The organism is Pseudomonas sp. Irchel 3E20 (genome assembly GCF_900187645.1).
In the GTDB taxonomy this organism is placed as follows: domain Bacteria; phylum Pseudomonadota; class Gammaproteobacteria; order Pseudomonadales; family Pseudomonadaceae; genus Aquipseudomonas.
In genome coordinates this window covers 115,343-172,660 of sequence record NZ_FYEE01000007.1, presented here as the reverse complement: position 1 = coordinate 172,660, position 57,318 = coordinate 115,343, and the positions used below count along the sequence as shown (strand labels likewise).

51 protein-coding genes (2 of these 51 only partly in view) are annotated in these 57,318 nt (G+C 64.0%); 31 read left to right on the top strand and 20 right to left on the bottom strand.

Going from position 1 to position 57,318, the window contains the following annotated elements; all coding sequences use genetic code 11:
• Positions 1-1,571 carry the 5' portion of a DUF4329 domain-containing protein gene (locus CKW13_RS15095; protein ID WP_095109425.1) on the bottom strand. 4,345 nt of this gene lie to the left of the window's left edge, so only the first 1,571 of its 5,916 coding nucleotides appear in the window; its start codon is at positions 1,569-1,571; its stop codon lies beyond the left edge, outside the window.
• Between the two features lie 276 nt (positions 1,572-1,847).
• Here CKW13_RS15095 and urtA point away from each other — a divergent pair, with 276 nt between their 5' ends.
• The 11 genes from urtA to ureC all read left to right on the top strand — a co-directional run bounded on the left by urtA (position 1,848) and on the right by ureC (position 12,030).
• A complete protein-coding gene (gene urtA, locus CKW13_RS15090; RefSeq protein WP_095109424.1) occupies positions 1,848-3,113 on the top strand; it encodes an urea ABC transporter substrate-binding protein in 1,266 nt (421 codons plus the stop codon).
• A gap of 136 nt (positions 3,114-3,249) precedes the next feature.
• Positions 3,250-4,752 carry an urea ABC transporter permease subunit UrtB gene (gene urtB, locus CKW13_RS15085; protein WP_095109423.1) on the top strand — a complete coding sequence of 501 codons (1,503 nt, stop codon included), beginning with the start codon at positions 3,250-3,252 and terminating at the stop codon, positions 4,750-4,752.
• A complete protein-coding gene (urtC, locus tag CKW13_RS15080) occupies positions 4,752-5,831 on the top strand; it encodes an urea ABC transporter permease subunit UrtC (RefSeq protein WP_095109422.1) in 1,080 nt (359 codons plus the stop codon). The genes urtB and urtC overlap by 1 nt, the downstream gene beginning before the upstream one ends.
• Positions 5,828-6,688, top strand: coding sequence for an urea ABC transporter ATP-binding protein UrtD (gene urtD, locus CKW13_RS15075; protein WP_095109421.1), 861 nt, complete (start codon positions 5,828-5,830; stop codon positions 6,686-6,688). The genes urtC and urtD overlap by 4 nt, the downstream gene beginning before the upstream one ends.
• 77 nt (positions 6,689-6,765) lie before the next feature.
• Entirely contained in the window at positions 6,766-7,464 is a 699-nt protein-coding gene (gene urtE / locus CKW13_RS15070; protein WP_095109420.1) for an urea ABC transporter ATP-binding subunit UrtE, read from the top strand.
• A gap of 29 nt (positions 7,465-7,493) precedes the next feature.
• Positions 7,494-8,333: an urease accessory protein UreD gene (locus tag CKW13_RS15065; RefSeq protein WP_095109419.1), complete on the top strand. Its 840-nt coding sequence runs from the start codon at positions 7,494-7,496 to the stop codon at positions 8,331-8,333.
• A gap of 159 nt (positions 8,334-8,492) precedes the next feature.
• Complete coding sequence (gene ureA, locus CKW13_RS15060; RefSeq protein ID WP_095109418.1) at positions 8,493-8,795, top strand: urease subunit gamma; 303 nt, start codon at positions 8,493-8,495, stop codon at positions 8,793-8,795.
• Positions 8,796-8,803: 8 nt separating this feature from the next.
• Positions 8,804-9,346 carry a GNAT family N-acetyltransferase gene (locus tag CKW13_RS15055; protein ID WP_095109417.1) on the top strand — a complete coding sequence of 181 codons (543 nt, stop codon included), beginning with the start codon at positions 8,804-8,806 and terminating at the stop codon, positions 9,344-9,346.
• Positions 9,343-9,873 carry a GNAT family N-acetyltransferase gene (locus CKW13_RS15050; RefSeq protein WP_095109416.1) on the top strand — a complete coding sequence of 177 codons (531 nt, stop codon included), beginning with the start codon at positions 9,343-9,345 and terminating at the stop codon, positions 9,871-9,873. The genes CKW13_RS15055 and CKW13_RS15050 overlap by 4 nt, the downstream gene beginning before the upstream one ends.
• Positions 9,870-10,175: an urease subunit beta gene (locus CKW13_RS15045; protein ID WP_095109415.1), complete on the top strand. Its 306-nt coding sequence runs from the start codon at positions 9,870-9,872 to the stop codon at positions 10,173-10,175. Before CKW13_RS15050 ends, CKW13_RS15045 begins: the two co-directional genes overlap by 4 nt.
• A gap of 154 nt (positions 10,176-10,329) precedes the next feature.
• Positions 10,330-12,030 (top strand): urease subunit alpha, encoded by a 1,701-nt coding sequence (gene ureC / locus CKW13_RS15040; RefSeq protein WP_095109414.1) that lies wholly within the window; start codon positions 10,330-10,332, stop codon positions 12,028-12,030.
• Between the two features lie 52 nt (positions 12,031-12,082).
• Here the strand turns inward: ureC and CKW13_RS15035 are convergent, their stop codons facing one another.
• Positions 12,083-17,143 carry a dermonecrotic toxin domain-containing protein gene (locus CKW13_RS15035; protein ID WP_141233981.1) on the bottom strand — a complete coding sequence of 1,687 codons (5,061 nt, stop codon included), beginning with the start codon at positions 17,141-17,143 and terminating at the stop codon, positions 12,083-12,085.
• A 361-nt stretch (positions 17,144-17,504) separates the two neighbouring features.
• A complete protein-coding gene (locus CKW13_RS15030; RefSeq protein ID WP_095109518.1) occupies positions 17,505-18,452 on the bottom strand; it encodes a DnaJ C-terminal domain-containing protein in 948 nt (315 codons plus the stop codon).
• A 272-nt stretch (positions 18,453-18,724) separates the two neighbouring features.
• Between CKW13_RS15030 and CKW13_RS15025 the strand changes: the two genes are divergently transcribed.
• Positions 18,725-19,990: an Hsp70 family protein gene (locus CKW13_RS15025; protein ID WP_095109412.1), complete on the top strand. Its 1,266-nt coding sequence runs from the start codon at positions 18,725-18,727 to the stop codon at positions 19,988-19,990.
• A gap of 87 nt (positions 19,991-20,077) precedes the next feature.
• Here CKW13_RS15025 and CKW13_RS15020 read toward each other — a convergent pair whose 3' ends face one another.
• On the bottom strand, positions 20,078-21,088 hold the full coding sequence (locus CKW13_RS15020) for an AI-2E family transporter (RefSeq protein ID WP_095109411.1): 1,011 nt from the start codon (positions 21,086-21,088) through the stop codon (positions 20,078-20,080).
• Positions 21,089-21,441: 353 nt separating this feature from the next.
• On the opposite strand from CKW13_RS15020, the gene CKW13_RS15015 reads away from it, so the two are divergent.
• Complete coding sequence (locus CKW13_RS15015; protein ID WP_095109410.1) at positions 21,442-22,674, top strand: MFS transporter; 1,233 nt, start codon at positions 21,442-21,444, stop codon at positions 22,672-22,674.
• On the opposite strand, the gene CKW13_RS15010 is transcribed toward CKW13_RS15015, so the two are convergent.
• A complete protein-coding gene (locus CKW13_RS15010) occupies positions 22,671-23,123 on the bottom strand; it encodes a DUF4879 domain-containing protein (protein ID WP_095109409.1) in 453 nt (150 codons plus the stop codon). The genes CKW13_RS15015 and CKW13_RS15010 overlap by 4 nt on opposite strands.
• 334 nt (positions 23,124-23,457) lie before the next feature.
• Here CKW13_RS15010 and CKW13_RS15005 point away from each other — a divergent pair, with 334 nt between their 5' ends.
• From CKW13_RS15005 to trmA, 3 genes are all read left to right on the top strand, one after another.
• Positions 23,458-23,745 carry a hypothetical protein gene (locus tag CKW13_RS15005; RefSeq protein ID WP_095109408.1) on the top strand — a complete coding sequence of 96 codons (288 nt, stop codon included), beginning with the start codon at positions 23,458-23,460 and terminating at the stop codon, positions 23,743-23,745.
• Between the two features lie 395 nt (positions 23,746-24,140).
• The gene (locus tag CKW13_RS15000) at positions 24,141-25,436 is read left to right on the top strand and encodes an NCS2 family permease (RefSeq protein WP_095109407.1); all 1,296 of its coding nucleotides are present in this window, start codon (positions 24,141-24,143) and stop codon (positions 25,434-25,436) included.
• A complete protein-coding gene (gene trmA / locus CKW13_RS14995; RefSeq protein WP_095109406.1) occupies positions 25,433-26,512 on the top strand; it encodes a tRNA (uridine(54)-C5)-methyltransferase TrmA in 1,080 nt (359 codons plus the stop codon). Before CKW13_RS15000 ends, trmA begins: the two co-directional genes overlap by 4 nt.
• Before the next feature lie 320 nt (positions 26,513-26,832).
• Here trmA and CKW13_RS14990 read toward each other — a convergent pair whose 3' ends face one another.
• On the bottom strand, positions 26,833-27,510 hold the full coding sequence (locus CKW13_RS14990; protein WP_095109405.1) for a TetR/AcrR family transcriptional regulator: 678 nt from the start codon (positions 27,508-27,510) through the stop codon (positions 26,833-26,835).
• Positions 27,511-27,784: 274 nt separating this feature from the next.
• Here CKW13_RS14990 and CKW13_RS14985 point away from each other — a divergent pair, with 274 nt between their 5' ends.
• On the top strand, positions 27,785-28,669 hold the full coding sequence (locus CKW13_RS14985) for a neutral zinc metallopeptidase (RefSeq protein ID WP_095109404.1): 885 nt from the start codon (positions 27,785-27,787) through the stop codon (positions 28,667-28,669).
• A gap of 141 nt (positions 28,670-28,810) precedes the next feature.
• Here the strand turns inward: CKW13_RS14985 and CKW13_RS14980 are convergent, their stop codons facing one another.
• The 3 genes from CKW13_RS14980 to CKW13_RS14970 all read right to left on the bottom strand — a co-directional run bounded on the left by CKW13_RS14980 (position 28,811) and on the right by CKW13_RS14970 (position 30,939).
• Positions 28,811-29,398: an HAD family hydrolase gene (locus tag CKW13_RS14980; RefSeq protein WP_095109403.1), complete on the bottom strand. Its 588-nt coding sequence runs from the start codon at positions 29,396-29,398 to the stop codon at positions 28,811-28,813.
• Positions 29,395-30,264 carry an acyl-CoA thioesterase II gene (gene tesB / locus CKW13_RS14975; protein ID WP_095109402.1) on the bottom strand — a complete coding sequence of 290 codons (870 nt, stop codon included), beginning with the start codon at positions 30,262-30,264 and terminating at the stop codon, positions 29,395-29,397. Before tesB ends, CKW13_RS14980 begins: the two co-directional genes overlap by 4 nt.
• 105 nt (positions 30,265-30,369) lie before the next feature.
• On the bottom strand, positions 30,370-30,939 hold the full coding sequence (locus CKW13_RS14970; RefSeq protein ID WP_095109401.1) for a GNAT family N-acetyltransferase: 570 nt from the start codon (positions 30,937-30,939) through the stop codon (positions 30,370-30,372).
• A gap of 76 nt (positions 30,940-31,015) precedes the next feature.
• On the opposite strand from CKW13_RS14970, the gene CKW13_RS14965 reads away from it, so the two are divergent.
• Positions 31,016-31,936, top strand: a complete 921-nt coding sequence (locus CKW13_RS14965) for a histone deacetylase (protein WP_095109400.1) — start codon at positions 31,016-31,018, stop codon at positions 31,934-31,936.
• A gap of 213 nt (positions 31,937-32,149) precedes the next feature.
• A complete protein-coding gene (locus CKW13_RS14960; RefSeq protein WP_176465115.1) occupies positions 32,150-33,415 on the top strand; it encodes a TIGR03862 family flavoprotein in 1,266 nt (421 codons plus the stop codon).
• 128 nt (positions 33,416-33,543) lie between these two features.
• Here CKW13_RS14960 and CKW13_RS14955 read toward each other — a convergent pair whose 3' ends face one another.
• On the bottom strand, positions 33,544-34,878 hold the full coding sequence (locus CKW13_RS14955; RefSeq protein WP_095109398.1) for a DEAD/DEAH box helicase: 1,335 nt from the start codon (positions 34,876-34,878) through the stop codon (positions 33,544-33,546).
• A 59-nt stretch (positions 34,879-34,937) separates the two neighbouring features.
• Positions 34,938-35,828 (bottom strand): drug/metabolite exporter YedA, encoded by an 891-nt coding sequence (yedA, locus tag CKW13_RS14950; RefSeq protein ID WP_095109397.1) that lies wholly within the window; start codon positions 35,826-35,828, stop codon positions 34,938-34,940.
• A 161-nt stretch (positions 35,829-35,989) separates the two neighbouring features.
• Here yedA and CKW13_RS14945 point away from each other — a divergent pair, with 161 nt between their 5' ends.
• The 8 genes from CKW13_RS14945 to CKW13_RS14910 all read left to right on the top strand — a co-directional run bounded on the left by CKW13_RS14945 (position 35,990) and on the right by CKW13_RS14910 (position 42,277).
• Positions 35,990-36,442 carry an Lrp/AsnC family transcriptional regulator gene (locus CKW13_RS14945; RefSeq protein ID WP_095109396.1) on the top strand — a complete coding sequence of 151 codons (453 nt, stop codon included), beginning with the start codon at positions 35,990-35,992 and terminating at the stop codon, positions 36,440-36,442.
• 352 nt (positions 36,443-36,794) lie between these two features.
• Entirely contained in the window at positions 36,795-37,304 is a 510-nt protein-coding gene (locus CKW13_RS14940; RefSeq protein WP_095109395.1) for a hypothetical protein, read from the top strand.
• 155 nt (positions 37,305-37,459) lie between these two features.
• Positions 37,460-38,092, top strand: coding sequence for a TetR family transcriptional regulator (locus tag CKW13_RS14935; protein ID WP_095109394.1), 633 nt, complete (start codon positions 37,460-37,462; stop codon positions 38,090-38,092).
• A gap of 479 nt (positions 38,093-38,571) precedes the next feature.
• Positions 38,572-39,072: an urease accessory protein UreE gene (gene ureE / locus CKW13_RS14930; protein WP_095109393.1), complete on the top strand. Its 501-nt coding sequence runs from the start codon at positions 38,572-38,574 to the stop codon at positions 39,070-39,072.
• Complete coding sequence (locus CKW13_RS14925) at positions 39,069-39,743, top strand: urease accessory protein UreF (protein WP_095109392.1); 675 nt, start codon at positions 39,069-39,071, stop codon at positions 39,741-39,743. Before ureE ends, CKW13_RS14925 begins: the two co-directional genes overlap by 4 nt.
• A gap of 9 nt (positions 39,744-39,752) precedes the next feature.
• Positions 39,753-40,370, top strand: a complete 618-nt coding sequence (ureG, locus tag CKW13_RS14920) for an urease accessory protein UreG (RefSeq protein WP_095109391.1) — start codon at positions 39,753-39,755, stop codon at positions 40,368-40,370.
• Positions 40,371-40,402: 32 nt separating this feature from the next.
• Positions 40,403-40,975, top strand: coding sequence for a HupE/UreJ family protein (locus CKW13_RS14915; protein WP_095109390.1), 573 nt, complete (start codon positions 40,403-40,405; stop codon positions 40,973-40,975).
• A gap of 168 nt (positions 40,976-41,143) precedes the next feature.
• Positions 41,144-42,277 carry an AGE family epimerase/isomerase gene (locus CKW13_RS14910; protein ID WP_095109389.1) on the top strand — a complete coding sequence of 378 codons (1,134 nt, stop codon included), beginning with the start codon at positions 41,144-41,146 and terminating at the stop codon, positions 42,275-42,277.
• Between the two features lie 54 nt (positions 42,278-42,331).
• On the opposite strand, the gene CKW13_RS14905 is transcribed toward CKW13_RS14910, so the two are convergent.
• From CKW13_RS14905 to CKW13_RS14855, 9 genes are all read right to left on the bottom strand, one after another.
• Positions 42,332-43,237, bottom strand: coding sequence for a cation diffusion facilitator family transporter (locus CKW13_RS14905; protein WP_095109388.1), 906 nt, complete (start codon positions 43,235-43,237; stop codon positions 42,332-42,334).
• A 92-nt stretch (positions 43,238-43,329) separates the two neighbouring features.
• Positions 43,330-44,097 (bottom strand): SDR family oxidoreductase, encoded by a 768-nt coding sequence (locus tag CKW13_RS14900; RefSeq protein ID WP_095109387.1) that lies wholly within the window; start codon positions 44,095-44,097, stop codon positions 43,330-43,332.
• 814 nt (positions 44,098-44,911) lie between these two features.
• Entirely contained in the window at positions 44,912-45,628 is a 717-nt protein-coding gene (locus tag CKW13_RS14890) for an ABC transporter ATP-binding protein (protein ID WP_095109385.1), read from the bottom strand.
• Positions 45,625-46,497, bottom strand: a complete 873-nt coding sequence (locus CKW13_RS14885) for an ATP-binding cassette domain-containing protein (RefSeq protein WP_095109384.1) — start codon at positions 46,495-46,497, stop codon at positions 45,625-45,627. Before CKW13_RS14885 ends, CKW13_RS14890 begins: the two co-directional genes overlap by 4 nt.
• Positions 46,494-47,792: a high-affinity branched-chain amino acid ABC transporter permease LivM gene (livM, locus tag CKW13_RS14880; protein WP_095109383.1), complete on the bottom strand. Its 1,299-nt coding sequence runs from the start codon at positions 47,790-47,792 to the stop codon at positions 46,494-46,496. The genes CKW13_RS14885 and livM overlap by 4 nt, the downstream gene beginning before the upstream one ends.
• 2 nt (positions 47,793-47,794) lie before the next feature.
• On the bottom strand, positions 47,795-48,709 hold the full coding sequence (locus tag CKW13_RS14875) for a branched-chain amino acid ABC transporter permease LivH (RefSeq protein WP_095109382.1): 915 nt from the start codon (positions 48,707-48,709) through the stop codon (positions 47,795-47,797).
• Positions 48,710-48,911: 202 nt separating this feature from the next.
• Complete coding sequence (locus CKW13_RS14870; RefSeq protein ID WP_095109517.1) at positions 48,912-50,048, bottom strand: branched-chain amino acid ABC transporter substrate-binding protein; 1,137 nt, start codon at positions 50,046-50,048, stop codon at positions 48,912-48,914.
• Between the two features lie 452 nt (positions 50,049-50,500).
• Positions 50,501-51,784, bottom strand: a complete 1,284-nt coding sequence (locus tag CKW13_RS14860; protein ID WP_095109380.1) for an FAD-binding oxidoreductase — start codon at positions 51,782-51,784, stop codon at positions 50,501-50,503.
• A gap of 155 nt (positions 51,785-51,939) precedes the next feature.
• Positions 51,940-53,430 (bottom strand): aldehyde dehydrogenase family protein, encoded by a 1,491-nt coding sequence (locus tag CKW13_RS14855; RefSeq protein ID WP_095109379.1) that lies wholly within the window; start codon positions 53,428-53,430, stop codon positions 51,940-51,942.
• Between the two features lie 174 nt (positions 53,431-53,604).
• On the opposite strand from CKW13_RS14855, the gene CKW13_RS14850 reads away from it, so the two are divergent.
• The 4 genes from CKW13_RS14850 to CKW13_RS14835 form a co-directional block, all read left to right on the top strand.
• Positions 53,605-54,510 carry a LysR family transcriptional regulator gene (locus CKW13_RS14850; protein WP_095109378.1) on the top strand — a complete coding sequence of 302 codons (906 nt, stop codon included), beginning with the start codon at positions 53,605-53,607 and terminating at the stop codon, positions 54,508-54,510.
• A 103-nt stretch (positions 54,511-54,613) separates the two neighbouring features.
• A complete protein-coding gene (gene pncB / locus CKW13_RS14845; RefSeq protein ID WP_095109377.1) occupies positions 54,614-55,816 on the top strand; it encodes a nicotinate phosphoribosyltransferase in 1,203 nt (400 codons plus the stop codon).
• 24 nt (positions 55,817-55,840) lie between these two features.
• A complete protein-coding gene (gene nadE, locus CKW13_RS14840; RefSeq protein WP_095109376.1) occupies positions 55,841-56,668 on the top strand; it encodes an ammonia-dependent NAD(+) synthetase in 828 nt (275 codons plus the stop codon).
• A 437-nt stretch (positions 56,669-57,105) separates the two neighbouring features.
• On the top strand, positions 57,106-57,318 hold the beginning of the coding sequence (locus CKW13_RS14835) for a T6SS effector BTH_I2691 family protein (protein ID WP_095109375.1). Its footprint extends 2,364 nt past the window's final position; the window shows 213 of its 2,577 coding nt (coding positions 1-213); its start codon is at positions 57,106-57,108; its stop codon lies beyond the right edge, outside the window.

The following is a 57,318-nucleotide window of genomic DNA, read 5'->3' as shown; positions in this document are numbered from 1 at the left end:
TAGCGATAGCCCAACTGCTCCATGATGGCTTGCGAAATACCCTCCCTGAATGGCGCGCCCCAGAAGTCGTTGTCCTGGGTCAGCGGTACGGGCCGCGTGACGCAAAAAGTGCCATCGGTGTGTTGCAGCACATAGCTGAAATGGTTCTGGCCGCGCTTGCCCGCCAACTGATAGTGGGCGTGGCGCGCTGCATCGTCGGCACTCAAGAACGCGGGGCTGAGGGCTTCATGCAGGCGCTCGAAGGGCTGCCAGTCCTGGCTCACCGCGCCGGGACGTTCCCAGACGTCCCCCGTTTCCACCACGACCAGTTCACCGGCAGCGGCAACCTGGCGGACAAAATCCACCGGGCTCAGGCTGCCGTCCTCCAAGGCTTGCTGCAAGGGCTGGCCCTCACCGGCCATGAGCGCGGTTTCCGCCGGCGAGCCGCAAAACCGGTAGTGCAGCAACGCATGCCCCGGTGCCTGCACATACAGGCTCAACCCACGGGCCTGGTCTTGCAGGTAAGTGTCGGTGCGCGACTGGGTGATGGCAGCCGCCAACTCCTGGGGCGTAAAGAAGTTCTCCAGTAGCCACGCCCAGGTGGCCGGTTTGGGCGCCGCGGCCGCATCGGGACGATAGTAGATAGCCTCCAGGCGATAACCTGAGGGCAGCCTGGGCCTGCCGTCGGGGCGGCTGGGAAACAGCCCTTGCAGGGAAAACTGCGCCGAGGGCAGCACAAAGGGCACGGTCGCGATATACGCCTCCTGGTCCACGGCCCTGAGCACGAACACCACTTGCCGGCCACCGGGCCCGCGGGCCATGCCGGCCTGGGCGTGGTCGCGCACCCGAGCGAGCGTGTCGAACACGGGGCCAAATGCCGGTTGCAACACTGGCGCTTCAAACGGCTTCATCGGCTCCCAATCGCTGGGCACCTCACCCACGCTGCCGCCCCAGGCCTGGCTGGAGGCCAGGAACGTCAAGGTGCCCACCGAAGCGACTTTCCTCGCAAAGCCGTAATAGCCCTCGAAGGAGCCATCGTGCCCATGCTGCGCCAAGAGCCGATTGCCGGTTTTGAGCCACTCGACGAGCAGGCGTTCTTTGCCCGAACCACTGGGCACGTACTTGAGCAGAGCCCCATCCGGCCCGCTGAGATAGGCGGCCAAAAACAGCGCGCGCTCCTCATAGTTGACCACCACATCTGCCTCAGAAAAAAAGCTGACAAAAGCCGCTTTACGCTGCGCCGGCCACGTCGGCTCCAGGCCCGGTACGTGTTCGATATTGGGGTGGGAGTGGAAACTGCCAACGATGCGATAACCCGCCGGGTGCGCATAAAAACCATTGGGCTCTTGTTCCAGGATCGAGAGAAAGTGAAACCCTGTGTCGCTCCCGGCAAAGGGTTCGCTGGCAAAAAAAAACTTGTCCGAAAGCCGTTGCAAGATGACGCTGCCATATTCGACATCGCGCCTGTCACCCACCTGTTCATGGGCGTAACGCGCCGCATCGTCGGCGTTGGCAAACGCCGGGCTGAGCGGGGGCAATACGGCTCGATAGGCGGCAGTGGCCTGTTGCTGGGGTGAAAAATCCTTATCCATAAGTGCACCTGAAAAATATGAGGGATGACGCCAGCCCCCATCTTCAGGCGTTTGCCGCCGGCCATGACTTTACATAGTTAGTGCGCCGGCACCATCGCGGCGCGCCGCCACGCACCCCGCCTCGCCAAAGGCCCCCAATTGGTGCATGCCCGCGCCACACCACGGGCCAAACCCCGTCAAACACCGCCCCCGGCCATTCAGGCACAGCCCTTGCAAAAGGCCTTGCAGCGTTGCTGTCCGCCCCTTTAAAAAATTCGAGATCACGGAGATCGCACAATGAAGCGTCGTAGCTTGCTCAAGGCTTTCACCCTGTCGGCATCGATTGCCGCCATGGGCATGACCTGGACCGTCCAGGCCGCCGAGACCATCAAGGTCGGGATCCTGCATTCGTTGTCCGGCACCATGGCGATCTCCGAAACCTCCCTCAAAGACATGGCCCTGATGACCATCGACGAGATCAACGCCAAGGGCGGAGTGAACGGCAAGATGCTCGAAGCGGTGGTGGTGGACCCGGCCTCCAATTGGCCGCTATTCGCGGAAAAGGGCCGCCAATTGCTGACCCAGGACAAGGTCGCCGTGGTGTTCGGCTGCTGGACCTCGGTGTCGCGCAAATCCGTGTTGCCGGTGTTCGAGGAACTCAATGGCCTGCTGTTCTACCCGGTGCAGTACGAGGGCGAAGAGATGTCACCCAACGTCTTCTACACCGGTGCCGCGCCCAACCAGCAAGCGATCCCGGCGGTGGAATACCTGATGAGCGAAGAAGGCGGCGGCGCCAAGCGCTACTTCCTGCTGGGCACCGACTACGTCTACCCGCGCACCACCAACAAGATCCTGCGCGCCTTCCTGCAGGCCAAAGGCGTGGCCGCCAAGGACATCGAAGAGGTCTACACGCCATTCGGCCACAGCGACTACCAAACCATCGTCGCCAACATCAAAAAGTTCTCTGCCGGCGGCAAGACCGCCGTGATCTCCACCGTCAATGGCGACTCCAACGTGCCGTTCTACAAGGAACTGGCCAACCAGGGCCTCAAGGCCACAGAGGTGCCGGTGGTGGCTTTCTCGGTGGGCGAAGAAGAACTGCGCGGCATTGACACCCAGCCGCTGGTGGGCAACCTCGCGGCGTGGAACTACTTCCAGTCGGTAGAAAACCCGGCCAACGAAAAATTCGTCGCCGCGTGGAAAGCCTACGCCAAGGCCAAGAACCTGCCGGGCGCCGACAAAGCCGTGACCAACGACCCGATGGAAGCCACCTATGTGGGCATCCACATGTGGGCCCAGGCCGCGGAAAAAGCCAAGTCCACCGACGTCGACAAAGTCCGCGAAGCCCTCGGCGGGCAAACCTTCGCCGCCCCGTCGGGCTACACCCTGACCATGGACAAGAGCAACCATCACCTGCACAAACCCGTGATGATCGGCGAGATCCAGAACGACGGGCAGTTCTCCGTGGTGTGGCAAACCGAAGGCCCGATCCGCGCCCAACCGTGGAGCCCGTACATCCCGGGCAACGACAAGAAGCCGGACTATGCGGTCAAGAGCAACTGAGTGCAGCCGCTGATTGGCGAGGCAAAGGTTGTGTGGGAAGGGCTTATGTGGGAGCGGGCCTGCCCGCTCCCACACAGTCCCGCTGGCCCTTGCTCTCAGGCTTATTCCCACCCGGTTCCCTGCAAGGTTGTTGACTATGCCCACTGCCCTTTACCGCGTTCTGCTCGCCCTCGCCCTGCTGCTGCCCCTGGCCGCGCACGCCGGCGAGGCCGAGGACTTTGCCGGCGCCAACCCGGCGCAACAGGCCCGCTTGCTGCAAGCCTGGGCGGCGCAGCCTGAGCCTGCACGCGGGCCCCTGCTCGACAGCCTCCAGCAGGGCACGCTGACCGTGGACGGCCAGCCCAAAACCCTGCGCCTGAACAATCGCCTGCGCGGCCTGATCGACACCGCCCGCGCCAGCCATCAACTGCTCGCCAACGACGCCACGCTGCGTCTGGCCGCCGCCCGGCAACTGCAAAAAAGCGCCACGCCCGCGCAACTGGCCTGGCTCGACCGGCAACTGGCCGCCGAGCAGGATGACGACGTGCATGCCGCCCTGAGCCTGGCCCTGGCCAACCTGCAACTGGTGGACGCCAACCCGGCGGTGCGCCTGGCCGCCGTGCGCCTGCTGGGGGAAACCGGCGACCCTTTGGCCCGCACGCGCCTTGAAACGTTGTTGGAACCCGGCGTAGAAAACGACGCCGCGGTGCGCACCGCCGCCGAAACCAGCCTGGCCCAGGTCAAGCGCAAACTGCTGCTGGGCGAAGTGCTCGGCCAGGCCTTCAGCGGTTTGTCCCTGGGCTCGATCCTGCTGCTGGCGGCCCTGGGGCTGGCGATCACCTTCGGCCTGCTGGGGGTCATCAACATGGCCCACGGCGAGATGCTGATGCTCGGCGCCTACGCCACCTACGGCGTGCAATGGCTGATGCAGCGCTGGGCGCCCGAAGCCATCGCGTTCTACCCGTTGCTCGCGCTGCCGGTGGCGTTTTTCGTCACCGCCGCCATCGGCATGGCCCTGGAACGCACGGTGATCCGCCACCTCTACGGCCGGCCCCTGGAAACCCTGCTCGCCACCTGGGGCATCAGCCTGATGCTGATCCAACTGGTGCGCCTGCTGTTCGGCGCGCAGAACGTCGAAGTGGCCAACCCGGCGTGGCTCTCCGGCGGCGTGCAGGTGCTGCCCAACCTGGTGCTGCCCTACAACCGCCTCGTCATCATCGCCTTCGCCCTGTGCGTGGTGGCGCTCACCTGGCTGCTGCTCAACAAAACGCGCCTGGGCCTGAACGTGCGCGCCGTCACCCAGAACCGCAGCATGGCTGCCTGCTGCGGCGTGCCCACCGGGCGTGTGGACATGCTCGCCTTTGGCCTGGGCTCGGGCATCGCTGGCCTCGGCGGCGTGGCCCTGAGCCAGGTCGGCAATGTCGGCCCGGACCTGGGCCAGAGCTACATCATCGACTCCTTTCTGGTGGTGGTGCTCGGTGGCGTCGGCCAGTTGGCCGGCAGCGTCATGGCCGCGTTCGGCCTGGGCATCGCCAATAAAATCCTGGAACCGCAGATCGGCGCGGTGCTGGGCAAGATCCTGATCCTCGCGCTGATAATTCTGTTTATCCAGAAACGTCCGCAAGGCCTCTTCGCGCTCAAAGGACGGGTGATCGACTGATGAACCAGCCTTTATTACTGACCGCCAGCCAAAAGGCCGGCCCCAAGGTCACTGCCCTGGTGGGCACCGTGGTGTTGCTGGCGCTGCTGGCCCTGCCTGTGCTGTCGCTGTTGGCGCCGGAGCATGCCCTGCATGTCTCGGCGTACACCCTGACCCTGGTGGGCAAGATCCTTTGCTACGCCATCGTCGCCCTGGCCCTGGACCTGGTGTGGGGCTATGCCGGCATGCTGTCCCTGGGCCACGGCCTGTTCTTCGCCCTGGGCGGCTACGCCATGGGCATGTACCTGATGCGCCAGGCCTCGGGCGACGGCTTGCCGGCGTTCATGACCTTTTTATCGTGGAACGAACTGCCCTGGTACTGGGCCGGCACCGACCACTTCCTCTGGGCCTTGTGCCTGGTGGTGTTGGCGCCGGGGCTGCTGGCGCTGGTGTTCGGCTTTTTCGCGTTCCGCTCACGGATCAAGGGCGTGTACTTCTCGATCATGACCCAGGCCCTGACCTTCGCCGGCATGCTCCTGTTTTTTCGCAACGAAACCGGGTTTGGCGGCAACAACGGCTTCACCAACTTCCGCACGATCCTGGGTTTTGGCATTACCGAGCCCGGCACCCGGGCGGCCCTGTTCGGCGCCACCGTGCTGTTGCTGGTGGCCAGCCTGTGGCTCGGCTGGCGCCTGGCGCAGAGCAAGTTCGGCCGTGTGCTGACGGCCCTGCGCGACGCGGAAAACCGCCTGATGTTCTGCGGCTACGACCCGCGCGGCTTCAAGCTGTTCGTCTGGGTGTTGAGCGCGGTGTTGTGTGGCCTGGCCGGGGCGCTGTACGTGCCGCAAGTGGGCATCATCAACCCCGGCGAAATGTCGCCCACCAACTCCATCGAAGCCGCCGTGTGGGTCGCCCTCGGCGGGCGTGGCAGCCTGATCGGCCCGCTGCTGGGCGCCGGGCTGGTCAACGGCATGAAGAGCTGGTTCACCGTGGCCTTCCCCGAATACTGGCTGTTCTTCCTTGGGGCGCTGTTCATCCTCGTCACCCTGTACCTGCCCCGGGGTGTGATCGGGCTGCTGAAAAAAAGGGGCGAACAATGAGCGTCACGGCCACCGCGCAATTCATGCTTGAGCCTATCCTCGACGCGAACAAGGACGCCGGCAGCAGTCGCGACGCCATCGGCCTGGGCCAAGCGGCGGGCAAGGGCCTGAACACCCGCCACGGCACGATCCTGACCCTGGAAGACATCAGCGTCAGCTTCGACGGCTTCAAGGCCCTCAATGCCCTGAGCCTGTACATCGGCGTCGGCGAACTGCGCTGCATCATCGGCCCCAACGGCGCCGGCAAAACCACCCTGATGGACGTCATCACCGGCAAGACCCGCCCCAGCCACGGCCAGGCCTGGTTCGGCGAAACCCTGGACCTGACCCACATGAACGAAGTGCAGATCGCCCAGGCCGGCATCGGGCGCAAGTTCCAGAAACCCACGGTGTTCGAGGCCTTGAGCGTGTTCGAGAACCTGGAACTGGCACAGAAAACCGATAAATCCGTATGGGCCAGCCTGCGCGCGCGCCTCAGTGGCGAACAACGCGAGCGCATCGGCGAAGTGCTCGACACCATCGGCCTCAGCACCTCGGTGCATCGCCCGGCGGGGCTTTTATCCCACGGCCAGAAACAGTTCCTGGAAATCGGCATGCTGCTGATGCAAGACCCGCAACTGCTGCTGCTCGACGAACCGGTGGCGGGCATGACCGACGCCGAAACCGAATTCACCGCCGAGCTGTTCAAACGCCTGGCGGGCAAACACTCGCTGATGGTGGTGGAACACGACATGGGCTTTGTCGGCGCGATTGCCGACCACGTCACCGTGCTGCACCAGGGCTCGGTGTTGGCCGAGGGCTCGCTGGCGCAGGTACAGGCCGACGACAGGGTCATCGAAGTTTATTTAGGAAGATGAGAGCAGCGGCAAGTTAGGGGCGGGGCTGTTTTTTTGCGTTTGCTCTTACTTGCAGCTCAATCACTAGGAACGCCTATATGTTGCAAGTCGATCAGTTGCATCAGTTCTACGGCGGCAGCCATATCCTGCGGGGGCTGTCTTTTGAGGCGAAGGTCGGTGAGGTCACGTGCCTGCTGGGGCGCAACGGCGTGGGCAAGACCACCCTGCTCAAGTGCCTGATGGGCCTGTTGCCCGCCAAGGAAGGGGCAGTGCGGTGGGAGGGCCAGCCGATCACCGGGCTCAAGCCGCACCAACGGGTACACGCAGGCATCGCCTATGTGCCCCAGGGCCGGGAGATTTTCGGCCGGCTGAGCGTGGAAGAAAACCTGCTGATGGGCCTTTCGCGCTTTCCCGCCAGCGAGGCCAAAGAGGTGCCGGCCTTTATCTACGAACTGTTCCCGGTGCTGCTGCAAATGAAACAACGCCGCGGCGGCGACCTCTCGGGCGGGCAGCAACAACAACTGGCCATTGGCCGGGCGCTGGCCAGCCGCCCGCGCTTGCTGATCCTCGACGAGCCCACCGAAGGCATCCAGCCCTCGGTCATCAAGGAAATCGGCGCCGTCATCGCGCAACTGGCGGCCCGGGGCGACATGGCGATCCTGCTGGTGGAGCAGTTCTACGACTTCGCCGCCGAACTGGCCGACCAGTACCTGGTGATGTCCCGGGGCGAGATCGTGCAGCAGGGCCGTGGCGAAAATATGCAAGCCGAGGGTGTACGCGGCCTGGTTACCATCTAACCTGCTGCCAACCGAGCCAAGCCCAGACCATGAACCTGCCCGCCCCCACCGCCCTGTTCACCCCCAGTTGGCACGCCGAGCTGGAGCTGGGCTACGCGCGTTTTGGCGACAGCACGCGCCCGACCCTGCGCCGCCACCTCGGCCCGCTGCGGGTGCAAAAACACCTGTACGCCGAAGGCCCCCAGGTGTGCCAACACATCATCGTGCACCCGCCCGGCGGGATTGCCGGCGGTGATCGCCTGGCCATCCGCGCCCACGTCGGCGCCAATGCCTGGGCCCAGCTCACCAGCCCCGGCGCGGCCAAGTGGTATCGCGCAGCGAGCCCGGCCTACCAGAGCCTGCATTTGCAGGTCGAGACGGGCGCCACCCTGGAATGGCTGCCCCAGGAAACCATCGTGTTCAGCGCCGCCCAAGCCGAACTGCACACCCGCATCGAACTGCACGGCGACGCCCGGTTGTTCTACTGGGACGTGGTGGCGCTGGGGCGCCCGGCCAGTGGCGAACGTTTCGACCTGGGGCACTTGCAGGCCCACCTGGATATCCGCCGCGACGGCCGGTTGCTGTGGCACGAACGCCTGCGCATCGAGGGCGACGACGGTTTGCTCGACTCGCCCATCGGCCTGGACGGGCAACCGGTGTTCGCCACCCTGCTGGCCACCGGCGAGATCGACAGCGACCTGCTGCACGCCTGCCGCTCATTGCCCAACGCCGTGCGCGGCGACCTGACCCAATTGCCCGGCCTGCTGGTGGCCCGCTGCCTGGCCGGCGAAGCACTGCTGGCGCGCAACTGGCTGATCGATTTATGGAAACTGCTGCGCCCCGCCCTGCTGGGCCGCGAAGCCGTGGCCCCGAGGATCTGGGCCACATGAACAAGGGCTTTATCAGGGTGGGTGCTGTGGGAGCGAGCCTGCCCGCGATGGCGATGTAGCCTGCACTGACGCCATCGCGGGCAAGCCCGCTCCCACCGGGTGCTCACCGAACGCCCACACCGCTGCGCAGCCAACTGAACACTTTTTGACGGAACCGCCATGGACCTGACCCCACGCGAAAAAGACAAACTGCTGATTTTCACCGCCGGCCTGGTGGCCGAGCGGCGCCTGGCCCGGGGGGTGAAACTCAACTACCCGGAAGCCATCGCCTACATCTCGGCGGCGCTGCTCGAAGGCGCCCGTGACGGGCAGACCGTGGCCGAGTTGATGCACTACGGCACCACCCTGCTCGGCCGCGACCAGGTGATGCCCGGCATCGCCGAAATGATCCCCGAGATCCAGGTCGAAGCCACGTTCCCCGACGGCACCAAACTGGTCACCGTCCACCAACCCATCGCCTGAGGCGCACCATGACCTACCGCATCCGCGACGCGGTGCACGCCGACCTGCCGGCGCTGCGCGACATCTACAACGACGCCGTGCTCAACACCACGGCGATCTGGAACGACCAGCCGGTGGACCTGGGCAACCGCCAGGCCTGGTTCAGCGCGCGCCAGGCCCAGGGCTACCCGATCCTGGTGATCGCCGACGCCGACGGCAGCGTGCTGGGCTACGCCTCCTTCGGCGACTGGCGGCCGTTCGAGGGCTTTCGCCACAGCGTCGAGCATTCGGTGTACGTGCGCAGCGACCAACGCGGCAACGGCCTCGGCCCACAGTTGATGGCGGCGCTGATCGAACGCGCCAGAAGCTGCGGCAAACACGTGCTGGTCGCCGCCATCGAAAGCGGCAACGCCGCCTCGATCCGCCTGCATGAACGCCAGGGCTTCGTCACCACCGGGCAGATGCCGCAAGTGGGGGTCAAGTTCGGCCGCTGGCTGGACCTGACCTTTATGCAACTGATCCTCAACCCCGGCGCCCCGCCGCCGGCCAGCGCCCAGGAGGCCGCGCCATGACCGCCCAGGTACGCCAAGTCAACGCCGAAAGCTTCGCCTACTACCGCCAGGGCCTGGAGGAACTGCTGCTCGATGGGGTCGACCACGGCGCATCGGTGGGTTTCATGGCTGACCTGGACGAGGCCCAGGCCCGTGATTACTTCACCGGCGTACAGGCCAGCATCGAAGACGCCAGCCTGCTGCTGTGGGTGGTGCTGCGCGATGAGCGGGTGGTCGCCAGCGTGCAGTTGGCCCTGTGCCAGAAAGCCAACGGCCGCCACCGCGCCGAGGTGCAGAAACTGCTGGTGCACAGCCAAGCCCGCCGCCATGGCCTGGGCCAGCAACTGATGCGCACCCTGGAACAGGCCGCGCACCAGCAGCGGCGCGGCCTGCTGTACCTGGACACCGAGGCCGGCTCACCGGCCGAAGCCTTCTACCAGGCGTTGCATTACACCAAGGTGGGCGAGTTGCCCGACTACTGCCAAAGCCCGGACGGGCGCTACAGCCCGACCGCCATTTACTTCAAGACCCTGGGGCCTGCGGCATGATTCCTGGCCAATACCTGATCCAACCCGGCGATATCGAACTCAACGCCGGGCGCCGCACCCTGACCCTGACCGTGGCCAACAGCGGCGACCGGCCGATCCAGGTCGGCTCGCACTACCATTTTTTTGAAACCAACGACGCCCTCACCTTCGACCGCGCCGCCAGCCGTGGCATGCGCCTGAACATCCCGGCAGGCACTGCCGTGCGTTTCGAGCCGGGGCAACGCCGCAGCGTCGAACTGGTCGAGCTGGGCGGCGCGCGGCGGGTGTTCGGGTTTGCCGGGCGGGTAATGGGGCCCCTGTAGGGCAGCGGCAAGCTTCAAGCGGCAAGAAAGCGCAGTACGCGGCGCTCTCACGTTGCTTTTTATTTGAAGCTGGCCGCTGAAAACTTGCCGCTACGCTCCGCTTTTACTTGCCGCTTGCAGCTAAAAACTTGCAGCTAACCCCAGGAATTTATCTATGAAAATTTCCCGCCAAGCCTACGCCGATATGTACGGCCCCACCGTGGGCGATAAGGTGCGCCTGGCCGACACCGAGTTGTGGGTGGAGGTGGAGCAGGACTTCACCACCTATGGCGAGGAAGTGAAATTCGGCGGTGGCAAGGTGATCCGTGACGGCCAGGGCCAGGGCCAGTTGCTGGCCGCCGAGGTGGTGGACACCCTTATCACCAATGCGCTGATTATCGACCACTGGGGCATCGTCAAAGCCGACGTCGGCCTCAAGGACGGGCGCATCGCCGCCATCGGCAAGGCCGGCAACCCGGACATCCAGCCCAACGTGACCATCGCCGTCGGCGCCAGCACCGAGGTGATTGCCGGTGAGGGCATGATCCTCACCGCCGGTGGCGTCGATACCCACATCCACTTCATCTGCCCGCAGCAGATCGAAGAGGCGCTGATGAGCGGCGTGACCACCATGATCGGCGGCGGCACGGGGCCGGCCACCGGCACCAACGCCACCACTTGCACGCCGGGGCCGTGGCACCTGGCGCGCATGCTCCAGGCCGCCGACGCCTTCCCCATGAACATCGGCCTCACCGGCAAGGGCAACGCCAGCCTGCCCGAGCCGCTGATCGAGCAAGTCCGCGCCGGCGCCATCGGCCTCAAGCTCCACGAAGACTGGGGCACCACGCCGGCGAGCATCGACAACTGCCTGAGCGTGGCCGACCAGTTCGATGTGCAGGTGGCGATCCACACCGACACCCTCAATGAGTCGGGCTTCGTGGAAACCACCCTCGCCGCGTTCAAGGGCCGCACCATCCACACCTACCACACCGAAGGCGCCGGTGGCGGCCACGCGCCGGACATCATCAAGGCCTGTGGCCTGGCCAATGTGCTGCCCAGCTCCACCAACCCGACGCGGCCGTTCACCCGCAACACCATCGACGAGCACTTGGACATGCTCATGGTTTGCCACCATTTGGACCCGAGCATCGCCGAAGACGTGGCCTTCGCCGAAAGCCGCATCCGCCGCGAAACCATCGCCGCCGAAGACATCCTCCACGACCTCGGCGCGTTCTCCATGATTAGCTCCGACAGCCAAGCCATGGGCCGGGTAGGCGAGGTCATCACGCGCACCTGGCAAACCGCCGACAAGATGAAAAAACAGCGTGGCCCGCTGCCGGGCGACGGCGCGGGCAACGACAATTTCCGGGCCAAGCGCTACATCGCCAAGTACACCATCAACCCGGCGATCACCCACGGCATCAGCCATGAAGTGGGCTCGGTGGAAGTGGGTAAATGGGCCGACCTGGTGCTCTGGCGCCCGGCGTTTTTCGGGGTCAAGCCGACGCTGATCCTCAAGGGCGGCGCCATCGCCGCCAGCCTGATGGGCGACGCCAACGCCTCGATCCCCACGCCGCAACCGGTGCACTACCGGCCGATGTTCGCCAGCTACGGCAGCTCGCGGCACGCCACCTGCCTGACCTTCATCAGCCAGGCAGCGCTGGACGCCGGGTTGCCCGAAGCCCTGGGGCTGCAAAAGAAAATCGCCGTGGTTCGGGGCTGCCGCAACGTGCGCAAAACCGACCTGATCCACAACGACTACCTGCCCCACATCGACGTCGACCCGCAGACCTACCAGGTCAAGGCCGACGGCGTGCTGCTGTGGTGCGAACCGGCGGATGTGCTGCCCATGGCCCAGCGCTATTTTCTGTTTTGAGGGCATCTCCCCTATGGGCGCTGCCCCGAAAGTCGGCGCCCAGGCCTTGGCCTCAAGGGACGATGATGGGATGTACCAAAGGGGGCTCGTCGTGGCTGGCGGCGCTGCGGCCCATGATTTTGTCGGTCAGGGCTCTGTGCACTTGCATGAATTGCACGCCCAGGCTCCTAAATGCTTCTTCGTACTCCTGCGCGCTCATGGGGTGCTCGAACCATCGGCGGTCCACGGTCTTGCCCAGCACCTTGGCCGATGACTCGATGGTTTGGCGCAGGCGGGCCTTTTCCGCGTCTGCCAGGTTGCCGTCGTCGGCCAACGTCGCGCGCGCCACTTGCAAGTCGCTCAGCGCATGGCTCTTGCCGCCCAGGTCTTTGTACGAATCGGGGTAGAGGCCTTCCAGGTACTCGCACCAGAATTGCTGCTCGATCACGCTGTCGCGCAGTTGGTCACCCTCCTCCAGGGCCAGCACCCGGGTCCGCGCCGATTCGATCATGGCCGGTGTCACATCCGGCTCATTGAACTGCATTTCCCGGGTTTGCCAGGGCAGGTCCAAGGGGTCGGCCAGGGCGGTAGCGTAGGCCAGGTGGATTTCCACTTCGTCGATGGATTTGACCCCACGCCCCTGGGCGTCGTAACGCTGGACCAAGGCGCCCTCATCGTCGTATTCGGGGAAGTGGCGCCCCTCGTCTTGCAACTCGCTCACCCTGCGATGGGCGATGCGCCCCAGTTCGTCAAGGCGCGACTTACCCTTGGCCAGCTCGAAAACTTCCAGGGTGGCGAAGGACTTGCTGGGGATTGCATAGGCTTCGTGCAGCATCACTTCCACCCCCATGGCATTGAACAACTGCGCCCCGGCGTCTACGCAATTGGTAGGGAACGCCGCCATGAGAAACAGTTTTTCACGCAGTTGCGTATTACCTTGCATCGCCTCCAGCATGCGCCAGACCTTGGTCGTCAGGTCGGGCCTAAGGCTGGGTACACCGTCAATCAGTTGGGAGAGTTTGCGCAGCTCATCAAAAAAGTGCTCGCTGCCCAGCGACTCTTCCACCGCATTCCAGATCGGCTGCTTGTCCAGCCATTGATCCGCGCTCAGGCCATAGCGCCAATGGCCACTGTCCAGTTGCCCTCGGGGTGAGAAACGCCGGTTCGGATCGAGCCCTACCGACTCGATGTAGAGGCGCATCTGCCGCTCATTGGCAGGCGACAGGTTTTCCCGGCTCAGTTGGCTGCGGGCCAGGACCTGAGCCCGGTCGGAGCCGGGGGCAACCTCGGGGATACGCTCGATGGGGTTGTAGCTCAGGTCCAGCTGAAACGTTCGCGCCCGCGGTTGCGCGAATAGGCCGGTGGGCCAGGTGTCAAGGCCCGTATCGGGCAGGGACAGCAGCTCCAGGCCTGGCATGCGGCTGATGTCTGGCGACAGCTCAAGGGGGTTGCCCCCCAGTTCGAGGATGAACAGGTAGCCGAGTTTCTTGAGCATGGCCTGGGAATCGAGGGTGAGGGTGATGTCGTTATCCGACAGGCTCAAGACCCGTAACTGGCGCATGCCGGCCAGCGCCTGGGGCAAGGCGGTCAACTCGTTGCCCTCCAGGTTGAGATCGCGCAGCTTGGGGAAGTTGTGCAGGAAGGTCCCGATGTCCGCATCGCTGATCCCGGTCTGCGACAGATCGACGCTCAGTACATGGTCCAAGTTGACGTCCAGCACCGGCAGGGTCGAGAGCTGGCCTGCGAGGCTCTCCTGCGACAGCGAGAGCTCCATGCCAATCAGGCCCTCGGTGGGGCTGTAATACTGCGGTCCAATCATCTGCCAGGCGTCCTTGATGGCCTTGGCGACTCTTCGCCTGGCTTGTCGTGCCTGCGTATATTCTTCACTGCCCTTGGCGCCCACCCCCTCAATGTCTTGATGGGCCCAGACACCTAGCCTATGCACCAAGCGCTTGTAGTCTTGCTCCAGGCCCACAAGCCAGTCATCGCTGGTCACACCGCGGTGCAGGATAAACGCTCGACGCTGTTCCTCGGTCATTCGCGGGTAGAGGGTCTGCACTCTTGAGTGGAGCACCTCTTCCCAATCGGTCCCCCCGCCTCCCGCCAGCGGGTAGCCCAATCGCCCGCCGGGCAGGCGCTGCGGTGCATTGAAGAAGCGGCGCCCCTCACTACGCATATTGAGTACCACGCGCAATTTGTCCCGGGGCAGCGCGTGTTTCTGGATCAACGCCCGCAGTTGCTCGCCTTGCCCCACATGGGGCGAGCCGAGCGCCGTTCGCTGCTTGTCCGGCAAGGCGTGCTGCAAGCTGGCATACAGGTCATCGACGCCGTGCAACTGGTTTCCCTGGCCGTCGTAAGCCTGGTAGCAACCATCAGCGAGGCGCACCAACACCTTTCGGTTCTCGGCACTGGGCGAACCGAAAGCGGCCCGCAACTCGCCCGTCAGGCCGCCTTCGCGCACTTCAATGCGCAGGTTATCGATCCAACCGGGTAACGCCTCCAGGGTGTGCAGCACCAGGCGCTCGGTATCCGGGCCGGCCAGGGCATCCAGGTACAACCCTTCGTAGGCCTGCACTTCACGCATCTGGCGCAACATCCGGTGCGCTTGCTCGCCCAGGCGCAGGGGGATCTTCCCAGTGTCGGCAATCTGCGCCAGCTCACTGGGCAGCGCCTGGGCGAGTAACTCTTGCACCTGATGAGTGGACAGGCTGGGGAATGAGCGCTGCCAGCTCTGGACCAGCGGGTCGGCGACGGGTTGCTGGGCCAGGTACAGCCCCATGAACAGGCGCGAGCGGTGCTGGTCGATGTGGTCGGCCAGGCGCGTGTCCAATGTTTTACTGCGTTGCAGCGCATCACGGGGCACGTACTGGCCCAGGACCGACTTGATCTGTTCCTCGTTCAGGCTGGCCAGCACCCGCGGTGATAATTGCCCCTGCATCAGGTCCAGGCGACTGATGGGCACGATATCGGCGGGCAGCACCGTGGCGCTGCCATAGCGGATGACATTGCGCGCCTGGCCCACCTGCTCGAACACTTCAATCGCCTTGCCGGCCGGCCAGCCCGGCAACTGCGTCATCATCTGCGCGGCATAGGTGCAAAGGGCGCTGGACATCTTCGCCCCGCGCACCTGCTCGCCCACCTTCACGGCATCGGCGTAGGCGCGAAACTGGCGAGCGGTATCGAGCACGATGGCTGGAGTGGGCTCGCTTTCCACATGCACCCGACGCAACTCGTCCTCACTCACGCCGCTGACGACACGCACCTGCTCAAGCTGTTCGTCACTCAGGGTTTCGCCCCCCGGCAACCCAAGGCGGCGCATCAACAGCGGCTGGCGCCAGGCCAGGGGCCGCTCGGCCTCGTGCACCCAGGCGCCGTGGCCGTTGGTGCGGATCCGCGGCTGATAGGCATGGGCCCGGGTGGGGTGTTGGAGGCGGTAGCTGCCTGGCACGGAGTCTTTTTTCAAGGCCAGGGTACGTCCCTCAAGCTTGAGCAGCGTCTTGCCCGAGTGCTCATGTAAACCTTCGGCGTTGGGGTAGGAAGTCGGCGGCAGGTCTATCGGATGCTCGTAGGCATCGATGCTCGGGTTCCACAGACGGCTCTGGCCTTCGGCGGTTTCCACCACCTGCATGCCCTCGACAAAAGGCGTGGTGCGCACCGCCGGGAGGACCACCGCCCCCGTCGCCACCGCCCCCAGGTTGAGCAGCACGCTGGAGAAGTGCGCCCACATCTGCCGGGTCTGGCCGTCCTCCCAATCCTCAATGCCCTCGAAAACCGTCGACGCCAACTGGCCCGCGCCCACCGCCATCATCAACGCGCCCAAGCCGGGCACCCAGAACGCAGCCAGGTTGAGCACGTCCATGACGGTATTGGCGAAGCCTTCAAGGTGTTTTATCAGGGCTAGGGTGTCGGCATCCGCCGTCGCCACCGCCACGGCCCGGGCATCTGTGAGCATCTTGTTGAGCTGCGCCTGGGCCAGATAACTCCATAGCGGCCCCTGGATGGGCACATCCTCGATATGCAGCGGCAACCGCTTGGGCAGCGGTGTGAAGTCATCGCCTTTGTCGTGATGCAACTGAGGGTCCAGTTGCCGCTGGAGGGCGGCAAAAAACTCGCCTTGCTGGCCAAGCGGCACGAAGCGGCTGAAAAAACGCCGGTATTGGAACCCATGCAGGCGCTCCCTCAGGTCCACCATAAAGGCGCTGGAGGAGTCGTACTCGCGCAACGGTTGCAGCGGGTCGCCGGGGATGTACACCAGCAACGGCTCCACTCGCGTGCTGTCGTCGCGCTCGGGGCCGATCAACAGGATGCCGCTCATCGGCACCCCCAGCACCTTCAACTCGCTGTAAACCACGGGCCGATCCTTGATGCGCACCTGTGTGTTGCCGCTCAGGGTTTCCTGGAGCATGCGATAGGTATCGTCGCCCAGCCCCCCTTCGCTGCCCGGGGCCACGGCACGCTGCATGTAGCCCACCTGGGTATAAACCGCCAGCATCTGCTGCTGGCTGTCCCGCACTTGGTCGCGCAGACGTATCGCCTGGGCCGGATCGGCCGGGGCGAGCACCGCCTTCAGGTGTTCCTGATACCGCCGGCCCAGATCCAACTCCCGGCACAGTTGGGCGAAGGCGTGGGGCTCGATCGCCACCCGCTGGCCGAGAACCGCCGCCCGATCCGGTTGAATATCACCCTGATTGAAGTTGAAGCGGGTAATCACCCGGCAATCTTCACATTCACTGCGCCGAGCATCGACGGCCTCGAAATTACCCAGTGCGGCGTGCAACAAGCTGGTGCCTATATAAAAGTCATCCGCCTGCCACTCATTGCCCGTCTGAAACACCAACAACCCGCCCAATGAGCTCTCACCCGCCACACCTCGACGAAATTTGCGGGCGAAGCTCACCTGGTTCACATCCAGGGTCTGGCCGAAGTGCTCCGTTATCGCCTGAGCCAGCAACGGCGCACAAAACGCCCGTACATCCTGAAGGTTTGCCAGGGTGGCTTCGAGATCATCCAAGGCCGTGCGGAACACTTCGTGGCGGTTATGCAGGCGCGAGCGCAGGGCAGGCGCCGCACCGGTGTACCACTGCCCTACCTGCCAGGGCGCGGTGTGCAGCTCCTGTTGGCGTCCAGGGCGCATTTTTTTGTACCAGGCAGGGATCTGTTTTTCGATGAATCCATAATGTCTCCCCTTGTACGAGGCCGGCACGGAAGACGTTGCAGAGGTGACATTGATATCGATTGGGGCTGACATTAACTGAGTGTCCAAGCAAAAAAGTCGAACTTCACCCTAGCCATAACCCTGGCAAAAAAAACGCGAAAAAAACTGCTCATGCACTTGGGTAATGCACAACATCCCTTCGATATTTAAAGTTAGAAAAACAACTAATTACCGCTTTTGATCGGCGTTGAAAAAAACACCGTTAGTTCGCTTACCCAATAAAAAGCCCCGAGCGCTAGGCGTTCGGGGCTGGCTGTGTATCGGCGGCCGTGGCGCGAACTTAGAAATGCTCGCGTGGGTTGAACGCGGCCTTATCGGCCAATTGCTGCCACAGCGCCTTGACCTCGTCACTGGCCTGCTTGGGCATCACGGCCTTGAGCTGCACGAACAGATAACCGCGCTGCCCGGACTTGTTCATCAAACCGTGGCCCTTGGCGCGCATGCGCTGACCGTTCTGGCTGCCGGCCGGGACCTTAAGGTTGATCTTGCCGGTCAGGGTGGGTACCGCCACTTCCGCGCCCAACGCCAGTTCCCACGGCGCCAGCGGCAGGGTGATGACCAGGTTTTCGCCCTCGACCTCAAATTTAGGGTGGGGCGCAAAACGGATGGTCAGGTACAGGTCGCCATTGGGCGCCCCGCCGCTGCCGGGCGCGCCCTGGCCCTTGAGGCGGATGCGTTCGCCATCGCTTACCCCGACGGGAATCTTCACGCTCAGGCTCTTGCTGGTGTTGCTGACGTGCTGCCCCGCCGCGTTGTGCTGGGGGATCTGGAAGCTGATCTTCTTCGACTCCCCCGACAGGGTTTCTTCCAGGAACACCGGCAGTTCCATCTCTACGTCCTGGCCCCGGCGCCCAGCGCTGCGGCCCGACTGACCGGCGTTGAAGCCACCGCCGCGCGAGCCGAAGATCGAACTGAAAAAGTCCGAGAAATCACCGGTGTCCTGGCCGCCGAAACCGCCGGCGCCGCCACGGCTCTGCCAACCTGGCGGGCCCTGGAACGGCTGGCCATGCTGGCCATATTTGCGCAGGTCGTCGTACTCGGCGCGCTTGTCGGCGCTTTTGAGCGCTTCATAGGCCTCGGAGGCGTCCTTGAACTTGCTTTCGGCGTCCTTTTCCTTGCTCACGTCAGGGTGATACTTGCGCGCCAACTTGCGGTACGCGGCTTTGATCGTCTTGTCGTCCGCCGTCGGCTCGACGCCAAGAATCTTGTAGTAGTCTTTGAAGTCCATCGCGGGAATCACCATCCGTTATCAATATCGCGGGCGCGGCGGTCGTGCTCACACCCCGTCGGGGCGGCGCCGCGCAACGCTTGAAAAGTTATCGGCAGCGCACGGCGTTTCTACTGAACGCGGCACCACTGCCAAGCCATGACAGCAAGGTTGGGGCACAGAGTAGTCTTTCAAGGCCGCTTAATCCCGTGATTTAGCAGATAACCGGCCTACGCATCCGCGGCGCTCTGGCATACACTGCGCGGCCGTTTTTTGCCCGGAACCCGAAAGACATGAAAAACGAATCTCCAGCCCGTGCCTGCGGTATCGACTTTGGCACGTCCAACTCCACTGTCGGCTGGCTACGCCCCGGCATGGAAACGCTGATCGCGCTGGAGGACGACAAGATCACCCTGCCCTCGGTGGTGTTCTTCAACTTTGAAGAACGCCGCCCGGTGTACGGCCGCCTCGCCCTGCACGAGTACCTGGAAGGCTACGAGGGGCGCCTGATGCGCTCGCTCAAGAGCCTCTTGGGCTCCAAGCTGATTAAGCACGACACCAGCGTGTTGGGCACCGCGATGCCGTTCAAAGACCTGCTGGGCCTGTTCATCGGCCAGCTCAAGCTGCGCGCCGAGGCCACCGCCGGGCGCGAGTTCGAGGAAGTGGTGCTGGGCCGCCCGGTGTTTTTCGTCGATGACGACCCCATGGCCGACCAGGAAGCGGAAAACACCCTGGTGGACGTGGCCCGCGCCATCGGCTTCAAGGACATTTCGTTCCAGTACGAGCCGATCGCCGCGGCGTTCGACTACGAGTCCACCATTGAGCGCGAAGAGCTGGTGCTGATCGTCGACATCGGCGGCGGTACGTCGGACTTCTCCCTGGTGCGCCTGTCCCCCGAACGCCGCCAGCACGACCACCGCCACGAAGACATCCTCGCCACCGGCGGCGTACACGTGGGCGGCACGGATTTCGACAAGCAGCTTTCCCTGGGCGGCGTGATGCCCCTGTTCGGCTACGGCAGCCGGATGAAAAGCGGCGCCTACATGCCCACCAGCCAACACATGAACCTGGCGACGTGGCACACCATCAACGCGGTGTACGCGCAAAAATCCCAGTTGGCCCTGGGCAGCATGCGCTACGACATCGAAGACACCGGCGGCATCGACCGTTTATTCAAGTTGATCGAACAACGCGCCGGGCACTGGCTGGCCATGGAAGTGGAAGAAACCAAGATCTTGCTGACCCACGACGACCACCGCCACCTGCCCCTGGACCGCATCGAACCGGGCCTGAGCGTGGAACTGAGCCGGGCGATGTTTGAATCGGCCATCGACAACCAACTCGAACGCATCCGCAACAGCGTCAGCCAATTGCTGGCCGACGCCAACGTGGGCGTGGCACAGGTCGACACCGTGTTCTTCACCGGCGGCTCCAGCGGCATCCCCGCCCTGCGCCAAAGCGTGGCGGCCATGCTGCCCAACGCCCGCCATGTGGAAGGCAACATCTTTGGCAGCATTGGCAGCGGCTTGGCGATCGAGGCGAGCAAGCGTTACGGATAGGGGCAGCGTTGAGTGGCAAGCTGCGCGCACCGCGCTTACTTGCCGCTTGCAGCTAAAACTTGCAGCTACAAGCCCGCCGCTACGCGGCTAAACAAGCCCTGCCAATTTGAGTTCACTTTTCAGATAGGCGTAATAGATCGGCCCCGCCACCACCCCCGGTAGGCCGAATGCGGCCTCAAACACCAGCATCGCCAGGAGCAACTCCCAGGATTTGGCGCTGATCTGCCCGCCGACGATGCGGGCGTTGAGGAAGTATTCGAGCTTGTGGATCACGATCAGGTAGCCCAGCGCCGCTACCGCCACCCAAATCGACAGCGACAGGCCGACGATGGTTATCAGGGTGTTGGAGATCAAGTTGCCGATCACCGGCAACAGGCCCAGCAGGAAGGTCAGCACAATCAGGGTTTTGGTCAGCGGTAGCTTGACGCCGAACATCGGCAGCACCACCGCCAGGAAGATCCCGGTGAAGAAGGTGTTGAGCAGGGAAATCTTGATTTGCGCGAACACGATGTTGCGAAACGCCTGGACCAGCAGGTGCAGGCGATCGAACAGGGCCGCGGCCAGGGGCTTGCGTTTGGTCAGGTCGGGAATGCGCTGCAAGGCGATGATCGCGCCCAGCACCATGCCGATCAGCAGGGTGACAAACATGTGCGCGGCGTCTTTGCCCACCAGTTGCAGGTCGCTCAGGTGCTTGCCCAGCCAATCGCCGATGGCCACGCGAAACTCCGCGGCGCTGGCCGGCAGGTAAACGTCGATAAACGGCGGCAACTGGCCGCGGGCCTTGCTCACCACGCCCATGAACTTGTCCAGGGAGGCACCGGGGTTTTCCGCTTCGTGGAGCAAAAAGCTGATGGCGCCAGCGAAGATCAAGCTCAGCGCACTCACCACCAGGGTGCCCAACAATGCCACCGCCAACCAACGGGCGCGACGCCCTTCGATCAGGCGTTGCAGCTGCGGGGTGAGCATGTTGACCAGTTCGAACACCAACAACCCGGCCAACAGGCTGGGTAGCAGCCGCAACGGCAGCACCAGCAACAACCCACCGAAAATAATCACCCAACTGATAAACAACAGATGACGCTGCGAAAACACTGGCATAAAGCCCCAGAACAAACGGCGTGAAAGGATTGGCAGTCTGCCAGCGTTCTGGCATCAGGAACAGGGCCGTTGCCGATGCCACCCCCCACCTACGCGGCTTTTGTGGAAGCGGGCTCGCCCACGATGAGCATGGGTATCGACCTGACTGGGTGTGCGGTTTTGGGTGGTTTCGGGGGCGATATAGGTTTTTAAAGTGGGGCGGCTGAAGGTTCCGCCCTGATGGCTGGGTACTTTGCGCGCGCCAAAGAGGCCAACGCGCTTCGCCCCACCGGTTTGTGCAGGCCCCGGCGCAGCAACTATTTGTTACAGGTTGATGATAATCTGCCCCTCCCCTCGTCCAGGCCGGCCCGTCGATGTCCTCCCACGCCCCTGTGTTGTTGCTGCGTCACCATCGCCCGTTTCTCGCGTTCTGGCTGGCCCGGGTGTTTACCGCCAGCGGTTTCCAGATGCTCACCGTGGCCATTGGCTGGAACCTCTACCAACTGACCGGCAACGTGATGGACCTGGGCTGGGTCGGTTTGGTGGAGTTCGCGCCGCGGGTGCTGTTCATGCTCCACACCGGGCATGTGGCCGACCGCTATGACCGGCGCAAGATCGCCGCGCTGTGCCAGTCGTTGCAGGCGTTGATCGCCCTGACGCTGGCAGTGGGCAGCCTCACCGACAGCGTCACCCGGGAAATGATCTTCCTCCTGGCCTTCGCCCTCGGCGCCGCGCGCTCCTTTGAAATGCCCGCCACCCAGGCATTGCTGCCGAGCATCGTGCCAGCGGCGCTGTTCCCCCGGGCGGTGGCGGCGGCGCAGTCGGCGCAGCAATCGGCGACCATCGTCGCCCCGGCCGTGGGCGGTTTGCTCTATGCCCTGGGCAGTGTCTGGGTGTACGGGCCAACCGTGCTGCTGTACCTGATTGCTTGCCTGCTGATGCTCAACCTGCCCGCACGCCAAGCGGCGCTGCACACGGGCAAAGCCACCCTCGATTCGCTGCTGGCCGGGATCCGCTTTATCCGCAGCCGCCCGGATGTGCTCGGGGCGATCTCCCTGGACCTGTTCGCCGTGCTGCTGGGCGGCGCCACCGCGCTGCTGCCGGTGTTCGCCAAGGACATTTTGCTCACCGGCCCCTGGGGCCTGGGCCTGTTGCGCTCGGCGCCGGCGGTGGGCGCGCTGCTGATGTCGCTGTGGCTGGCGCGCTTTGCCGTGGAGCGCAAGGTGGGGCGCATCATGTTCACCGCCGTTGGCGTGTTCGGCGTGGCCACTATCGCGTTCGGCCTTTCTACCTCGTTCTGGTTTTCCCTGGCGGTACTGGTGGTGTTGGGGGCGGCGGACATGATTAGCATGGTGATCCGCGCCTCATTCGTGCAATTGCAAACCCCGGACGAAATGCGCGGGCGGGTCAGCGCGGTCAACGGGTTGTTTATTGGCGCGTCGAATCAGTTGGGCGAATTCGAGTCCGGCGTCACCGCCCATTGGCTGGGCACCGTGCCCGCCGTGGTATTGGGCGGGGTCGGCACGTTGGTGGTGACCGGGGTGTGGATCAAGCTGTTCCCGGGCCTGGCCAACCGCGACCGCATGCACGAAGAGCACAACGGTTAGCGGATATACAGCTCGGCCGACAGGGTATTACCCGGCACATTGATAGACGTATTGCTGAAGCTGAAACTGCCCCCGCGTGCGCCCGACAGGTCCATGACGTACAAGTAACCCACCACTTTGGCGCCCGAGACCGGGCATTCGCCGAGCTTGTCCCGGGCGTCGGCACACACCGGCGAACGGGTGCCATCCACCTCGGCGCCGTCCAATGTCACCACGGCGCCACGGCCGTAGCCCTGCTCGATCACGTACACCCGGATATAGCCCCCACCATGGTCACAGCGGGTTTGCCCGCGGCCATCGGAAACGTCCTCGAAGCCGCAAGCGGGCGACTCGACCCGTAAAATCTGTAGATGGCTCAACGGCGCCGCCGGGGCAGCCACCGCCACCGACACCCATAACCCCGTGGCTGCCAGGGCCATCGCGCCTAAACACTGCCTGATGCTGTTCATCAACTGCCCCCAGAAAACATCATGGCAGTATGCCCGCCCCTCCCCGGCAAACCAAACCCGCTTGCTACTCGGCGACAGGGGTTTGCCTGGTGCCCGGCGACCGCTTGCCGCTGCCCACCGCCCTTAAACACAACCGACAAACGCCCCATACGGCGACTACAACCGTCAAAGAAGCGGACCACAAAAACATCGGCAAACCGTCAATTGAATTAAATAACTTTCAACTTAAAAGCCAAAAACACAACTTAATTAACCGCCCGGCATAGCCATTGCTCTACCTCTGCTGTTGCCATACCGGCCAACATGCAGTTAACCCAATAAAAGGAATAAAGCCATGTGCCCATCCGGCGTTAATCTTTTTTTAAATGCACTTGCGTCCAACGGCGCCCACTACAAAAGGCCCAGCAAAGAAACCGCCAGCGAGTTCAAGAAAGTCCTGCAAACCCAACTGTCCACCTCACCACCGCTCAAGGCCGAGCACAACAAAGCCGCACCAAAGGCAGTCAACGCACCCTCGCCCCTGCTTGCCACACAGCAAACGCCGGAGTACCTGGCATCGAAGAAACAGTATGAAACCACGGAAAAACCATTCGAGCATTTGCATAAGTCGCCCAAAGTTTGAGCCAGCCATTCCAGCGACCCGTTAATACATGTTCAATAAGCGGTCAACCGATCGTTACCCGCCTATTTACCAAAAACATCATTAACCCCGCGAACTCATCTGCTTTCGCGACCCATTCAGGCTCATTCAACTAATGAACTAAACCTTTACGCCGGGCCGCATCTTTTTTGACTTTTTACCGCCACAAAAACACTCCCCCTACGAATATTCCTGTCGGACAATCGACTTTTCCCGCCCACAGCCGTTGGCAACTACCAGCAGCCATCTCGCTATCGGGCTGGTATGATGCGCGGCTTTTTCCGGCCCACATAAAATCCACAGGCGTTTCAAGCAGTCTGTGCTTTGCTGTTGAGGTCGATACATTCACGGCGCAAGGCGCGCCACGGGGAGCGGACATGCTGGAACGGCTGTTTCAACTCAAGGCACACAACACCAACGTGCGGACCGAGATTCTGGCGGGCCTCACCACCTTCCTGGCCATGGCTTACATTCTGTTCGTCAACCCGAGCATTCTCGGCGAGACCGGCATGGACAAGGGCGCGTTGTTCGTCGCTACCTGCCTGGCGGCGGCCATCGGTTCCACCGTGATGGGCCTGATCGCCAACTACCCGATCGCGCTCGCGCCGGGCATGGGCCTGAACGCCTTCTTCACCTACACCGTGGTGCTGCACATGGGCCACACCTGGCAAGTGGCGCTGGGGGCGGTGTTTATTTCGGCGGTGCTGTTTTTCCTGCTGTCGATCTTTCGCATCCGTGAATGGATCATCAACAGCATTCCGCTGCCGCTGCGTTCGGCGATTGCCGCCGGTATCGGCCTGTTCCTCGCGCTGATCGCCCTGCACAACGCCGGGATCGTGGTCAGCAACCAGGCCACCATGGTGGGCCTGGGCGACCTCAAGCAACCGGCGCCGATCCTCGCCACCCTGGGCTTTGTCCTGATCGTGGCCCTGGAGGCGCTGAAAGTGCGCGGCGCGGTGCTGATCGGCATCCTCGCGGTGACCCTCAGCTCCATCGCCCTGGGCTTCACCCCATTCGGCGGCGTGATGTCGATGCCGCCGTCCCTGGCGCCGACCTTCCTGCAACTGGACATCAAAGGCGCGCTGGACATTGGCCTGGTCAGCGTGATTTTCGCCTTCCTGTTCGTCGACCTGTTCGACAACTCCGGCACCCTGATCGGCGTCGCCAAACGCGCCGGGTTGATGGGCAAGGACGGCCACATGCCGAAAATGGGCCGCGCCCTGATCGCCGACAGCACCGCGGCCATGGCCGGCTCCCTGCTGGGCACCTCGACCACCACCAGCTACATCGAGTCGGCGGCGGGCGTGAGCGCCGGTGGCCGTACCGGCCTGACCGCGATCGTCGTGGCCATCCTGTTTTTGCTGGCGCTGTTCTTCTCGCCACTGGCCAGCAGCGTGCCCGCCTTCGCCACCGCGCCGGCGCTGCTGTTCGTCGCCGTGCTGATGACCTCGGGCCTGGCGGAAATCGACTGGGACGACATCACCGTCGCCGCCCCGGTGGTCATCACCGCCCTGGCCATGCCGTTCACCTACTCCATCGCCAACGGCATCGCGTTCGGCTTCATTGCCTGGACGGCGATCAAACTGCTGTCCGGCCGTGGCCGCGAGCTGAACCCGGCGTTGGTGATCCTGTCGATCCTGTTCGTGGTCAAGCTGGGTTGGTTTAACGCATGACTGTCGACGCCGCCCACTACGCCGCTCAACTCGAAGCCAAGGTCACGCGCCTGCGTGACCTATTGGCCCCGTTCCAGGCGCCCGAGCCGCTGGTGTTCGACTCGCCGCTGGCGCACTTTCGCCTGCGCGCTGAGTTTCGCCTGTGGCGCGAAGACGGCCAGCGCCACTACGCGATGTTTTCCCAGGAAGACAAGCGCACGCCGATCCTGATCGAAGACTTCCCCATCGCCAGCCTGCGCATCAATGAACTGATGCCCAAGCTCAAGGCCGCGTGGCAAGCCAGCCACGCCCTGAGCCACAAGCTGTTCCAGGTGGAGTTCCTGACCACCCTGGCGGGCGACGCGATGATTACGCTGTGCTATCACCGCCCCCTGGACGAGCACTGGCAAGTGGCCGCCCAACAACTGGCGGCGGATTTGGAGGTCAGCGTGATCGGCCGTTCCAAGGGCAAGCGCGAAGTGATCGGCCGCGACTTTGTGGTCGAGCAACTGGACGTCGGCGGCCGCACCTTCAGTTATCAACAACCCGAAGGCGCATTCACCCAGCCCAACGGCACCGTGAACCAGAAGATGCTCAACTGGGCCTTCGAGGCCCTGGGCGAGCGCAGCGACGACCTGCTGGAGCTGTATTGCGGCAACGGCAATTTCACCCTGCCGCTGGCCACCCGGGTGCGCAACGTGCTGGCCACCGAGATCAGCAAGACCTCGGTCAACGCCGCGCTCAACAACCTGCGCGACAACGCGGTGGATAACGTGACCCTGGTGCGTTTATCCGCCGAGGAACTGACCCAGGCGCTGAACGAGGTGCGCCCGTTCCGCCGCTTGCACGGCGTGGACCTCAAGGGCTACGAATTTGGCAGTGTGTTCGTCGACCCGCCGCGCGCGGGCATGGACCCGGACACCTGCGAACTGACCCGGCGTTTCGACAACATCCTTTATATCTCGTGCAACCCCGACACCCTGGCGGCCAACATCGCCCAGTTGCACGACACCCACCGCATCACCCGCTGCGCCCTGTTCGACCAGTTCCCCTGGACCCATCACATGGAATCCGGAGTCCTGCTAACGCGGCGCTGAGTTCGCCCCCTGAAGGCGCATGGGTATTTGGGCGTTTGTGTAGGAACGGGCCGGGCGGCGCTCCGCTCGCCCGCGATAGCGGCAGCACACACAACATCTATGTGGGTAGGTACATCGCCATCGCGGGCAGGCCCGCTCCCACAGTTGAACTGTGATGCGGGTGGGATTTTCATTTTTCCTCTGTGGGAGCGAGCCTGCTCGCGATGGCGGCACGCAATGGCGTTGACGAGCGGTAGGGGGTAAGACAGTTGCTCCCACAACGAGCGCCCCAAAGACTTCCAGCCCCCCACCCGGCTACTGCCTAGAACCGCTACACAAAACTACGCCAGCAAATAGCGCGACACCGACTCGCAGATCATCTCGCGGTGGCGCTGTTTGATGGCCTCGGCGGCCAGGTCGAGCTGGAAGATCTCGCCCACGGTGTAGCGGTTCGACACGCGGAAAAAACAGAACGAGTTAATCAGCAGGTGCACGTCCAGCGCCGTCAGCCCGGCGCGGAACACACCCTGTTCCACGCCCCTGGCCAGCACTTCGCCCAGGGCCGTGAGCATCGAATGGTTCATCGCTTTGATGGCGTCGGACTGCTTTACGTACTCGGCGTGGTGGATGTTCTCCACGCTGACGATGCGCACGAAATCGGTGTGGTGGTCGTGGTGGTCGAAGGTGAATTCCACCAAGCGCCGGATTGCCTCCAGCGGCCCCAATTGCGACAGGTTGAGCGCGCCCTCGGTGTTGCGGATATCGCCGTAGACCTTCTCCAACACCTCGATGTAGAGCTGCTCCTTACTGCCGAAGTAGTAATAGATCATGCGCTTGGAGGTGTGGATGCGCTCGGCGATGGCGTCCACCCGCGCCCCCGAAAGCCCCTGCTGAACAAACTCGACAATGGCTTCCTGGAGAATGTTCTCGCGGGTTTTTTCGGGGTTGTTCTTGCGGGGTTTGCGTGGCTGCACGTCAGTTGCCTGGGCCACTGCGGAGAGTTCTGAGGTTGTTGTCATTCTTAGGCTCCCGGTCATCACTGCACAGGGCGGCGATTATGGGCCGGGAGGCGGCGGCGAAGGAAGGCGCCGGGCGGCACCTTTACCTTCGCGGTTACGAATCTCATACAACTGCGGCCGCTGGGTGCGCCAGCCATGGAGTTTGAATATTTCTCGGGGCCCGTGACATTCGCGGCGGGAATGGTAACGTGCGCGGAAATGCCGGACGACCGGACTGGCAACTATCCTACTCACCAGCAACACTCATCCCACATCAAAACAAGAGGATCGCCCCATGCTCTGGAAAAAAGGCCGCCGCAGCGACAACGTGGTCGATGCCCGTGGCGAAGGGGGCGGCGGGGGCGGGATGCGCTTTGGCGGCGGCAAGGGCCTGAGCCTGACGGCCATCGTGCTGATCGTCGGCATCGGCTGGATCACCGGCCAGGACCCGATGCAGATCCTTGGCCAACTGGCCGGGCAAATGGACCAGTCGGCCCCCGCCACCTCCCAGACCCGCCAGGCCCCGCCGGCCAACGATGAACAGGCCGAATTCGTGCGCTCGATCCTGGGCGACACCGAGGACACCTGGGACCAGATCTTCCAGCAGGCCGGGCGCCAGTATCAGCACCCCACCCTGGTGCTGTTCAGCAATGGCGTGAACTCGGCGTGCGGTTTCGCCAATTCGGCCACCGGCCCGTTTTACTGCCCGGCGGACCAGAAGGTGTACCTGGACTTGAGTTTCTTCCGCGAAATGTCCCAGCGCTTCGCCGCTGCCGGCGATTTTGCCCAGGCCTATGTGATCGCCCACGAAGTCGGCCACCACGTGCAGACCCTGCTCGGCGTCTCGGCCAAGATCCAGGCCGCGCGGCAACAGGGCCGCAACCTACAAGGCGATGGCGGGTTGCTGGTGCGCCAGGAGTTGCAGGCCGACTGCCTGGCCGGGGTATGGGCCTTCAGTGCGCAAAAACGCCTGAACTGGCTGGAACCAGGGGACATCGAAGAAGCCCTCAACGCCGCCAACGCCATCGGCGACGACCGCCTCCAGCAACAAGGCCAGGGCCGCGTGGTGCCCGACTCCTTCACTCACGGCACCTCGGCCCAGCGCGTGCGCTGGTTCAAAACCGGCTTCGCCCAGGGCCAGATCAGCCAGTGCGATACCTTTGCCGCCAAAAGTTTGTAGCCGGTAAAGCAGGCCTCTGTACCCGGCCCCAATGGGGGCCTGGCCTGCCCGCGATGGCGGTCTTGAAAGCACCATCGCGGGCAGAGCCCGCTCCCACAGGGGAATGGCAGGCCCGCTCCCACAGGGTTGCGGCCCCAGGGTTTAGAGCATCCGCTGCAACGCCGCGCAGTCGCGCGCATGCCAGTCGGTCTGTTCTGGCCAGGGGTTGTCGGGCAGGTTGACCAGCACGGTGCGGGTGCCGGCGGCGCGGCCGCAGTCGAGGTCGAAGCGGTAGTCGCCAACCATCACCATCGCCGCAGGCGCCACGTCCCAGGCCTGGGACAGTTTCAGCAATCCCTCTGGGTCGGGCTTGGGCCTTGCGTCTTCGCGGCCCAATACGTCGGCGGGGTCAAAACAGTCGGCCAGGCCGATGGCTTGCAGGGTGAGGTGGGCCAACTCACGGGCGTTGCGGGTGAGGATGCCGAGGCGGCAGCCGCGCCCGGCCAGTTCCCGCACCAGCGCCACCGCGCCGGGCGCGGCGCGCGAGCCCAGGGCCAGTTCACGCTCGTGTTCCAGCAACCAGGCGTGCTTGGCCGCAGCCTCGGCGGCGGGCAACGCGGCGAGGTGGGTGAGGATGTCGTCTTGCGCCGGGATGCCCAGGGCCACGCGTATCGCCGGAAAATCATGCACAGCGATGGTCAGGGTGCCGTCCATGTCGAACACCCAGTGGCGCACCCCGGCCAGGCTCATGCCCAGTCCTTGCGGTGGCGGATCAGGCCTTCCTGGGTTACCGACGCCACCAGTTGCCCGGCGCGGTTGAATACGCTGCCCCGGGAAAACCCGCGCGAGTTGCCGGCCCAGGGGCTGTCCATGGCGTACAGCAACCAGTCATCGGCACGCAGGTCGGCGTGGAACCACAGCGCATGGTCGAGGCTGGCCACTTGCATGTCTTTTTGCCACACCGATTTGCCGTGGGGCAGCAGCGAGGTGGTCAGCAAGCCGAAATCCGAGGCGTAGGCCAGCAGGTATTTGTGCAGGGCCGGCAGGTCGGCCAGGGCGCCGTCGGCGCGGAACCACACGTACTTGATCGGGTCGCCCGGTTTGGGGTTGTACGGGTCGGCCTCGGACACCGGGCGCACTTCGATGGGTTTGGGGCAGAGGAATTTTTCGCGCATGTGCTCGGGGATCAGGTGCGCGCGCTGCTGGGTGATTTCCAGCTCCGAGGGCAGGTTTTCCGGGCCGACCACCGTGGGCATCGGCAACTGGTGCGCGAAGCCCTCTTCGTCGTACTGGAACGAAGCGCTGCAAGTGAAAATCGGGTGGCCCTTCTGGATCGCGGTGACGCGGCGGGTGCTGAAGCTGCCGCCGTCGCGCACCCGGTCAACCTGGTACACCACCGGCAACGCGGCGTCGCCCGGGCGCAAAAAATAGCCGTGCATCGAATGCACATGGCGCGCTTCTTCTACGGTCTGGCTGGCCGCCGACAGGGACTGGCCCAGCACCTGGCCACCGAACAACTGGCGGAAGCCCAAATCCTGGCTACGGCCACGGAACAGGTTTTCCTCGATGGGTTCCAGGGTCAGCAAGTCCACCAGATCTTCCAACACATGGCTCATTCAAACACTCCTCACACAGGCATTACCGCGCAGTCTTGGCTGCGGCGGCCGACACGGTTCTTGGCTCGGGCCAATTGATGGCACATTGTAAACATCCCGCCGGGCTTAGCCATGCAAGGTTTGCAGCCATTGTTCACGGGTGATGCGGTACAGCACGTGGTCACGCAGCGGGTCATCGCTGGCCAGGCGCGGGTGGGCGAAGTCGCCGTCCGGGTCGTGGTGCATGCCAATGGCCTGCATGACTTTTTGCGACGGCTCGTTGGCACGGGTCGCGAAGGCCACGACCTGCTTCAGCCCCAAGCGGTCAAAGCCGCAGCGCAGAGCGGTCCACGCCGCTTCGCTGGCATAGCCCAGCCCCCAATGCTCGCGGGCCAGGCGCCAGCCGATTTCGACCGCTGGGGTGAACGGCGCATCGAACCCCACCACGCCCAACCCGGTAAAACCGATAAACGCGCCGTTGTCCTTGCGCTCCAGGGCCCACAGGCCATAACCGTGCTCGGCGAAATGACCGCGCACCCGGCCGATCAACGCCGCGCTTTCCAGGCGCGACAACGGCGCCGGAAAGTAACGCATCACCTGGGGATCGGCGCTCATTGCCGCAAAATCGGCCAAATCCTCGTCACGAAACTGGCGCATCACCAAGCGGGCGCTCTCAAGTTGCAGTATCGGCTCCATCGTGCCCCCTCCGTTTGCATGCTGCGAGTCTACATCGCTGGTAGGATCCTTCACTCTTTCACGCCATGAAATAGCCATGCCCCTGCCGCTGATCTACCACGACGACTACAGCCCTGAATTCCCGGCGGAGCACCGCTTCCCCATGGACAAATTCCGCCTGCTGCGCGATCACCTGGTCGACAGCGGCCTGACCCGGGACGCCGACCTGCTGCGCCCGGCGCTGTGCCCAGCGGATATTCTGGCCCTGGCCCACGACCCGGCCTACATCGAACGGTACATGGGCGGCGAATTGTCCCGCGAAGACCAACGACGCCTCGGCCTGCCCTGGAGCGAAGCCCTGGCCCGGCGCACCGTGCGCGCGGTGGGCGGTTCCCTCCTGGCCGCCGAACAGGCCCTGGAACACGGCATGGCCTGTCACCTGGCCGGCGGCACCCACCACGCCCACTACGACCACCCGGCGGGGTTCTGCATCTTCAACGACCTGGCGATCATCAGCCGCTATTTCCTGGAAAGTGGCCGGGTTGGGCGGGTATTGATCTTCGACTGCGACGTGCACCAAGGCGACGGCACGGCGCGCATTCTGGAAGACACCCCAGATGCGGTGACGGTTTCCCTGCACTGCGAAAAGAATTTTCCCGCACGCAAGGCCAGAAGCGATTGGGACATCCCCCTGCCCATGGGCATGGGCGACGCCGCCTACCTGCAAGTGGTGGACGATGCCCTCAACTACCTGCTGCCCCTCTACCAACCGGATCTGGTGCTGTACGACGCCGGCGTGGACGTGCACCAGGACGACGCCCTGGGCTACCTGAAACTCACCGACGCCGGAGTCGCCGCCCGCGACGAAGCCGTACTGCGCCATTGCCTGGGCCGCGACATCCCAGTGGTCGGGGTGATCGGCGGCGGCTACAGCAAAGACCGCCAGGCCCTGGCCCGGCGCCACGGCATCCTGCACCACAGCGCCCAACGGGTGTGGACGTCATCAGGTTGTCACTGAGCTGTGGGCGGTTACCCACAATGCCTGTGGAGCGGCCTGTGGATAACCTGAGCGAAAGCTTCTACACCCCACAGCCAGCACGCCTCACAACCCTCTGTACATTTTTCAACCACCCCTGTAGCAGCCCCCCCAACCAATCTGGCGCCCCGCCGATTTTTACCCAAGGGCTCAGGTAGAATGGCCGCCCTCTTTTGCCAAACCGCAGCCCACGCCATGACCCACGCCGCCTCCGCTTCTCGCCACGCCATCATCATCGGTGGCGGCCCCGCCGGGTTGATGGCGGCCGAAGTCCTGAGCCAGGCCGGGGTGCGGGTGGACCTGTACGACGCCATGCCCTCGGTGGGGCGCAAGTTCCTGCTGGCCGGCGTCGGCGGCATGAACATCACCCACAGCGAAGCCTACCCGGCGTTTTTGTCGCGCTATGCCGAGCGCGCACCGCAGATCGCGCCGCTGCTGCGCGAGTTCGGCGCCGACGCCTTGCGCCAGTGGATCCACGACCTGGGCATAGAAACCTTCGTCGGCACCTCCGGCCGCGTGTTCCCCACCGACATGAAAGCCGCGCCGCTGCTGCGCGCCTGGCTCAAGCGCCTGCGCGAGCAAGGCGTGACGATCCACACCCGCCAGCGCTGGCTCGGCTGGAATGCCGACGGCAGCCTGCGCCTGCAGGGCCCCGACGGCGAAACACGCCTGCACAGCGATGCCCTGTTGCTGGCCCTGGGCGGCGGCAGTTGGGCGCGGTTGGGCTCCGATGGCGCCTGGGTGCCCCTGCTGGCGGCACGCGGTGTAGCGCTGGCGCCGTTGCAGCCGAGCAATTGCGGCTTTGACGTGCAGGCCTGGAGCGAATTACTCGTGAGTAAATTCGCCGGGGCGCCGCTGAAAAACATCGCCATGGGCCTTAACGACGACTTACCGCGCTTGGGCGAATGCGTGCTCACCGCCAGCGGCATCGAAGGTAGCCTGGTCTATGCCCTCTCGGCGCCGATCCGCGAAGCCATCAACCGTGATGGCGCCGCCACCGTCCACCTCGACTTGTTGCCCGGCAAAGCCCAGGGCCAGGTCGAAGCGGCATTGGCCAGGCCCCGGGGCTCGCGCTCGATGAGCAAGCACCTGCACAGCCAAGTGGGGATCGATGGGGTCAAGGCCGCGTTGCTGCGCGAACTGGCGCCCAAAGAAGCCTTCGATGACCCCGCGCGGCTGGCCGCGGCGATCAAGGCGTTGCCTTTAAGGCTGGTGAAAACCCGGCCGCTGGACGAGGCCATCAGCAGCGCCGGAGGCGTGCCGTTCGAGGCGATGGACCCAAGCCTGATGCTCACGGCGCTGCCGGGGGTGTTCTGCGCCGGCGAGATGCTCGACTGGGAAGCCCCCACCGGCGGCTACCTGCTCACGGCCTGCTTCGCCAGCGGTCGGGCGGCGGGGTTGGGGCTGCTGGGGTGGCTGAACCAAGGGCTCCAAAGCGGTGTGGAGGCGACCACTCTGTAGAGCAAACCGCTGGGGAGCGAGCCTGCCCGCGATAGCAGTGGGTCAGCCCAGCAGGATTTGACGGCTACCCCGCCATCGCGAGCAGGCCCACACCCACAAAAAACGTCGCCGCGCCTGCACTCACACCTTCAAGGCTTGCGCTTGCGCGGCCCGGTGTTGAATACCGGCACCTTGCGCACAGGCTTGATCGCCGGGACGTCCGCCGCCACTTCGCCGCTGTCCACCCATTTGCCCAGGTTGCGTTTGCCGCCACCGGAAGCCTTGGGTTTTTTCGGCTTTTTCGGTTTTTTCACAACCTGGCCGCTGGCATCGGTGTCGGGCACCCGGTGTTCCGGCTCAAAATCCTGCTCCATATGGCGGTTCAGGGTCTGGCGGGTGAGCATTTCGATGGCCGACAGCAGGTTCACTTCATCGGCGCACACCAGGGAAATCGCTTCGCCCGTGGCGCCCGCGCGGCCCGTGCGGCCGATGCGGTGGATGTAGTCTTCGGCGACGATCGGCAGGTCGAAGTTGACCACCAGCGGCAAGTCCTCGATGTCCAGGCCACGGGCCGCGACGTCGGTGGCGACCAGGATCTGCACTTCGCTGGCCTTGAAGCGGTCCAGCGCCCGTTGCCGGGTGGCTTGCGGCTTGTCGCCATGGATGCCGTCGGCATTCACGCCCAGGCCCTGGAGTTTTTCCACCAGCGCATCCACGCCGTTGCGGGTTTTGGCGAACACCAGCACCTGCTTCCAGTGGTTTTTGCGCAGCAGGTGCACAAACAGTTCCGGTTTGCGCTTCTTGTCCACCGGCACCACCCACTGCTTGACGGTGTTGGCGGCGACGTTGCGCGGGCTGACCTCAATGCTCAGCGGGTCGTTGAGCATCTGCCCGGCCAGCAGGCGAATGGCATCGGAGAAGGTCGCGGAAAACAGCAACGTTTGGCGCTTTTTCGGCAGCACGCGGTAGATGTTCGACAGCTCTTCGCTAAAGCCCAGGTCGAGCATGCGGTCGGCTTCGTCCAGCACCAAGGTTTGCAACTGGTTGAACTTGAGGGCGTTCTGGCGGAACAGGTCGAGCAGGCGCCCGGGGGTGGCCACCAACAGGTCCACGCCTTTGCGCAGCTTCATCATTTGCGGGTTGATGCTGACGCCGCCGTACACCGCGTAGGTGCTCAGGGGCAGGTGTTCGGCGTACTGGCGCACGCTTTCGTGAACTTGCTCGGCCAGCTCGCGGGTCGGCACCAGGATCAGCGCACGCACCGAGTTGGCCGTGACTTTCGGCCCTTCCATGGCCAGCAGTTGCAACAGCGGCACGGCGAAACCGGCGGTCTTGCCGGTGCCGGTCTGGGCCGCCGCCATCAGGTCGCGCCCGGCCAGCACCGCCGGAATGGCTTGCGCCTGCACCGGCGTCGGAGTCTGGTAACCGAGCGTCTCAAGGGCGCGCAGCAAGGGTTCGATCAGGCCAAGGGTGGCGAAAGTCATGGGGGATACCGTAGGAAAAGTCAGCGCAAGGAGTGCAATGCGCGGCAGTTTACCCTAATTCACTGCGGTTTCTGCCGCCGCCACTGCGGCAGGCCGATCAACACCACGGCGCTGATAATCACCAACATCGCCAGGGCTTCTTCGATGCCGATGGTTTCGCCGGCAAAGACGATCCCCAACAGCACCGCCACGGCCGGGTTGACGTAGGCGTAGCTGGTGGCCGCCGCCGGGCGAACGTTCTTGAGCAGGTACATATAAGCGTTGAAGGCGATGATCGAACCGAAACCGATCAGGTAGAACAGCGCAAACCAGCCCTTGAGCGGCGGCATTGCCTCCAGGCGTTCGCCGCTGAGCACACTGCCCACCATCAGCACCACGCCGCCCACCAACATTTGCGCGGCACTGGCCATTGCGCCCTGGGGCAGCGGCAAGTGCTTGCTCCACACCGAACCAAAGGCCCAGGCCGCCGCCGCGAAAATCAGCAGCGCCGCGCCCAGCGGGCTCGATTGCAAGTTGGAGCCCAGGTTGAGCATGGCGATACCGATCAGCCCCAGCACGATGCCGGCCCACTCCAAGCGGGTGTTGCGCTGGCCCCAGAAATAGCCGCACAGCAAGGTGAACAGCGGCACCGTCGCCACCGCCAGCGCCGCCACACCCGAGGCCACGCCTGTGTGCTCGGCCACGCTGACCGCGCCGTTGCCGAAGGTCAGCAGCAAAATGCCGATCAGCCCCGCCGAACGCCATTGCGGCCAGGTCGGCGCCGGGGCCCCGCGCCAGCGCAGGTAGGCGTACATCAACACGCCCGCGGTGATAAAGCGGATCCCGGCGAGCATCAGCGGCGGCCAGGATTCAATGCCGATGCGGATCACCAGGTAGGTAGACCCCCAAATCACATACAAGGCAAAAAACGCGGCAATCAAGGGCAAGGGGAAACGGCGAGGTCCAGGCATGCGGGGCTCAAAGGCAAGGTGGGCGGGAGAACTATTCTAGAAAGGCCCCCGGGCAAAAATAAGCTACAAAACCTGTTTATAGTGGCCATACACTTTTTAAAAGAATGAAATCCCGGCCATTGGCCACGCTTTCAAAACTCACCCCTTGCACGAGCCCGACCATGGACAAATACGACCGCATGCTCCTCGCCGCCCTGCTGGAAAACGGCCGCGCCAGTTACGCAGAACTGGCGCGCAAGGTCAGCCTGTCGGCTCCGGCGGTGGCCGAACGGGTGGCCAAACTGGAAACTTCGGGGGTCATTACCGGCTATAAGGCGCAAGTTGATATGGCCAAAATCGGCCTGCCGATCCGCTGCGTGATCGAATTGCGCCTGAACCAGAACGGCAAGCAGAGCGTGTACGACGAACTGGCCAAGATCCCCCAGTTGACCGAATGCCACCGCGTTACCGGCGACCCCTGCGTCATCATGCAAGGGGCCGTGGGCACGATGCCGGAGCTCGAAGCCCTGATAAACCGCGTGGCACGCTTCGGGGTCAGCAAGACCTCCATCATCCTCTCCAGCGCCCTGGAAACCCGGGTGCCGCTAGAGCAACTGGAAAGCAAGCCCACCTGAGCCGCACTGCCCCTTTCCTCGTAGCGCATGGCTTGCCTTGGTGGGAGCGACTGTCTTACCCCTACCATTCGCCAGCGTCACTCAGTGCCGCCATCGCTGGCCAACCCGGCTATTACGGGGGGGGCGGCGTGCCCCTGGCGTTACCGCCCTCGCCCTTTTTCGAGGCAGCAGTGAGTCGAAAATACCCACCCCGGTGCAAAACCACCCGCCGCAAAGGCGCGATCTAGAGCCTCCCCGCAGAACAATCAATTCTGTTGATTATTACCATTGTGTTTATGAACTTTTATATCGATTTTGCGCGAGTAACATTGGCTCCGTACCCACTTAGTCGCCCTCTCAAGGAGCCGCCATCATGAAACGCCAATTACTGCTCAGCCTGACCCTCTCGATCCTGGCCGCCAACGCCTTTGCCCTGCCAGCCTCGGAACAGAGCGTTCCACAGATCAAGGCCAGCCACACCGTCTTCACCCAGACCCTCGCCGCCGATGGCAGCGAACGCACGCCACAGGGCCAAACCCTGGCAGCCGACGGTAACGAACGTACCCAACAAGGCCAAACCCTGGCCGCTGACGGTAACGAACGCACCCCACAGGGCCAAACCCTCGCCGCTGACGGCACCGAACGTACCCCACAGGGCCAGACCCTCGCCGCTGACGGCACCGAACGTACCCCACAGGGCCAGACCCTTGCCGCTGACGGTTCCGCCCGCACGCCACAAGGCCAGACCGTTGCCGAAGGTGGCCGCGATCGCCTGGAAGAAAAAGGCCTGGTTGAAGGTGGCTACGAGCGCACCCCACAAGGTCAACTGCTGGTCGAGGGCGGTGCTGATCGCCTCGCCGAACGCAACAGCGCTGTGAGCTGAGCCCATGGCGGCCCCGAAAAAAGCCCGATCCCCGGATCGGGCTTTGACTGTGTGTAATCCCCACGCCTGCCTGCGCCCCTAACCGTTTTGTCGTTCGACGCCAGCAAAGTCGATTTGCTAGAGTGCGCCGCTGTCCTTGATAGAAGTCAGCCCCGATGCTGCCCCGCGCCGAACAGAAGCAACAGACCCGCAACGCCCTGATGGACGCAGCCCGCCATTTGATGGAGTGCGGCCGCGGATTCGGCAGCCTGAGCCTACGTGAAGTGGCCAAGACCGCGGGCATCGTGCCCACCGGGTTCTACCGGCATTTCACCGACATGGACCAATTGGGCCTGGAGCTGGTCAGCGAAGTCGGCCAGACCTTCCGCGCCACCATCCGCCTGGTACGCCACAACGAATTCGTGATGGGCGGCATCATCGATGCCTCGGTGCGCATCTTTCTCGACGTGGTCAGCGCCAACCGTTCGCAGTTTTTGTTCCTCGCCCGCGAGCAATACGGCGGCTCGCTGCCGGTGCGCCAGGCCATCGCGGCCCTGCGCGAGAACATCAGCGCCGACCTGGCCGCCGACCTGGTGCTGATGCCCAAGCTGCAACACCTGGACCTCGCCGCGTTGTCGGTGATGGCCGACCTGATCGTCAAAAGCGTGTTCGCCACCCTCCCCGACATCATCGACCCGCCCGCCCAGGCCCTGCCCGAGCACCTCACGCCCCAGGCGAAAATCACCCAGCAACTGCGCTTCATCTTTATCGGCCTCAAGCATTGGCAAGGGTTGGGCAGTACGGAATAACCCGGGCGAGCTTGCTCGCGATGAGGGCCAGCCGACTTAGAAGCTGTTAGACCGCTCTCGCGGGCAAGCCCCACAGTTGAACTGTAGTGCGGGTGGGATTTTCATTTTCCTCTGTGGGAGCGAGCCCGCTCGCGATGACAGCATTCCAAGTGCCAGAAGTGCGTCGCCTGTCCCAGCCTCATCGCGGGCAAGGCCCGCTCCCACAGTGTGGGCGTGATCTGTTTTGCGCTGCTCGCGGTGGCGGCACGCAGTGGCGGTGACGAAGGGTAGGGGTAAGACCGTTACTCCCACAAAAGCTCGCGGCCCCATCATGCACGCCCCAAAACGGGGCGCGCCTTCGCCCAGCGCACCAATCTCCACCCTTCCCTGCGCCCCATTTTCTAGCGCCGACCCGGCCCGACAGGCTTTTCCTACGCCCCAGCGCAATTGGCAAGCCCCTTGCTCTAGCCCCTGCATCGCCTTTAGCCGGAAGCCTGCCGATGCTGGTCATTCACCAACGGATCGCCGCCCAACCTGAATGGGCCGCCGAGTTGCACCTCACCTTCGAGGCGCGCAGCAAAAGCCGCTTGCGCTGTTTCAGTGCCGAGGGTGAGGACGTGGGGTTGTTCCTGGAGCGCGGCCAGCCGCCGCTGTATGACGGCGAATACCTGCGCGCCGAGGACGGCCGTGTGGTGCGGGTGCGCGCGCGGCCTGAGCAGTTGCTGCACGTCACCTGCGCCAGCGCGTTTGAGCTGACCCGCGCCGCCTATCACCTGGGCAACCGCCACGTGGCCCTGCAAGTGGGCGACGGCTGGTTGCGCCTGCTCGACGACTACGTGCTCAAGGCCATGCTCGAACAACTGGGCGCCACCGTGCAGGCCCTGGAGGCACCCTTCGCACCGGAACACGGCGCCTATGGCGGTGGCCATCATCATTCGCGCCACGGCGAAGAAGCCTTCAACTACGCGCCCAAGTTGCACCAGTTCGGCGTGCGCCCGTGAGCCCGGCCTGGGCCCTGCTGCGCCTGGCCAGCCCGCAGTTGCCGATTGGTGGCTACAGCTATTCCCAGGGCCTGGAAATGGCGGTGGATAACGCCCGCGTGCACGACGCCGCTAGCGCCAAGCGCTGGCTCAGCGATCAGTTGCGGCTCAACCTCAGCCGTTTCGAGGCGCCGCTGCTGCTCGCCCATTGCAGCGCCGCCGCCAACGACGACTGGCCCGCGCTGCACAGCCACTGCGAACAGCACCGGGCCAGCCGCGAAACCCGCGAATTGCATCAGGAGAGCCGGCAGATGGGCTACTCGTTGCAGCAGTTGCTCAACGGCTTGCCGGAGCTGGACGCCCCGGCCCGGGCCTTTCTCCAGCAGCAGGACGAGCCGCACCTGGCCCTGGGCTGGGCATTGGCGGCGCGGGCCTGGCGCATCACCCCGGCCGACGCCCTCGACGCCTGGCTGTGGAGTTGGCTGGAAAACCAATTGGCCGTGCTGATGAAAACCCTGCCCCTGGGCCAGCAAGCCGCCCAGCGCCTGACCAGCGAACTGCTGCCGGTGCTGCAACAGGCCCGCGAGCACGCCGCCCGCCTCGACCCTCACCATTACGGCAGCGCCGCGTTTGGCCTGTCCTTGGCGTGCATGGCCCATGAGCGCCAGTACAGCCGTCTGTTTCGTTCCTAGGAGAAACCCATGAACTCACAACCCCTGCGCGTTGGCATCGGTGGCCCGGTCGGCTCGGGCAAGACCGCCCTGACCCTGGCCCTGTGCCTGGCCCTGCGCGAGCGCTACAACCTGGCGGTGGTCACCAACGACATCTACACCCGCGAAGACGCCGATTTCCTGGTGCGCAACCAGGCCCTGGCGCCGGAACGCATCATTGGCGTGGAAACCGGCGGCTGCCCGCACACGGCGATCCGCGAAGACGCCTCGATCAACCTTGAAGCCGTCGACCAGCTCAACCGGCGCTTCCCGGGGCTGGACCTGATTCTGGTGGAATCCGGCGGCGACAACTTGTCCGCCACCTTCAGCCCGGAGCTGTCGGACCTGACGATCTACGTGATCGACGTATCGGCCGGCGACAAATTGCCGCGCAAGGGCGGGCCGGGGATCTGCAAATCCGACCTGCTGGTTATCAACAAGATCGACCTGGCGCCGCTGGTGGGCGCGTCCCTAGAGCTGATGAACAGCGACACCCAGCGCATGCGTGCCGGCAAGCCGTTCGTGTTCAGCAACCAGAAAACCGGCCAGGGCCTGCCCGAGATCATTGCCTTTATCGAACGCCAGGGCCTGCTGACCACGGCGGCCTGAACCCTTATTCACACCAACAAGGACGCTTATCCATGACATTGCCCCGTACCCTTGCCGCCCTCGCGCTGCTGCTCACCCCCGCCCTGGCCCTGGCCCACCCTGGCCACGGCGACAACGGTTTGATCGCCGGTATCAGCCACCCCATCGGCGGCCTCGACCACTTGCTGGCCATGCTCGCCGTTGGCCTGTGGGCGGCGCAGCAACAGGGTGCGGCGCGTTGGGCGCTGCCGTGCAGCTTTGTCGCCACGATGTTGCTGGGCGGCGTGCTGGGTTTTGCAGGGCTGCACCTGCCGGCCCTGGAAAGCGGCATCGCCGCCTCGGTACTGGCCCTGGGCCTGGCGGTGGCCCTGGCGGTGCGCCCGCCCCTGAGCCTGGCGCTGGCGGCCACGGCGCTGTTTGCCCTGTTCCACGGCGTGGCCCATGGCCTGGAACTGCCGGCCATGGCCAGCCCCTGGAGCTATGCCGCCGGTTTTGTCGCCGCCACCGGCGCCCTGCATGGCGCCGGGTTTGCCCTGGTGCGCGTGCTGCCACGGGCGGCCGCGCCGCTGGTGCGGTTGGCGGGGGCGGTGTCGGCGGCGACTGGGGTGTGGTTGTTGGCGGGGTGATGTTCAATGGTTTGGAGGGCGCTATCGCGTTCAGGCTCGCTCCCACAGTTGTCTTGCGGTGTTTGCCAAGGGAGGTGGGCCTTGCCTGTGATGCCGGGCCACCTCTCCCAAGCCAAGGCTCTCTGCTACCATGTCGCGCAAACACCCCTGCCGTGACGACGCCCGCCAATGCCCCACGCTTCCCGCTCTGCCAGCCAGCCTGAATTGACCGCCCTGTTCGCCACGGTGCAACAGCACTTTCGCGGGGTGATCGTGCCGCTGTGGCAAGGCCCGGGCTGGAACGCGCAATTGGCCCTGCCTTATGAAGCGCTGGACGCCCAGCACCAGCCCCTGCCGCCCCAGCGCTATCGGGCCATGGCGTGTGCGCGGCAGCTGTACCTGTTTGCCAGCCTGATCGGCGAACCCGGCATCAGCGGCGCCGAGGAACGGGCCGAGGCGCTGTTCCGCTCGTTGCAGCGCCACTTCCACGACGCCGAGCACGGTGGCTGGTTCTACAGCATCGATGCCCAAGGCGCGCCGCTGGACACGCGCAAAGACCTCTACACCCACGCCTTCATCATTTTCGCCTGCGCCCATTACTGGGCCCGGGTGCGCGAGCCGTTGGTGGAATCGGTGCTCAACGCGGCGCTGCAAGTGGTCGCCGAGCGCTTCGCCATCGACGGCGGCTTGTATGAAGCGGTACTCGAACGCGATTGGTCGGCGCTGGCCGCTGGCCCCTTGCAAAACCCGTTGATGCACCTGGCCGAAGCCTTGCTCGCCACCCTCGCCGCGCGCCCCGATGCCAAGGTGCAAGCGGCCCTGGAGCAACTGTGCGCGGGTATGCAGCGGCGGTTCGTCGAGCCGCGCCACGGAGTGATGATGGAGAAACCGCTGGGGGCTGTGGATAACTGGTTCGAGCCGGGGCATCAGTTCGAGTGGCTGTTTTTGCTCGGTTCCTCGCCGCTGCTCAAGGGCACGCCGCTGCATGCCTCCCTGGAACGGGCGTTCGCCTACGCCGAGCAGGTCGGCGTGGATGACCGCACCGCCAGCGTCAGCGGCATGCTCGACCTGGAGGGCGGCGTGCGCGACGCCACCCAGCGCATCTGGGCCCAGGCCGAATACCTGCGCGCCCTGACCCTGCGCCCCGCCAGCGAACCGCGCCTGCAACGCCAGCTAGAGGCGTTGCAGCAACACTTCCTGCACCCCGGCGGCTGGTACGAGTGCCTCGATGCCAACGCCAGCGTCAGCCGCCGCGACATGCCCTCCACCACCCCGTATCACCTGGCCACCTGTTATCGCGGCTTGGCGCAATATTTGGGCTGAGCCATTGGCGCTGTGGCAGCCGCCCGCTCCCACCGTTGCTTATCGCCACAGCCCTCACGCAATCCACTTACGCTCGCCGGTAAAGCTGATGGTCAACCAGCGCGCCGCATCCGGTTTGCCCAGGGCTGTGGATATCTCTTCGCGCAAGGCATCGAGGGTGGCGACGGCGGCGATCGGGTAGTCGGCCGGCAGCACCACATGAATCTCGATAAACCGCGCCCGCCCGTGCTTTTGCACGTAAGACACGTAATCGTCGAAGCCATGGGCAGCCTTGGCCTGGTCCATTACCTGGCGCACCTGGCTGTCGAGTTGGTCGGGGACGATCCCCAACACGTCGCGCATGGCCGGTTTGAGGATCTTCCAGGCCGGCGCCAGCATGCTCAGGGCCAGCAGGATCAGGATCGCCGGGTCAACGTACAACGCCCATTGGCCATAGCCCTGGCTCTTGAGCAGCAGTGCGGCGAGAAAGCTCACCAGCAAGCCCACCGAGAGCATGGCGTCCACCAGCCAACTGATGTTGTCGAACTGGATCAGCGACGACTTGAGCCGGCGGTTGCGGTAGCGCACGTAGAAGAAATAGGCGAACTCGACCAGGCTAAACACCGCCGCGTAGACGATCACCAGCCCCAGCTCGATGTCGCGCCCGCCATTGATAATGCCGAACACCCCGTTGAGAAAGGCGTAGATGGCGATCAGCAGCAGGAAACTGCCCTCGATCAGCAGCACCATGGGCTCCAGGTGCCAGTAGCCGAACTGGAACCGCGCGTTGCTTTGCTTGGCGATCAGGCGCGCGGTAATCAGCATCAGGACTTTGATGAAGGTGGCGATCAGAGAGAAAAACCCATCGAACAGGATGGATTGGGAGCCAGAAATAAAACCCGTGGCGATCCCGGCGATCGCCACGGCAAACATCAGTACGGTGGATTGTTTGAGCAGGGCCTGCTCACCTCGGTTACTCACATAGCCTCCTGTTGGAACCTTGAAACCGCAGGGCGCGGCGGGGTTCAGAGGCGCGAGTGTACCTTATGCCATGTTTTGGCCGATTTGCCGCCTCAGGCCTTGGCGCTACGGTCGATGGCAAAACCGCTCCAGCTCTGGCTCACCGGCATCAGTTCCAGGCTGTTGATGTTGATGTGAGCCGGGGTGTTGAGCACCCAGAAAATCGTCTCGGCGATGTCCTGCGGCTGGATCGGCTCGGCGCCCGCGTAGGTGGCGTCGTAGCGCGCCTGGTCGCCGGCAAAGCGCACCAGGGAGAACTCGCTCTCGCACAGGCCCGGCTCAATGTTGGTGACCCGCACGCCCGTGCCTTGCAGGTCGCAGCGCAGGTTGAGGGAGAACTGTTTGACGAACGCCTTGCTGGCGCCATAGACGTGGCTGCCGGGGTACGGGTAATTGCCGGCCACCGAGCCCAGGTTGATGATCCCGGCGCCGCGGCCGTGGGCGATGAGGTTGGGCAGCAGCAAACGGGTGGCGTACATCAGGCCTTTGATGTTGGTGTCGACCATGGTGTCCCAGTCGTCCAGGTCGCACGTGGGCGCCGGGTCCACGCCCAGGGCCAGGCCGGCGTTGTTGATAAGTGCGCGCAGCTTGGCGAAGGCCGGCGGCAGGCTGGCGATGGCCACCTCCATGGCTTTACGGTCACGCACATCAAGCACCAGGCCATGCACCTGGGTGTGCGCCGACAACTCGGCGCACAGGGCATTGAGGCGCTCTTCGCGGCGCCCGGTGAGCACCAGCGACCAACCGGCCTCGGCAAAACGACGGGCGCAGGCTTCACCGAAACCGGACGTGGCGCCGGTAATAAACAGGGTGTTGGTCATTGTGTGTTCCTCGCGGGCCTGTCAGGCGTGTATGAATAAAAAGTCGCCCCGCAGCATGCCCGCCGAGGCCTTTGGCGGCAACCCGGCACGCGCGAGCTGTACAAATAACGATCAATCGTTCGTAAGCCTGTAACGGCGGGGCCTGTAGCCAGGTACGCGCATGTTATCCACAGGCCGGTCCACAGTCTTTGGGGGCAAGTGCACAACCAGCAAAGCCGCTGTGTACAAGGCTTTGCGTCGAAAAATAGAGTTTTTTTACTTGACCTGGGAAACCTCACCTGCCGCCACCCCTGACGTGCGGCCGCCAAGCAGCCCACCACGTCATTGCGCCAGGCCAGCATTTACGCCGCTTGGCGAGGTCTTTCCAGAGTTTAACCACAGACTTATCCACAGGCTTGTCCAGCCCCGCAGAGCGCCTTGGCCGCGACAATAAAACGGTTGACAACTCGGCCACACGGCCGAGCAAAAACCGCTGCGCAAAAAACAACCAACCGCCTGAAAGCCACGCAGACCGTGGCCTGCAGCCAGCTACTCCCACGTTACCCACAGCCCGCTCCACAGCAAACGGGGACAAGTCAAAACTGTGACAAAACAACTGATTACGGCGGCTTTATGCCGCGCTTTGGCAGGTGGTGGAATTTGTTTTCCACAATTTCGGGGGGAGGGCTTTGAGGGGGGTTGTAGGGGCTTGGCTTACCCGCGACGGCGGTCTTGAAATCGCTATCGCTGGCAAGCCAGGCTCCTACAGGGCGATGGCGGTTTTTAGATCGCCATCGCGAGCAGGCTCGCGCCCACGGGTTGTGCGGCGGGTGTATCAGTGGCCGCCCAGGTAGGCGTTGCGCACTTCTTCGTTGACCAGCAGTTCCTGGCCCGTGCCGGTCAGGCGGATTTCACCGTTGACCATCACATAGGCCCGGTCCGAGAGCTTGAGGGCGTGGTTGGCGTTTTGCTCGACGAGGAAGATCGTCATGCCGGTGGCCGCCAGTTCCCGCAGGGTGGCGAAGATCTGTTTGACCACAATGGGCGCCAGCCCCAGGCTCGGTTCGTCCAGCAGCAACAGCTTGGGCCGGCTCATCAACGCCCGGGCAATGGCGAGCATTTGCTGCTCGCCGCCGGACATGGTCATGGCGCGCTGGGTGCGGCGCTCCTTGAGCCTGGGGAACAGCTCGAACATGCGCTGCATGTCTTCGCTGGCGTGCTTGTCGCCGATGGGGATGGTGCCCATCAGCAGGTTCTCTTCCACGGTCATGTCGGGGAACACTCGCCGCCCCTCCGGCGATTGGGCGATGCCGTGGGAGGCGATGTAGTGGGAAGACTTGTGGGTAATGTCCACGCCGCCATAGATGATCTGCCCGCTCGCCGCGCGCGGCTGGCCGAAGATCGACATCAGCAGCGTGGATTTGCCCGCGCCGTTGGAGCCGATCAGGCTCACGGTTTCCCCTTCGTTGATGTGCATCGAGACTTTCTTCAGGGCCTGGATCGGCCCGTAGAACACGTCCAGGTCCTTGAGTTCGAGGATCGGTTGGCTCATACCAGTTCCTCTTCATCCGCGCCCAGGTAGGCGGCGATCACTTTCGGGTCGTTGCGGATAGCGTCAGGGCCGCCCTCGGCGATGACGTTGCCGTGGTCCAGCACCACGATGTGGTCGCTGATGCTCATCACCATGCCCATGTCGTGTTCGATCAGCACCACGGTCAGATCATGCTCGTCGCGCAGCAGCCGGATCATCGCGCTCAGTGCTTCGGTTTCCTGGGGGTTGAGGCCGGCGGCCGGTTCGTCGAGGCAGATGATCTGCGGGCGCGTGCACATGGCCCGGGCGATCTCCAAACGCCGCTGCTGGCCGTAGGACAGCTCGCCGGCCAAGCGGTTGGCGCAGTCCACCAGGTCCACCACTTCCAGCCAGTAGAACGCGCAATCCAGCGCATCGCTCTCAGCCTTGCGGTAGCCCTTGGTGTTGAGGATGCCCGCCAGCAGGCTGCGGTTGACCCACATGTGCTGGGCCACCAGGAGGTTCTCCAGCACCGACATTTCCTTGAACAAGCGAATGTTCTGGAAGGTCCGGGCCAGGCCGGCGCGGTTCACCAGGTGGGTGCCGCCGAACATTTTGTAGTAGAGGCGGCTGGCGAAGGACGCGGGCGAAATGAAATCCCGCGCCTTGAACGATTCGCCCAGCAACTGGATGACGTTGGTGCGCTGGCCGCGCACGTTGAGTTCGATCTTGCCGCCCGAGGCCTTGTAGAACCCGGTGAGGCAGTTGAACACCGTGGTCTTGCCCGCGCCGTTGGGGCCGATCAGGGCGAAGATCGAGTTGCGTTTGACTTGCAGGCTGACGTCGCTCAGCGCCTTGATGCCGCCGAAATGCATCATCAGTTTTTCCACACAAAGGACGACTTCACTCATGGCGCAGCCCTCTCATAGTGAATGGCACCCTTGCGCGGTTTGACCCCGGTGCGGCTGATGCGGATCAGGCCCCTGGGGCGCCAGATCATCATCAACACCATCAGCACGCCGAACAGCAGCACCCGGTATTCGGAGAAGCTGCGCAACAGCTCCGGCGCCACGGTGAGGACGAACGCGGCGATCACCACGCCCACCGTCGAGCCCATGCCGCCCAGCACCACGATGGCGAGGATCAGCGCCGACTCGAAGAAGGTGAACGAGGACGGGTTGACGAAGCCCTGGTAGCTGGCAAAGAACACCCCGGCCAGGCCCGCCGTGGACGCGCCGATGGTGAAGGCCGAGAGCTTGACCAGCACGTGGTTCAGGCCCATGGAGCGGCAGGCGATTTCATCTTCGCGCAGGGCCTCCCAGGCGCGGCCCACCGGCATGCGGGTCAGCCGATGCTTGATGTAGAGCACCAGCAGCACGGTGATGAACAGCACGATGTAGATGAACAGGAACTTCAGGTTGGGGTTGTAGGCCGTGCCGAAAAACTCATGGAACGGCACCCCGCCGTCCTTGGCCCGGCGCCCGAACTCCAGGCCGAAGAAGGTCGGCGAAGGCACCGGCATGCCATTGGGCCCGCCGGTGAACGACAGCCAGTTGTTGAGCACCAGGCGAATGATTTCGCCAAAACCCAGGGTCACGATGGCCAGGTAGTCGCCGTGCATGCGCAACACCGGGAACCCGAGGATGCACCCGGCCATCGCCGCGGCGATGGCCGCCAGCGGCAGCACCGTCCAGAAGCCCAGGCCCAAGTATTGATAGCCCAACGCCAGGCCATAGGCACCGATGGCGTAGAAGGCCACGTAACCCAGGTCCAGCAGCCCAGCCAGGCCCACCACTATGTTCAAGCCCAGGCCCAGCAGCACGTAGATCAGGCCGAGGATGACCACGGTGAGCACGTATTTGTTGGCGAAAAAGGGGAACACGATGGCGATCACGATCAGCGCCGGGATGATCCAGCGCAGGCGTGACTTGTAGTCCGGCGCCAGCACGTGCACCCCGGAGCCGGTGCTTTCAAAGCCGTCGAGCACCTTCAGGCCACGCGGGGTCTGGAGGAACAGGCTCAGGGCGAAACGCCCTACCATCACGATTGCCACCAACCAGCCGACGCGGGCCGGTTGCAGGTTGAAGGTGTAGCCGTCGAGTACCACCCCGACTATCGGCCCGAATACGATCAGCGAGATCAGCCCCGCGAGCACAGCGTCGATGACGCTCTTTTTCACATCCATTGGTTTATTGGCAGCAGACATACTTACACCTTCGCCACGAGTGGGCGACCCAGCAGGCCTTGGGGACGGAAGATCAGGATCAGCACCAGCAGCGAGAAGCTGAACACGTCTTTGTAGTCGGAGTTGATGAGCCCGGAGAACAGCGACTCAGAGATGCCAAGGATGATGCCGCCCAGCATCGCCCCCGGCAGCGAGCCGATGCCGCCGAGCACCGCGGCGGTGAACGCCTTGATGCCGATGATGAACCCGGCATAGAAGTCGAACGTGCCGTAGTTCATGGTAATCAGCACCCCGGCCAGCGCGGCCATGGCGGCGCCGATGACGAACACGTAGGAAATCACCCGGTCGGTGTTGATGCCCAGGATCGAGGCCATCTTGCGGTCTTGCTGGGTGGCCCGGCACATACGGCCCAGGCGCGTGTACTTGATGATGTAGGTCAGCAGCGCCATGCCGGCGAAAGCCGCCACGAGGATGAAGATCTTGGTGTAGGTCAGTTGCACAAAACCGGTGCCGATATCGACGCGCATGGCGCCTTCGAGCAGTGTCGGTACGCCCTGTTGGCGGGCGCCCTGGCTGATTTGCGCATAGTTTTGCAGGATCAGCGAAATGCCGATGGCGCTGATGAGCGGCGCCAGGCGAGTGGAGTTGCGCAGGGGTTTGTAGGCGACGCGTTCGATGACCCAGCCGTATACACCGGTCACCACGACCGTGAACACCAGGGTGCCGAGAATCATCAGCGGGAAGGATTCGATACCGAAATAAGCCAGCAGAGCCAGACTGATCGCCGCGAGGTACGCGGAGATCATATAAACCTCGCCGTGGGCGAAGTTAATCATGCCAATGATGCCGTAGACCATTGTGTAGCCGATGGCGATCAGACCATAGACGGACCCGAGGGTCAGACCATTAATCAGTTGCTGCAGGAAAATACCATCCATAACGCAATCTCACGCAGTGAGAACCTGCACACCGATGGGTGTGCGGTTCTTCTTAAGGAAAATACAGGTACACAGCCCCGTGGGAGCGAGCCCTGCTCGCGATCGCAGCGCAACAGCCAACAGACCCGCTGAAGGTTGATCTGTCATCGCGAGCAGGCTCGCTCCCACAGGTTCAGGTTCCAGCCTTGCGGCCGGTAGGCCCTTACTTCTGTTTTTCCAACTGGTGGTATTTGCCGTCCTTGTCCCACTGGTAGACCACATAGTCGGAGACTTTCAGGTCGCCCTTGGCGTCCCAGGTCTTCTCGCCCATGACGGTCTTGACCGGGTTGGCCTTGAGCCATTTGGCGGCGTCTTCGCCTTTGTTCGACTTGGCGCCGTTGAAGCCGGCGGCCAGGGCCTGGATCGAGGCGTAGGCGTACAGGGTGTAGCCCTCAGGCTCGGTGCCGCCCTTGCGGAAAGCCTCTACCACGGCCTTGCTGTCGGGCAGCATGCGTGGGTCGGCGCCAAAGGTCATGTACACGCCATCGACGTACTGCGGGCCGCCGGCGGTGGTGACCAACTCGTCGGTGACGATGCCGTCATCGGACATGAACTTGACGTCCTTGAGGCCCTGCTCGCGCATCTGCCGTACCAGCGGGCCGGCCTCGGGGTGCAGGCCGCCGAAGTAGACGATATCGGCACCGGCGGCGCGGATCTTGGTGACCACGGCGCTGAAGTCTTTCTCGCCACGGGTCAGGCCTTCGTACAACACGGGCTCGACGCCGCGCTTCATCAACTGGGCCTTGGTGGCGTCGGCCAGGCCTTGGCCGTAGGTGTCCTTGTCGTGCAGTACCACAACTTTCTTGCCCTTGAGCACGTCGACGATGTAGTCGCCAGCCACGATGCCCTGCTGGTCGTCGCGCCCGCACATGCGGAACATCGCACTCAAGCCGCGCTCGGTAACCTGCGGGTTGGTGGAGCCGGGGGTGATGGCGATGATGCCCGCCTCGTCGTACACCTCAGAGGCCGGGATGGTGGAAGAAGAGCAGAAGTGCCCGACCACGCCCGCGACTTTGTCCTGGTCGGCCAAGCGGTTGGCCACGGCTACGGCCTGCTTGGGTTCGCACGCGTCATCGCCCTTGACCAGGACGATCTTCTCGCCGTTGACGCCGCCCCCCGCGTTGATGGCATCGGCCGCCGCTTGGGCGCCTTTCATGTATTGCTCGCCAAAGGCCGCGTTGGCGCCGGTCATGGGTCCCGCTACACCGATCTTGAGGTCGGCCTGAGCAAACGCAGAAACGCCCAACGCAGCAGCGACTGCGAGGGCCAAAAAGCCTTTCTTGTAAAACGTCTGGGACATGAGGTGGTGCTCCATGGTTTTAAGTTGGCACTGCGACTTTACTTCTTCACTCATTGCGCAGAGCAAGCGCCGTGCCATCGGTTTTTTATTCTTGGAAAAGTCGCTGCACCGTTGTTTTATCGACGGATTCGGGCCCAATTTCATTGGACGTGCAACCGTCTGGAACGCGGAAGGTAAAACCATTTTTTTCAGAAGGCGCAACCGCAACGCGCCATCATTGCAACCGCGACGTTAAACAACGTGCAACCCGCCTGTAACAGCCTGCGTCACCGAAGTGCACACTGCTGGTGCAGTAGTGCTACAACGCGCACCACTACAGGCTAGTCGCTGCGCTGAAAAGCGCCGCACTTACGGGTTAATCGCCTCTTTTTACTGTAGGAAACGAGGCCTATCCCGCTCGACAGTGAAGCCTTCGCAAGCGGGCGAGCCCGCTTGCTAGCGCCACAGCGGGGTCAGATCACCACCCGCAGGCACTGCCCGGCGTGGTACAGCGAAAACCCGGCCTCGTACAGGCAACTGCGCAAGCCCGGGCCCACCAGGGGTTTCATCGGCACGAAGGGAATGGGCAGGGCCTTGGCATCGCCGTGGCACAGGTAGTCGGCAAAGGCCTTGCCGACCACAGTGCCGGTGGTCACGCCGCGGCCGTTGTAACCGGTGACGGCCACCAGGCCCGGCGCGGGCTCGAACAGGCGCATGAGGTGGTCGGGGGTGAACGAGATGCAGCCCGTCCAAGTGCATTCCCACTCAACTTTTTTCAGGTAGGGGAAGTAGTGCTGCTGCACCCGGTCGGCCCAGGCCTTGAGGAACCACGCCGGTTTCTGGTTGCCGTTGCCCAGGCTGCCGAGCAACAGGCGCCCGTCGCGGTCGCGGCGGATGCTGCTGAGCACTTGGCGGGTGTCCCAGGAGCCCTGCCCGCCCGGCAGGATCCGCTGGGCGGCAGCTTCGGTCAGGGGCTTGGAAGCGACCTGGTAGTAGTAACCGGGGAAGAAATTGCGCCGCAGTTCGGTCCAATCGCCCTCTGTGTAGGCGTTGGACGCGATCACCACCTGTTCGGCCAGCACCGCACCGTGGGCAGTCTGCACCGCCCAGCGCTGGCCCTGGCGTTCCAGGCCGATGACCGGCGAATGGTCGAACAACTGGCCGCCCAGGTCGGTCGCGGCCTGGGCCAAACCACTGGTGTAGGCCATGGGGTTGAGGGTGCCGGCGCGGCGGTCGAGCAGCGCGGCGGCGATGCGCTCGGTGCCGGTGGCCTCGGCGCACGCGGCGCCGGTGAGCAACTCCACCGGGGCGCCGCGGCGTTGCCACTGGGCTTGGCGGCTGCGCAGGTCGGCTTCGCCCCGGGCGTTGTGGGCCATGTGCAGGGTGCCTTCGCGGCGCAACTGGCAGTCGATGGCGTACTTGTCGATCAGGCTGAACACCAGCGCCGGCGCAGCGCCGAGCATGCGGTTGAGTTGGCTGCCCACCGCCTCGCCAAACCCGGCCTCGATTTCGTCCGGGGCAATCCACATGCCGGCGTTAACCAGCCCCACATTGCGCCCCGAGCCACCATGCCCGGCGCGATGGGCCTCCAGCACGCAGACGCGCTTGCCCTGCTCCAGCAAGTGCACCGCCGCCGACAACCCGGTAAAGCCTGCGCCGATCACGCAGACATCCACCGTCACTTCACCTGCCAGCGCCGCCCGGTCGGGGCGTTGCGGGGTCAGGGTTTCCCACAGGCATTCTTCGCGTAAAGGCATTGCCGGACTCCGAAAATGAAACCCAACCCGCACACCCTTTCACTGTGGGAGCGAGCCTGCTCGCGATCGCTGCCTGCCCGTTGACGGATTGGGCGACTCAATCACCGCAATCGCGAGCAGGCTCGCTCCCACAGGGGAAAAGGTGCCGACCCAACTCAATCGAAGGTAATCCCCTGCGCCAGCGGCAGTTCCAGGGAGTAGTTCACCGTGTTGGTCTGGCGGCGCATGTAGCCGCGCCAGGCGTCGGAGCCCGATTCGCGGCCGCCGCCGGTTTCCTTCTCGCCGCCAAAGGCGCCGCCGATTTCCGCGCCGCTGGGGCCGATGTTGACGTTGGCGATGCCGCAGTCGCTGCCCACCGCCGACATGAACTGCTCGGCCTCGCGCACATCGGTGGTGAAAATGCACGACGACAGGCCCTGGGGCACGGCGTTGTTCAGGCGCAGCGCCTCGGCAAACTCGCTGTAGCCGACCACATAGAGGATCGGCGCGAAGGTCTCGCTGCACACCACGTCGCTTTGCTCGGGCATCTCGACGATGGCTGGCGACACGTAATAGGCATCGGGGAACTGCGCCTGCAACTGGCGCTCGCCGCCGGTCACCCGGCCGCCTTCGCTCAAGGCCTGTTCGAGGGCGTCCTGCATGGTGTCGAAACTGTGCTTGTCGATCAGCGGCCCCACCAGGTTGCCCTCCAGCGGGTGGCCGATGCGCACCTTGGCGTAGGCGGCCTTGAGGCGGCTGACGATCTCGGCCTTCACCGACTCGTGGGCGATCAAGCGGCGCAATGTGGTACAGCGCTGCCCGGCGGTGCCCACGGCGCTGAACAAGATGGCGCGCACGGCCATGTCGAGGTCGGCGCTGGGGGCCAGGATCATGGCGTTGTTGCCGCCCAGTTCAAGGATGCTGCGGGCAAAACGCGCGGCGACTTTCGGCGCCACTTCGCGGCCCATGCGGGTGCTGCCGGTGGCGCTAATCAGGGCCACGCGCGGGTCGTCCACCAGGGCTTGGCCGGCATCGCGGCCACCGATAATCACTTGGCTCAGGTACGGCGGCGCATCGCTGAAGTTCTTCAACACCCGCTCGAACAGCGCCTGGCAGGCCAGGGCGGTAAGCGGGGTTTTTTCCGAGGGTTTCCAGATCACCGGGTTGCCGCACACCAGCGCCAGCGTGGCATTCCAGGCCCAGACCGCGACCGGGAAGTTAAAGGCGCTGATAACCCCGATCACCCCCAGCGGGTGCCAGGTTTCACGCATGTGGTGGCCGGGGCGTTCGGAGGCGATGGTCAAACCGTACAACTGGCGCGACAGGCCCACGGCGAAGTCGCAGATGTCGATCATTTCCTGCACTTCCCCCAGGCCTTCCTGGGTGATCTTGCCCGCCTCCCACGACACCAACTCGCCGAGGTCGGCCTTGTACTCACGCAGGATGTCGCCCAGTTGGCGCACCAATTCGCCGCGCCGGGGCGCCGGCACGTTGCGCCACAACTCGAAAGCATGCTCGGCGCGACTGACCTGCTGCTCGACCTGCGCGGCGCCCTGCCAGTCCACGGCACCGATGGCGCTGCCGTCGATGGGCGAATGCACCACCTGTTTGCCGTGCCGGTACAGGGCCGGGTCCACACCTAGACGATCAAGCAATGCGGCAACCATGGGGTATTCCTCGAGCAAAAAGACAATGGGTTCGCGCCCTTACGCAACGGCGCCTCAGGCCTGTAGTTGTAGCTGGCCCGAGAGTTGCCAACAAACGACCTTTAGGCGAGATATCATTCCGTTTATTCATGCTGCGGTTGGCTCGCGGCAGATAACAAGAACAAGGACCCGGCCATGCTCAACAAACGCTACCTGCCCTCGATCACCGCGTTGCAGTGCTTCGAGGCCGTGACCCGCCACCTGAGCTTCACCCGCGCTGCCGAAGAGCTGAACCTGACCCAGAGCGCCGTCAGCAAACAGGTGGCGCAACTCGAAGAGCTGTTGCAGCACCTGCTGTTTCTGCGGGTGCGGCGGCGCCTGCAAATGACCCCGGCAGGCGACCTGTACCTGGTGGAAGTGCGCAAGATCCTCGCCCAGGTCGAGATGTCGACCCATTACCTGCGCTCCTACGGCGGCGAAACCGAGGTGCTGCGGGTGTCCACACCCTCGACCTTCGGCGCCCGCTGGCTGGTGCCGCGCCTCAAGGGCTGGCGCCTGCGCCACCCGCATATCCACCTGGACCTGTGCAACGAGCAGGAGGCCGACGATCTGCTGCAAGGGCGCAGCGACCTGGCGTTCTACTTTGGCCAGGGCTCGCGGCCCGGCAGCGAATGCCTGAAGCTGTTCGGCGAAGAACTGGTGCCGGTGTGCGCCCCAGGCAGCCTGCCGGCCGTGCCCTACACCGACCCCACCCAACTGAGCGAACTGGTGCTGCTGCAAAACGCCTCGCGGCCCCAGGCCTGGCACGACTGGTTCGACAGCCAGGGTCATCACACCGAGCACAGCTACCACGGCCCGCGTTTCGAGACGTTCTATATGTGCATCCGCGCCGCCCAGGTCGGGTGCGGCGTGGCCCTGCTGCCACGGTTCCTGGTGGAAGAAGAGCTGGCCGAAGGCAAACTGGTCATCGCCTGGCCCCACGCCATGCCCAGCCGCGACGCCTACTACCTGGCCTACCCGGAACACGCCGCGCAAGTGCCCAAGGTGCGCGAGTTCGTGCAATGGATGCACGAACAACTCCCGGTGCTGCCGCTGTTGTAGCAAGCCCGCGTGCTACAACGACCAAATAACGCTGGCAAAGGCCCCTGGCTCTGTGCGCCACTAAGCGTTTTTAGCCACCGCGCTGTGTAGGGAGAACCACGTTATGGGTGAGAGTGTCTTTGCCGATCGCATCGTGCAGAACCTGCTCGACACCGACTTCTACAAACTGACCATGATGCAGGCGGTGCTGCACAACTACCCCAATGTCGAGGTGGAGTGGGAGTTCCGCTGCCGCAACAGCGAGGACCTGCGCCCGTACCTGGCCGAGATCCGCGTGCAGATCGAACGCCTGGCCGAGCTAAGCCTGAGTGCCGATCAACTGTCGTTTCTGGAGCACATCCGCTTCCTCAAGCCGGATTTCCTGCGCTTTCTGGGCCTGTTCCGCTTCAACCTGCGCTACGTGCACACTGGCATCGAGAACGGCGAGTTGTTCATCCGCCTGCGCGGCCCGTGGCTGCATGTGATTCTGTTCGAGGTGCCGTTGCTGGCGATGGTCAGCGAGGTGCGCAACCGCCATCGCTACCCCGGCATCGAGCTGGAGCAGGTGCGCGAGCAGCTCTACCGCAAGTTCGACTGGCTCACCGCCAACGCCTCCAGCGAAGAGCTGGCGCAATTGCAGGTGGCGGATTTCGGCACGCGCCGGCGCTTTTCGTACCGCGTGCAAGAGGAAGTGGTGAACGTGCTCAAGCACGACTTCCCCGGGCGTTTTGTCGGCACCAGCAACGTGCACCTGTCCCGCGAACTGGACATGAAGCCCTTGGGTACCATGGCCCACGAATGGATCATGGCCCACCAGCAACTGGGCCCACGGCTGATCGACAGCCAGATCGCCGCCCTCGATTGTTGGGTGCGCGAGTACCGCGGCCTGCTGGGTATCGCCCTGACCGACTGCATCACCACCGATGCCTTCCTGGGGGATTTCGACCTGTTCTTCGCCAAGCTCTTCGACGGTTTGCGCCACGACTCCGGCGACCCGGTGCGCTGGGGCGAAAAGGCCATCGCCCACTACCACACGCTGGGCATCGACCCACTGAGCAAAACCCTAGTGTTCTCCGACAGCCTGACGCTGCCCAAGGCCCTGGAGATTTTTCGCGCGTTGCACGGGCGGATCAACGTCAGCTTCGGCATCGGCACCCACCTGACCTGTGACATCCCGGGTGTCGAACCGATGAGCATCGTGCTTAAAATGACCGCCTGTAATGGCCAGCCCGTCGCCAAGATCTCCGATGAAGCGGGCAAGACCCATTGCACCGACCCCAACTTCGTCGCTTACTTGCGCCACGTGTTCAAAGTACCTGCCCAATAAGCACCCCTTCGCAAGGAGTCCATCATGCAAGCCGTACAGCGCGACATTGCTGAACAGCTCAACGTCCAGCCGCCGTTTGCCGACCACGCCGCCCTGGAGGCGGAGATCGCGCGGCGCATCGCCTTTATCCAGAGCTGCCTGACCAATGCCGGGCTCAAGACCCTGGTGCTGGGCATCAGCGGCGGTGTCGATTCGCTGACCGCCGGCCTGCTGGCCCAGCGCGCAGTCGAGCAACTGCGCGAGCAGACGGGCGACCTGAACTACCGCTTCATCGCGGTGCGCCTGCCCTACGAAACCCAGTTCGACGAACACGACGCCCAGGCTGCGGTGGACTTCATCGCCCCCGACGAGCGCCACACCGTCAACATCGGCCCGGCGGTCAAGGCCCTGGCCAAAGAAGTGAGCGCCTTCGAGGGTAAGCACGCGGTGTCGGTGGACTTCGTGCTGGGCAACACCAAGGCCCGTATGCGCATGGTCGCCCAATACACCATCGCCGGCGCCGCCCAAGGCCTGGTAATCGGCACCGACCACGCGGCCGAGGCGGTGATGGGCTTCTTCACCAAGTTCGGCGACGGCGCGTGCGACCTCGCGCCCTTGAGCGGCCTGGTGAAAAACCAGGTGCGGGCCATCGCCCGGCAGTTCGGCGCGCCGGAGTCACTGGTAGAAAAAATCCCCACCGCCGACCTTGAAGACCTCTCCCCCGGCAAACCGGACGAAGCCTCCCACGGCGTGACCTACAGCGAAATCGACGCCTTCCTGCATGGCCAACCGGTGCGCGAAGAGGCGTTCAAGATCATCTGCGACACCTACCGCAAGACCCACCACAAACGCGTCATGCCGTTCGCGCCTTGAACTGAGCGGCAACCGCACCTGTGGAGTGGCAGCGAGCTTGCTCCCACTCCACAGGGCTCCATCCGCAAGAACACCGCCCACAAAAAAACGCCCCTCGGGGTAATGCCCGTCAGTTAAGCCCTCCCGCTTGACCTATGGCCGCAAAAAATAAAAATCCGATGCCTGCACTGGCATCGGATTTTTTTTCGTCTCGCTCCGACGAAACCGTCAATCCAATGGGCTTTTAGCATTCATTCCTATGCTGATTCGCCCAAAAGCCTGCCCTTATCCGGTTTAGGCCCCACCCAACCCCACCCAAGAATCAAGAAGCAGCCGTCCTGAAAAAAGGATTTGTCCGACATCGGCTCGGGAGGCCCAGTCCTTACCCTCTGCGCTCGCGTGCGCGCCAACCCCGGCGCTGACGAGCACTGGGCCAGCACAGCGCCCAAGGAGGCTCTGTGAGCCAATGCGACCCCTCGAAAATCTGCTCCATCTGTGACCAAAAAGGCTTGGCGCTCTTGCCGCTGCGCTACGCCGTGGCCCGCCCGACCCCGCTCAGTGCTCCGCCCTTGCAGGCGCCTTTCGGTCAGGGCCTGGAGCAGGTGCCGTTGCCCGGCGACAGCGCCCACTACACCCTGCGCCTCCTGCGCGGCGGTTACCTGTATGTGTTC

Coding starts and splice junctions, on each gene's coding strand:
- urtA (WP_095109424.1), top strand. CDS start 1,848: ATGAAGCGTCGTAGCTTGCTCAAGGCTTTCACCCTGTCGGCATCGATT.
- urtB (WP_095109423.1), top strand. CDS start 3,250: ATGCCCACTGCCCTTTACCGCGTTCTGCTCGCCCTCGCCCTGCTGCTG.
- urtC (WP_095109422.1), top strand. CDS start 4,752: ATGAACCAGCCTTTATTACTGACCGCCAGCCAAAAGGCCGGCCCCAAG.
- urtD (WP_095109421.1), top strand. CDS start 5,828: ATGAGCGTCACGGCCACCGCGCAATTCATGCTTGAGCCTATCCTCGAC.
- urtE (WP_095109420.1), top strand. CDS start 6,766: ATGTTGCAAGTCGATCAGTTGCATCAGTTCTACGGCGGCAGCCATATC.
- CKW13_RS15065 (WP_095109419.1), top strand. CDS start 7,494: ATGAACCTGCCCGCCCCCACCGCCCTGTTCACCCCCAGTTGGCACGCC.
- ureA (WP_095109418.1), top strand. CDS start 8,493: ATGGACCTGACCCCACGCGAAAAAGACAAACTGCTGATTTTCACCGCC.
- CKW13_RS15055 (WP_095109417.1), top strand. CDS start 8,804: ATGACCTACCGCATCCGCGACGCGGTGCACGCCGACCTGCCGGCGCTG.
- CKW13_RS15050 (WP_095109416.1), top strand. CDS start 9,343: ATGACCGCCCAGGTACGCCAAGTCAACGCCGAAAGCTTCGCCTACTAC.
- CKW13_RS15045 (WP_095109415.1), top strand. CDS start 9,870: ATGATTCCTGGCCAATACCTGATCCAACCCGGCGATATCGAACTCAAC.
- ureC (WP_095109414.1), top strand. CDS start 10,330: ATGAAAATTTCCCGCCAAGCCTACGCCGATATGTACGGCCCCACCGTG.
- CKW13_RS15035 (WP_141233981.1), bottom strand. CDS start 17,143: ATGCGCCCTGGACGCCAACAGGAGCTGCACACCGCGCCCTGGCAGGTA.
- CKW13_RS15030 (WP_095109518.1), bottom strand. CDS start 18,452: ATGGACTTCAAAGACTACTACAAGATTCTTGGCGTCGAGCCGACGGCG.
- CKW13_RS15025 (WP_095109412.1), top strand. CDS start 18,725: ATGAAAAACGAATCTCCAGCCCGTGCCTGCGGTATCGACTTTGGCACG.
- CKW13_RS15020 (WP_095109411.1), bottom strand. CDS start 21,088: ATGCCAGTGTTTTCGCAGCGTCATCTGTTGTTTATCAGTTGGGTGATT.
- CKW13_RS15015 (WP_095109410.1), top strand. CDS start 21,442: ATGTCCTCCCACGCCCCTGTGTTGTTGCTGCGTCACCATCGCCCGTTT.
- CKW13_RS15010 (WP_095109409.1), bottom strand. CDS start 23,123: ATGAACAGCATCAGGCAGTGTTTAGGCGCGATGGCCCTGGCAGCCACG.
- CKW13_RS15005 (WP_095109408.1), top strand. CDS start 23,458: ATGTGCCCATCCGGCGTTAATCTTTTTTTAAATGCACTTGCGTCCAAC.
- CKW13_RS15000 (WP_095109407.1), top strand. CDS start 24,141: ATGCTGGAACGGCTGTTTCAACTCAAGGCACACAACACCAACGTGCGG.
- trmA (WP_095109406.1), top strand. CDS start 25,433: ATGACTGTCGACGCCGCCCACTACGCCGCTCAACTCGAAGCCAAGGTC.
- CKW13_RS14990 (WP_095109405.1), bottom strand. CDS start 27,510: ATGACAACAACCTCAGAACTCTCCGCAGTGGCCCAGGCAACTGACGTG.
- CKW13_RS14985 (WP_095109404.1), top strand. CDS start 27,785: ATGCTCTGGAAAAAAGGCCGCCGCAGCGACAACGTGGTCGATGCCCGT.
- CKW13_RS14980 (WP_095109403.1), bottom strand. CDS start 29,398: ATGAGCCTGGCCGGGGTGCGCCACTGGGTGTTCGACATGGACGGCACC.
- tesB (WP_095109402.1), bottom strand. CDS start 30,264: ATGAGCCATGTGTTGGAAGATCTGGTGGACTTGCTGACCCTGGAACCC.
- CKW13_RS14970 (WP_095109401.1), bottom strand. CDS start 30,939: ATGGAGCCGATACTGCAACTTGAGAGCGCCCGCTTGGTGATGCGCCAG.
- CKW13_RS14965 (WP_095109400.1), top strand. CDS start 31,016: ATGCCCCTGCCGCTGATCTACCACGACGACTACAGCCCTGAATTCCCG.
- CKW13_RS14960 (WP_176465115.1), top strand. CDS start 32,150: ATGACCCACGCCGCCTCCGCTTCTCGCCACGCCATCATCATCGGTGGC.
- CKW13_RS14955 (WP_095109398.1), bottom strand. CDS start 34,878: ATGACTTTCGCCACCCTTGGCCTGATCGAACCCTTGCTGCGCGCCCTT.
- yedA (WP_095109397.1), bottom strand. CDS start 35,828: ATGCCTGGACCTCGCCGTTTCCCCTTGCCCTTGATTGCCGCGTTTTTT.
- CKW13_RS14945 (WP_095109396.1), top strand. CDS start 35,990: ATGGACAAATACGACCGCATGCTCCTCGCCGCCCTGCTGGAAAACGGC.
- CKW13_RS14940 (WP_095109395.1), top strand. CDS start 36,795: ATGAAACGCCAATTACTGCTCAGCCTGACCCTCTCGATCCTGGCCGCC.
- CKW13_RS14935 (WP_095109394.1), top strand. CDS start 37,460: ATGCTGCCCCGCGCCGAACAGAAGCAACAGACCCGCAACGCCCTGATG.
- ureE (WP_095109393.1), top strand. CDS start 38,572: ATGCTGGTCATTCACCAACGGATCGCCGCCCAACCTGAATGGGCCGCC.
- ureG (WP_095109391.1), top strand. CDS start 39,753: ATGAACTCACAACCCCTGCGCGTTGGCATCGGTGGCCCGGTCGGCTCG.
- CKW13_RS14915 (WP_095109390.1), top strand. CDS start 40,403: ATGACATTGCCCCGTACCCTTGCCGCCCTCGCGCTGCTGCTCACCCCC.
- CKW13_RS14910 (WP_095109389.1), top strand. CDS start 41,144: ATGCCCCACGCTTCCCGCTCTGCCAGCCAGCCTGAATTGACCGCCCTG.
- CKW13_RS14900 (WP_095109387.1), bottom strand. CDS start 44,097: ATGACCAACACCCTGTTTATTACCGGCGCCACGTCCGGTTTCGGTGAA.
- CKW13_RS14890 (WP_095109385.1), bottom strand. CDS start 45,628: ATGAGCCAACCGATCCTCGAACTCAAGGACCTGGACGTGTTCTACGGG.
- CKW13_RS14885 (WP_095109384.1), bottom strand. CDS start 46,497: ATGAGTGAAGTCGTCCTTTGTGTGGAAAAACTGATGATGCATTTCGGC.
- livM (WP_095109383.1), bottom strand. CDS start 47,792: ATGTCTGCTGCCAATAAACCAATGGATGTGAAAAAGAGCGTCATCGAC.
- CKW13_RS14875 (WP_095109382.1), bottom strand. CDS start 48,709: ATGGATGGTATTTTCCTGCAGCAACTGATTAATGGTCTGACCCTCGGG.
- CKW13_RS14870 (WP_095109517.1), bottom strand. CDS start 50,048: ATGTCCCAGACGTTTTACAAGAAAGGCTTTTTGGCCCTCGCAGTCGCT.
- CKW13_RS14860 (WP_095109380.1), bottom strand. CDS start 51,784: ATGCCTTTACGCGAAGAATGCCTGTGGGAAACCCTGACCCCGCAACGC.
- CKW13_RS14855 (WP_095109379.1), bottom strand. CDS start 53,430: ATGGTTGCCGCATTGCTTGATCGTCTAGGTGTGGACCCGGCCCTGTAC.
- CKW13_RS14850 (WP_095109378.1), top strand. CDS start 53,605: ATGCTCAACAAACGCTACCTGCCCTCGATCACCGCGTTGCAGTGCTTC.
- pncB (WP_095109377.1), top strand. CDS start 54,614: ATGGGTGAGAGTGTCTTTGCCGATCGCATCGTGCAGAACCTGCTCGAC.
- nadE (WP_095109376.1), top strand. CDS start 55,841: ATGCAAGCCGTACAGCGCGACATTGCTGAACAGCTCAACGTCCAGCCG.